Consider the following 57,671-nt stretch of genomic DNA (forward strand, 5'->3'; position numbering starts at 1 on the left):
GCTCAGTAAAACTTATATGTTCTTATATATCTTATATGGTTCTCTTTTTTTTAACGATATAAGGGATATAAGGCCATTGAAGGGGGTAGGAAAATCTTATATCCTCTTAAATGCCTGATATGGTTCCTTATTTATTTCGGAAAAAATCGGGCGCCACAGATAACACAGATCCACATAGATAATTTAAGGATCAAAAAAAACTTATATGTTCTTATATAGCTTATATGGTTCTCTTTTTTTTAACCATATAAGGGCATTGAAGGGGGGCAGTAAAAGCTTATATGCTCTTAAATGGCTTATATGGTTCCTTATTTATTGCTGAAAAAAGTGTTCACCACAGATTACACCGAATTTTAAGGCTCAAAAAAACTTATATGTTCTTATATATCTTATATGGTTCTCTTTTTTTAACCACAGAAGTAGAAGGATCCGGTAATATTCCTAATGCATTTTTCGGGTTGAATAAGGTAGTTATTAACAAATCCCGTGATCACATAAAAAAAGCCCCCAATTTGGGAGCTTTTCTAATGGTTTTCAAAATTTGGATTAGCCAACCGTAATCTGCTTAACCTCTTTTTTGATCTCTTTTTTTGGGATGGTTACCAACAGAATACCATCCTTGTACTGGGCATTGATGTTGTCAATGTCCGCTTTCTCTTCGGGTAGGAAAAAGGACCTTTGGAAAGATTCGTAGTGAAATTCCCTCCGGGTTACCTGATCCTTTTCTTCCTGCTCTTCGGATTTCCTTTCGGAGGCAATTACCAGGTGCTCATTTTCATAAGAGATGTTGAAATCATCTTTCTTCAATCCGGGTACGGCCAGTTCAAGCAGGTAATTCTTTTCATTTTCTTTGATATTTACCGCTGGTACGCTGGCCTTGAAACGGCTCATTGGGGCACCCAGATCAAAAGCCGAGGGCATGTCAAATAACCTGTCAAACAAATTGTCAAAGGCAGGTACTTGAGATTTTTTTCCGTTGTTTGCTACTTTCATCAGTGTCATGGCTATAATAGTTTTGGTTTTACAATGCTTTTTTTCTTCTAAAAAACAAACCAAATGCCATTTTTAAAATGGCCGTAAACCATTGAAAAATAAGACAATAAGACATATTTATTCGCATAAGGCAGTCAAAATGTCTAATTATATTTTGAAATAATGCCAAAATGTCTTTCGGAGAATCAATCGTAAAACAGGCCGGGAAGCCAAAGGCTCACAGCCGGAACATAGGTCACCAGTACCAGCACCAGCAAACTCACTAAGAGGAAAGGCAATCCGGCACGAGCAATTTTCTCCAAAGACACTCCCCCGATACTTGAGGCGACAAATAAACATACGCCTACAGGAGGCGTGGTAAGGCCGATGACCAAATTCACAACCATGATAATGGCAAATTGAACGGGATCTACCCCAACCTGAACCGCCACGCCTAACAAGACCGGAAACAATATCAGCAGCGCAGCGATGGTTTCCATAAAAGCCCCAACGAAAAGTAACAACAAATTAATCAGTAATAGCAATACCCACTTGTTTTCCGTCAGTTGCAGCAGCGTGGTGGCGATCTGTTGGGGTAACTCTTCCACCGTCATGATCCAGGCAAAAAGGTTGGCAAAGCCCACCAGCACCATTAAGGAAGCGGTTGTTTTGGCCGATTGTAATAAAATTTTCGGTATGCGTCTAAAGGTCAAGTCTTTGTACACCCAAAGGCCTATACCCATCGCATAAATTACCGCCACGATGGATGCCTCGGTGGGCGTAAATACACCGCCAATGATACCAAATAGGATCAGCAAGGTCATCATTATCGCCCAAAAGGCCTGCATGAAACTTTTGAAAATGAACATCGGCGATTTCCGATCGCTTTTGGGATAGTTTTTCTTGACAGCTATAAAATAGGCGGTAAGTAAAAATCCCAACCCCAATAATAAGCCTGGGACGATGCCGGCAACAAAGAGCTTTCCGACAGACAGCCCGGTTAAGGTGGCCGCTATGATCATGGGAAGGCTGGGGGGGATGATGGGACCAATGGTGGAAGACGAAGCGGTAATGGCGCAGGAAAAGGGTGCATCGTAGCCTTCCTTTTTCATCGCAGGAATCATAACCGATCCGATGCTGGCCGTATCTGCTATGGCCGTTCCCGATATCCCCCCAAAAAGCATGGATGCCCCCACGTTGGCTAAGCCTAAGCCGCCCCGAATATGACCCAACAGGGCATTGCAAAAATGAATGATCCGCTGGGTAATACCACCTGCATTCATCAGGTTGCCCGCCAGAATAAAACCCGGAATGGACAAAAGGACAAACACATCAATACCGGCATACATTTTTTGCGGGATGACCATCAGTGGGATATCGCTAAAAATAAGATAGGAGAAGGCAGAAATGCCCAGAGCAAAGGCAATCGGGAACCCCAAAATTAATAGCAAAAGGAATACAATGAAAAGAAGGGCGGTCATTTCAGCTTTTTTAGTAGTTCCAACAAAGCGTACAGGCTGGTAAATAGCCCCATTATCGCCATGGCCGCATACATAAAAGCCATGTTGAGGTTCAGGGCAGGGGATTTCTGCAGGCTGACAATATCCATTAATGGCAGGCTAAAGATAAATTGGGTGCCCATTATGATCAGGATGAACAGTAATATTACGGCTTGCATGCGGGCTTTTGCCTTAGGGGAAAGCCTGTCCAGAAAGGTATTGACACTGACGTATCCCTGGTCCTTTATGGACAGGGCAGCACCTACGCTGACCAAGTAAATAAAGCTAAAACGTGCCAACTCCTCCGTCCAGTTGGGTGCCCAGGGTAAGGCATACCTGGCCACGACCTGAAGTAGTACCACGGCTATCATCACCATAAAACTCAGACTTACAAAGTGGCCGAGTATTTTGTCCAGCAAAGGGAAATTGGTTTTCATCATGGTACTTCCTGAATTCTTCTTAGCAAATCAATTTGTTCTTCGTTAAAGGCCTGCATGACTGCCTTTGTAGCGGCTTCTCTAAAGGCATTTTTATCCACCTCGATAAATTCCATCCCCTGATCCAGCAGAAATTGGTAGTCTTTTTTTTCCTGAACCAGAAACAATTCGTGTTCGTATTCCTGCATGATCCCCGCAGATACATCAATAACCTCCTGTAAATCCGGAGGCAACATTTCGTATTTTTTATTGCTCATGACCACGTAGGCCCAGCTCTTGACATGCTCGGTCAGCATGCAATACTTTTGCACCTCGTACAAGCCCGCGTCTTTGATCAGCGCAAAGGGGTTTTCCTGTCCGTGAATGGTGGATTGTTGCAGGGCGGTGAATACCTCCGAAAACGCCATCGGGGTCGGTTTGGCACCCAGAGCACTCCAGGTGTCCACGAACAAGGATACCGCAGGTACCCGGAGTATCATTCCCTGCAAGTCATCCGGATGGCGGATCGGCCGGTTGGCGGTAAGGTTTCTGGCTCCTCTTTCAAACCAGGCGATGGGACGAAATCCCGCTACGTCCAGAATGTGTTGCTCGATTTCTTCTCCCAGGGGTCCCCCGGCTACTTTCTTGAGATGATCAGAATCACGGATGGCAAAGGGCGTGGCGCACAAGATGGATTTGGGAAGGCTCCAGCTTTGTAAGGATTCTCCTGTAATCATGATATCGGCACTGCCTACCAGGAGACCTGTGAGTACGTCCATCTCTTTTCCCAACTGCTCGTTTGGGTAAACAATGACTTCTATCCGGCCCTCAGATCGTTTTTTTACCTCTTCGGCGAATTTTAAGCTGGCTTTATGCCAGCCATGTTCCCGGTTGGCCAGATGACCAAAGCGCAGGGTATATTCAGGTTTTTTATTCCGGTCAGCTTGGCATCCTAGCAGGTGTAATAGAAAAACGAGTAGAAATACCTGAAAACAGCCTTTTGGGTTCATAGATACAGCCTTCAAACAAGTTAGTATGGGTTCATTCAATGGAAATTGACTCCAAAGTACAAAAATTATTTTCCCAGGACATTTTATTTTCAAAATTTCGCCCCCACGACCACTGTTTTTTTGACGTGCTGAACTTGTCCGTTGGGGTGGATCAATTCCGCCGACAGAATGTAGTATCCTGCCGTCACTTTTTCGCCGCTTTCATTGCTGCCATCCCAGGTGTAAAAGCCCTCTGCACCCCAGATTTCATTCTGGCATAACACCTTTACCGGAATTCCCGTAGGAGAGAAAATGCGTAGCGTTGCCTGAAATCCAGGTGCGGGCATTTTATACGAGATGGTGGTGAACGGCTTTTCACCAGCAGCCATGGGAATAAACACCTCGGGCGACAACTGAATGCCAAATCCAGCATTATTCTGCTCGTACACCTGGGAGTTTTTAGCCCCAGGGCTGGCATGGCCCACATGGGCTCCGGCAGAATGCCAATTCTCCGGGTCGTTGGTAGGAGCTGTGACGGAATACCTTTCGAGCGAAATTCCCTTGACATCCCGAAGGAATGCATGGTGAAAGTCCTCATCGTAATCCATTCGTTCCACCCAGTTTTCTTCCGGATCCCATAGAATGACTGTTCCAGAACGAATCGGATAGCTGGGCAAACTCATTTCCACAAATTTTTCCCGATTGCTGAGGGGATACTGTTCGGCCAGTTTTTGGGAGTCTGTGGTCAGCACCAGGTAATCAAATGGATCCAAAATCAAATCCTGGCCGGAAATTACCCGTCGGTTGCTGATTTCTCCATCCCTTGCATTGGCCAGCTTCCAGTTTTTAAGGTTGAGGTACTTCTCGGAATGATTGTAGATCTCCACAAATTTCGGAACCCCTGTAGCCGGGTTAAACAGAATTTCATTTAGCAGTAAGTCCCCTTCTGCTGCCTTGCCCGGGACCCTAACCAACAAGCTATTGGCATCTGGCGGCAGGGAATTTCCTGCACAATCCTGCCAGTTTCCCACCTTTACTTCGTAGACCTGATTTGCTTGCAGGGGTTCCTGAAGGAGTAGCACCCACTGAAACTGGTCCAGTGAATCTTTATACGAGGCTTTTATGATCCTTTCGGGGGACAAAGTAAATTCGCTGTTTTGGTTATGAATGGCTACCGGTTTTGAAAATCGTAGAATAATTCGGGATTCGTCTTCCAGCACCGCGGCAAGCAGACGAGGTGCCGTGCGGTCGGGAAGATCGTCGAATACCGAGTTTTGTCCTCCGGGAGTCCCCCTATTTTCGCTGCTTGAAGGAGCATAGTTGGTTATGGATACGCAGGGGTAATAGGGGTTGATTACTTCCAGGCTGTACCCATTGCTGCCTATTTCGCTTCCGAGGGGCATGGAAGGATCGAATTTAATCCGGTCTATCAAGGCTCCACGGGAATTTGTCAGGGTCACCACGTCCCCGCCATTCAGTAGCGTGGGCCAGGCCTTAAGCCCCAGTACGTTCCCAAAGCGGGCAAAGGACTCCGCATAAGATGCCGGGCAAAGAATAAGGTATTCACCCGGACCCAGGCTGGCACGCGGGAGCGTGATTTCACTTCGGCTGTTAGAGAGCTTCATACCGCCTAATTGGAAGGTTTTATCGTTGGGGTTAAACAGTTCCAGGTATTCCACCTCCGGAAGCCCGCTTCCCGGCCGGGGTGCAGGCATCATTTCGTTAAGGATCAACTCCCTGAATGCAGGGATTTCGGGTGGCTGATAGCTCAGGCTCATCGCGACAGGATGGATGGTGTTGCCATCCAAATCTTCCAGGCCTTCTATGAGCAAGCTAATTTCCTCTCCCAGCTCCCAGCCATTTTCGAAGGCAAGCAGGACCTCTTTCCCACTGTTTTCTAAGGTAATCCAGCCAGGCGAATCCCCATTCACGGAATAGAATCCCGGCACCACCGCCAGAACCGGGTTTAGTTTCTTGTCAAAATGTAGCAGTAGATTATGTTCCGGCAATAGTTCCACTTCGAGTAGTTCCGGAGCCAGCGGACTCCAGGAAACAGGCCGTAAACTTCCGGGAAGCCTGCGACCATTCGCTCCCATTCGGGCCGGGATCCGTAGCGTCCAAAGAGAACCCACTGGAAGCGGTTCATCGATAATTACCTGAATTTGCTCGGGCTTACTTTGGTTGAGCAGGGTCTCCAAACCCCGATCATCCTCCAAAAAATGAAAATCTCCGTCCCAGGGGGTATTTTTATCCAGCGGGATTTGCTGCCTGAGGTGAAGCAATTGGGCATTTTCCATCCAAAGGTCTAAAATGCCATCGTCGAATAACATCGAAGCCTCCCTGGGAAGGCTGGCCTTTCCGTTTTCGCCCTTAACCGAAGTAATGGAAGCCTGTAGGGTATCTCCAACCATCAGGTTCTCCTGCAGAGAAAGGCTGACTTGATAGCCGTTTTCCATCAGCCGAACCTCCAGCGGTGGCCGCGTGCCGATCCGGTAATGTTCGGGAAACAGCACCGATCCCGGATCCGGGAAATCAGTAAAGGTGAGCTCTATGGTTTGATAATCCAGAATGTCCAGCCTACTGACAGCAAACTGAGAATGATCCAGTTTGTATGCCTCATTCAGGCTTATTTCTCCCGTTCTGGCTTGCACCATGGGAAGTCGTATGTCCAGGATATCGGAAGTCAGTGGCACCTGGGCATAAAGCGTTAAATTTAGCCCATTAGATGAAAGGGAAAAGGTTTTCTCAAGCTTACCGTCAATCAGTACTGAATCGGGCGAATGGATGGCCTTGCTCCAAACCAATTGCAGCTCATACGGAGAAAGCAAGTAGGCAGAGTCAATTTTTGGAGGAAGGGTATCCCAGCTAAAGGATCTGCTAATGGTTTGCGTCATTTCTTCACCGTATAGATCTTTTAGGTTTTTTATTTGAAGCCGGTAGGATTTTCCGGGAGTAAATTCGCTGGAAAACTCCAGCAGCACCCGTGATGGTCCGGGTAAGCTTACCGATTCCGGAGAACCGACACCTTCGTTTACTTCATACGATTGATGAATTGCTGCCCACTTGGGGTCCAGCGCTTTATTGAACTCCAGCATCAAGCTTTGTGAGGAAGGGATGCGTAGCTCGCTTAGTTCTATTTTCCGGGTATCCCAGCGGAAAGGCTGGCTAAAGGTGATCCGCCCCTTCCCGTCCTGATCTTCGATACCGGTAATTTCCAAAATCAATTCCTGGTTTTGTGAAAATTCCCGGTCAAATACCAATAGAAAAGCATCTTGTTCTTCTGCCACCGCCAACACCCGGGCAGGCTGCAAGAAGTCCGGTTGTAATTGATAGTTTTCCGGATTCAGGACCGATTCGGGATTTACCGAACCGGCGAATTGAACTTTCAGAATGGTGGGGGCGTAAAAGGCCAGGCTGTCCAGGTAATTTTCCCAGGAAAAGGTAATTTGTTCGGCAGAAAGAAAATTGCCATACCGGTCCGAAATGCTGTCAACCCGAACAGTATAATCGGCACCTATTTGTAAGGAGGTATTGAGTTGTAAGCGAACTTCATTGGTTTCCCGCCTTTGAGCAGCCAGTACTTCTACCGGTCGATCTACTATTCGATAATTTTCAAACCGGGAAGCAGCGAGGCTATCCAGCTCCTCATCAAATACCAGCAAGAGCGCTTTATCTGATACTCCCCACACGGATGCCAAGCGGGGAGGATCTTCATCAAATAAAAAGGAAACGGTTTCAAAGGACAGAGGCACCCCAAAGCAATCGAGCAGGTCCCCGGGTTCCAATGGGTACCGATTCCCTGAAACCATGGGTTCCGGTAGCTGCAGCAATAGCACATTTCCTGAGTGTTCGATTACCGGCAAGGGCTCCCCGGCAAGCGTAAACGGCGGCGTTTGCCCAAGCTCCTCGGGTAATGCCTTGGAAAATGTAAGCTGAATCCGGTCGGCCGAAAGCGGGAATACTTCCAGCAATTCGAACGGTCGGCTATCCGGCTCCTCGCTGAAAACCGCATTTTCGTTTCCCGGTGTGCCGCCTTTCGCTGCGGTGGAAGCCCTCCAATTGAAGTGATCACTGCAAGCCTGAAAGGGATTGATGCGTTCGATTGACCAGCCTCCCGCTGACTTCTCAGGATCCCGGTAAAAGGATTCGGAATATTCCAGGCTATCTACCAAATTGCCGAATCCGTCTCTTATCTCGATCTTGCCGGAATTATTGGGAAGGGTGCGGAAGGGATTGACGGTGGCCACCTGTCCATAGGCTTCAAGAGCTGGCTTTGTGGCAGGAGAGCAAAGGATCAGGTAAGAGAGTGGTTCGATTACCTGCGTTTCAATCAGCACCTCATTATAGGTAAAACCCCTAAGCCGTAGGGGTTTGTCCAGCCGGTTAAATAGCTCAATGTACTCGGCGCTACTACTTGTCGGCAAAACGGGAGCTGCAGGGACCTTACCTTTTGGATTGGGATCGGCCATCAATTCATTGATGATCAGCGCACCGGCTGGTGTGGGTGTTTCAATGGAAAAGGCGTATTCCCAATTTTCCAAAACCTGCCCCGCGGCTACCGCTTCAATCTGTTCGAATGCCAGCAGATAGTCATTGGTATACAACTGATCAGCGAATTCGAGTAGCATAACCGACGGCTCGGGAAAGGTTACGTTTTCAGGTCTCCCATACCCGTTATTAAGGATAATGGCCTCATTATCCAAGTTCACCGGCTGGTTGAATTGGAGGGAAAGGGTGTTTTCTCCCATGACTTCCAGGCCGTTGACGGCGAGTTCTTCCGTTTGTTCGTTGCCGTTTTGTACGGAAAACCCATCCAAATACACCCGGGCAGCCGTGCCGGAACCCGGTCCGTATACTACCTCCATTAACACGGTTAGGGTTTCCAGGTTCCTGAATTTTTCCGGGATGGGGAGGGAATAGGCCGTATAGGATCCGTCTTCGTTGGGAAAAGTCCCGGCATCTCCCAGCGGAATGCGTTCGCCGAATCCGTCTTCCGGATTTTCTGAAAAGGAGAAGTAGAGTAAGGCCGGCCGGTTTCCGTTCCCATTTTTGCTAGTTCTGGCCTGAAAGGAAATTGTAGGGTTGGATACCCCAACAGTCGCTATTTTTATGTAAATTTGCGCACTGAAACTTGCTATAGGTTGAATGCCCAGGGCATGGGACTGGTTCAGTCCTTCACCTGTCGCCTGAAATACCCGGGAAGATCCGTCACTGATTTCGTTGGCAGACCATCCAGGCAAAAATTCATCCGGGTGGTTCACAATGGCGAATCTTTCTTCAAAATCCTGTGTTTCCATAGGCTTTGAAGAGGGGATAAAGGCAAGGCCTGGGAGTAAAAAAGTAATGAAGTGTCCGATCAAAATGATGGCTTTCATAGATTGAATATAATAAACAGAATATACAACACGCGTAATTCAATGAAAAAAAGTTTTCCTGTGGATTCTTCAGGAAAGTAGAACCGGTCAAAATAATAGTCAACATGAAGTTAGCCGTAGTGGGAGCCACCGGACTGGTAGGCTCGGAAATCTTGGAAGTGCTGGATGAGCACAATTTTGCTTTCGACGAACTCTTGCTGGTCGCCTCAGAGCGATCTGCGGGGAAAAAGATTGCGTTTAAGGGAACGGATTACACGGTAATAGGCCTGAAACAGGCCGTGGCTGAAAAACCGGATATCGCCATTTTTTCCGCCGGAGGGGCTACTTCTTCGGAATGGGCACCTCGGTTTGCCGAGGCTGGCGCCATCGTGATCGATAATTCCTCTGCCTGGCGAATGGACCCTACCAAAAAACTGGTTGTTCCTGAAATCAATGGCAAGGTGTTGCGCATTGATGATCGCATCATTGCCAACCCCAACTGTTCCACCATTCAGATGGTGCTTGCCCTGGCTCCCTTGCGGGAGAAATACGGCATCAAGCGCATCGTGGTTTCTACCTATCAGTCGGTCACTGGAACAGGGAAAGATGCGGTAGATCAAATGATGGCCGAGCGAAAAGGAGAAGAGGCCACCATGGTGTATCCGTATAAAATCGATCTGAACGTATTGCCTCATATCGATGTGTTTCAGGAAAATGGCTACACCAAGGAAGAAATGAAGATGATCAACGAAACCAAGAAAATCTTTGGTGACGATAGCATTCAGGTGACCGCAACGGCGGTAAGGATACCTGTAATGGGGGGACATTCCGAGTCGGTGAACGTAGAATTTCATAAAGACTTTGACCTGGATGAGGTAAAACAACTGCTGTCCAACACCCCAGGTGTTGTGGTAGAAGATGATCCGGCCAATAACATTTACCCCATGCCTTTGAATGCACATAAGAAAGACGAGGTCTTTGTAGGAAGGTTGCGCCGGGATGAGACCCAGCCGAACACGCTGAACATGTGGATTGTGGCTGATAATTTACGAAAAGGAGCCGCTACGAATGCGGTTCAGATCGCCGAATACCTGGTGGACCACAGCATGGTATAAGTGGAGCTGGAAGCCCTATATCATCCCAAATTAATGCAGTTTGTGCAGGATCATCTTGAGGAAGATCCTGCACAATTGCTTTTACAGCATAAGGAAATTCCCGGCCTGGACATCAAGGCTGCCGCCCGACAGATTGCCATGCGGCAAAAAGCGCGGCACAAGCTGCCAGCCTGGGCGGCTCACCCTTCTATTATTTTTCCGCCTGCCCTTTCCATGGAACAATGTTCCTCCGAGGCCACGGGCAGGTATAAATGCAGCCTGGTTCAGGGAAAAACCATGGTAGATCTGACCGGTGGCTTTGGGGTGGACACCTTTTACCTGGGTGAAAAAATGGAGCAGGTAACCTATGTGGAGCAGCAGGAGGAACTGGTTGCATTGGCCCGGCATAACCTTCCCCTGCTTTTTAGCAACCAACAAATTTCATTTGTCCACCAGGATGCCCTGGCATTCCTGCTTCAAACGAAGGATATATTTGACTGGCTCTATGTGGACCCTGCCAGAAGGGGAAAAAGCAATCAGAAATTGTATCAACTGAAAGACCTGGAACCCGATGTGGTGAGTAATTGGGGCTTATTTCAACAAAAAGCCAGCTCCATTATGGTAAAGGCCTCTCCCATGCTGGATATCAGGGAGGCTTGCCGGGAACTGCCCGGAATCACCCAGGTCCATGTGCTGAGTGTCAAAAACGAGGTGAAGGAGTTGTTGCTTATTAACGATGGTTCGGGCCAGCCACTAAGGATTGTCGCCGTGGAAATAAGGGAGCAGGGCCCCAGTACCTTTACTTTTTCACCTCAAGAAGAAGCTTCGGCGGTACCTGTATTTTCCTTTCCCCAAAAATACCTGCTCATCCCCTATGCGAGCATTCTGAAAGCGGGGGCATTTAAAAGTTTTGCTGTAAAGCAAGGCTTGGCCAAACTGCATGCCCACACGCATATCTACACCAGCGGTCATTTTCCAGAGGGCCTGCCCGGGCGTGTTTTTGAGGTCTTGGAGGAAATCCGGCTGGACAAGAAGGTATTGAAAAAGCTGTATCCGGAAGGCAAGGTCCACGTGATTTCCCGTAACCACCCCATGAAAGCGGAGGCGATTAAAAAGAAATTCCGGCTAAAGGATGGAGGGGAGGAGTTTTTGATTGCGGTTACAGCAGTAGATGGGAAGCCAGGGGTTTGGCGGTGTAGGATGATATGATGTGATGATGTGATGATGTGGTGATGTGATGATGTGATGATGTGGTGATGTGATGATGTGTAAACCTATTTCAGGACAAGACAGCTTACCGAATCCGGTTCGAAAACACCTGCCCTGGTATTTCTTCCATTTTGGCTAAAGCCGGGGTTTTTGGAATGCTATTTTTTGGAATGGGCTAAAGCCGCATTCCTATGGAAGGGATTTTTCTAGAATTAATTACATTTTAATGACTATTGAGGTATCCGCAAGCAGCCTAATTCGATAGTAGTATTAAGGTTCCTACAATCCACTATAGCGTCCAATCAGTAGAAAAACCCATATTTTCTCCAATTTGATAAAGGGGGTTAATGTTTTCTTTCAAGACATTTCCAAATTCATCTGGCTTTAATCTTGCAATGCCATTTAAATCATCTTTAAAGATGGTGGTGTAATCGTAAAGTAGGTTTTTATGCTTTTGGTTATTTTCTAGGAAGATTTTAAAAGCCTTATGCTGAATTTCTACAAAGGGATCCAAATATTCACTTAGGGAAGGAAAATTGTTGCCTTTTGAAGAGTTTACGGATTTTGAAGTCGGGATTAAATTCCAAAGCTGGTCATGGGTTACAAAACTCCAGGGAATGAAATGGTCGATGGAAAAGTTTTCCATCGACATTTCTTCATTGGAGTAAATACAAAAAAGATCACCATCTTTTTTAGCCACTTCCTTCCAAAAGAAAATGGCATTTGTTAGCTTTCTTAACGATGGTGGAAATATTTTTTCCGTTAACCCGGGGACATTTGGGTTGTTCTTTTGTAAATATCTTATTGGAATTGGTGGTATTATTAAATACGCCCGAAAGTTTTTGGATTGGAAGCGTTAGATCGGCTGGAATAGTCATAAGGGAATAAATAGTTGATTTTAAAAATTACTAAAAGTCCATTCAATTTCCAACGTTTGCCATTAAGGCGCATTTACTTTCAGTACCACGGGTATAAAGCTATTCCATTTTTTCTTTATCTTCCCTTTCCAAACTAAATAACCCAAATATGAACCGAAGAGCCTTTTCAAAAAAGAGCCTGTCTGCACTGGGACTGACGATGCTGGGAACGGAAGCTTTTTCTTTGGCCGCTCCAAAAGCTGCTGTACGCCTTGGCGGACCGCTGTTTTCCAAACCGCAGGACCCGGAGGAATGGCTTGCCGCTTTAGCCGCTAAGGGATTCCGGGCCGCCTATTGCCCCCTTCCCCTAACGGCAAGCGCAGAAGAGATCCGGGCCTATGAATCCGCAGCCAAAAAAGCCGACATCGTCATTGCGGAAGTAGGCGCCTGGAGCAATCCCATCAGCCCGGACAAGGAGATGGCGCGGGAGGCATTTGAAAAATGTACCCAATCCCTGCAACTGGCGGAAAGCATTGGTGCCAACTGCTGTGTAAATATCAGCGGGTCGAAAAACTCGGTGCACTGGGCAGGTCCCCACCAGGATAACCTGACACGGGATACCTTTGATGAGATCGTGGAGGTGACCCGGAAAATCATCGATGAAGTGCAGCCTGAAAGGACCTATTTTGCGCTGGAACCCATGCCCTGGGCGTATCCCGACTCGGCGGACAGCTACCTGGACCTGGTACGGGCGGTAGACCGAAAGGCGTTTGGCGTGCATATGGATCCCATGAACCTGATCATCACCCCCAACTTGTACTATGGCAATGCAGCCCTGATCCGGGAATGTTTCCGGAAACTGGGACCCCATATTCGGAGTTGTCATGCCAAGGACATTCAGCTACGGGAAGATTATTACATGCCCCAATTTTCGGAGGTACGGCCGGGCCTGGGTGTGTTGGATTATCAGGTATTCCTGCAGGAAGTTAGCCGGCTTACGGATATTCCGTTGATGATGGAACACCTGAGCTCCGAGGAGGAATACGATCTGGCTGCGGACCACATCCGTTCGGAAGGGAAAAAAGCTGGGGTATCTGTTTAGGGCATTCCCTTTTCCAGAAAAATCCAGGCGAGCAGAAAGATCAGTGCCGGTATTCCGTAATATTGTAATACCAGCAAGCGGTTGTTGCGGTGCAAAAACCACAGCACATATACTGGCCGTATAAAGCCAAGCATCAACGCAATAGCCGCCAATAGCGTCAAAATTTTAAGGCTGGCTAACAGGGTTTCCATGGCGTGTGTGCAAAAATCAATCTTTATTGAAAATAAAAAAAGGCTGTCATTTTTAGGGGACAGCCTTTATTTGTTGGAATCAATTTAAGCGGATTATTTTTTCCGTTTGATCTCTTCCATTTTATATCCTTCAAAGGTATCTCCTACCTCGATATCATTGAATCCTTTGATGGAAACACCACATTCGTACCCGTTTTTCACTTCGTTTACATCGTCCTTGAAGCGTTTCAAGGCACTGATTTCTCCTTCGTGAATCACGATACCGTCGCGGATAATCCGGATTTTATTTTTCCGGTGAATGTAGCCATCCGTCACGTAACTACCTGCCACGGTACCTACTTTGGAAATCTTAAACACCTCGCGGACTTCAATATTTCCGGTAATAACTTCTTCGAACTCAGGCTCCAGCATTCCTTCAATGGCATCTTTGATCTGGTTGATGGCATCGTAGATGATGGAATAGTGTCTGATTTCGATTTCTTCCTGTTCTGCCAGGCGTTTGGCATTGGCTGATGGCCTTACCTGGAATCCCAGGATAATGGCATCCGAAGCGGAAGCCAGCAAGACATCGGACTCGGAAATCTGTCCCACACCCTGGTGGATGATGTTTACTTTTACTTCTTCCTTGGACAATTTGAGTAAGGAATCGGACAGGGCTTCTACCGAACCATCCACATCACCTTTGATAATGATGTTGAGTTCTTTAAAGCTACCAATGGCGAGTCTCCTGCCAATTTCATCCAGGGTGATGTGCTTCTTGGTTCGAAGGCTTTGTTCCCGCTGAATTTGCTCTCTTGAGTTGGCAATTTCCCGGGCTTCTCTTTCCGAATCGTAGACTTTGAATACATCTCCTGCTTGTGGGGCTCCACCAAGTCCGAGCACCTGAACCGGAGTAGAAGGACCTGCCTCCTCTTTTTTCTGTCCCAGATGATCAAACATGGCCTTTACGCGGCCATAGTGTTGACCTGCAAGGATGGTATCTCCAATGCGAAGGGTTCCTGCCTGGACCATTACGGTGGAGACGTAACCCCTTCCTTTGTCCAGGGAAGCTTCCACAACCGTTCCCACGGCGTTTTTCTTTGGATTGGCCTTGAGTTCCAGTATTTCGGATTCCAGCAGTACCTTTTCCAGCAAGTCATCTATTCCGGCACCTGTCTTGGCAGATATTTCCTGGGATTGGTATTTTCCACCCCAGTCTTCTACCAACAGGTTCATATTAGCCAATTCCTCCCTGATCTTATCCGGGTTGGAATTAGGTTTGTCCACCTTGTTAATGGCAAAGATCATCGGTACGCCAGCCACTTGTGCGTGGTTAATGGCTTCTTTGGTCTGTGGCATGACATTGTCATCCGCAGCGATAACGATGATGGCCACATCCGTGATTTTAGCTCCCCTGGCTCGCATGGCGGTAAAGGCTTCGTGGCCGGGAGTATCCAAAAAGGCGATTTTGTGTCCGTCGGTGGTTTCCACATCATAAGCCCCGATATGCTGGGTGATTCCTCCGGCTTCGCCGTGCGTTACCTTGGATCTTCTGATATAATCCAGCAAAGAGGTTTTACCATGATCTACGTGACCCATGATGGTCACAATGGGGGCCCTTTCGATCATCTCTTCCGGATCCTCTTCCACCTTAATTTCGGCTTCTTCTTCGTCGGATTTGGTGAATTCTACATCGTAGTTGAATTCATCGGCAATAATCGTGATGGCTTCTGCATCCAGTCGCTGGTTTATGGATACGAACATCCCCAGTCCCATGCAGACGGATATTACCTCATTGACGGAGACATCCATCAGGGATGCCAGGTCATTGGCAGAAATAAATTCGGTTACTTTTAATACTTTGCTTTCCTCAGGAGCATCGCTAACCTCTTTGGATCGATCCGAACGTTTATCCCTACGGTTTTTTCCTTTTCCTCCGGATCTACCGCCGCCTTGTAGCCTGGCGAGGGTTTGTTTGATCTGATCCTGAATTTCTTTTTGTGTCGGTTCCTCTTTTTGGAAACGAGCGTTTCCGGCACCTCTTGCGCCAGGTCTTCCCGCAGGACCCCTGTTATTGCCTTTTCGGGCACCTTGTCCAGGCCCCTTTCCTGCGCCACCAGCTGCAGGCCGGGCACCTGCGGCACCGGCTGCAGGGCGGTTGTCAATACGTTTTCTAGGTCGCTTCTTCTTCTCTTTATTGCGCTCATCAGAAGAGGCTACCGGCTTGGTTTTCTTCTTCGACTTGTCTTTGGGAAGTTCTATTTTTCCCAGTACGGTCAAGCCTTTCAGGGAATCTGCTTTAGCAGAAATGACCCTGTTTTCAGAGGTTTCGGCTGGTTTTTCTTCTTCTTTGGCAGGCTTTTCGGGCTCTGCTGATTTTTTTTCTTCTGGAGCTTTCTCAGGAATAGGTTTTTGCTCCGCTGCTTCAGGTGTTGGTGCTACCGGTTTATCTTCGGTGGGTTTCGCCTCAGGGACTTCCGGTTTTTCTTTCTCAGGAGGTGTTGCTTCTGGTTTTTCTTCTTTCGGCTTCTCTTCCTTTTTCTCCTCTTTTTTGCTTTCCTTAGGTTCTGGAGCGGGAGCAGCTGCTTTAGGTTCCGGCGTTTTAGGTTCCGGTCCTTTCGGCTCCGGTGCTTTTGGCTCCGCCGCTTTTGGTTTTTCCTCCTTTTTGGGTTCTTCCGGTTTGGAAGGCTTCCCTTCCAAATCGATCTTCCCCACCACTTTTATGCCCTGAAGCTTGGGCGCTTCAGTGGAAATTTTGTCAGTATCTTTTTCGGAAGCTGGTTTTTCTTCCTTTGGACTGGGAGCGGGCTTTTCAGGTTCAGGTTTTTTTATCTCCTTCTCCGGTTCGGACTCAGATTCCGCCTTGATCGTAAAATTTTCATTGTGTCTTTTGCCAATGGAAAGATGGGAGGCCTCTTCCTTCTCCTGGGCAGAAGACCTAAACTCCTTGGCAAGCATATTGAAATGCTCCATGCTGATCTTAGAGTTCGGGTTTCCTTCTACCTCAAAGCCCTTCTTCGCCATGGACTCAACGATGGTCGCTACACCGACGTTGAGCTTTCTGGCTACCTGGCCTAATCGCATCATTTTTTCTTCTGACATACTAATACCTATTCCTGTATTTTATTCTAATGCAAATATAAAGGGGATAACGAATAATCTATCGTTATTTGCTATTCAAATTCTTGTTTTAATATTTTAAATACATCATCAATCGTTTCTTCTTCCAGTTCGGTTCTCCTCAAAAGGTCTTCTTTGGTCAGCGCTAATACGCTTTTTGCGGTATCCAAACCTGTTTTTTTCAGTTCCGCTATGACCCAACTTTCAATTTCGTCAGAAAATTCGGACAAATCCACATCTTCCTCCTCTTCGTAACCAGATAATTCCCTGAATACATCGATCTCATAGCCGACCAGACGGCTGGCCAGGCGGATATTAAAGCCTCCTTTACCGATCGCAAGGGATACCTGATCCGGTTTAAGGTAAACGGATATCCTTTTATCCTCTTCACTGACCTGAAGGGAAGATACTTTTGCCGGACTCAAGGCCCTGGATACGTACAGGTCCAGGTTTTCCGTATAATTGATAACGTCAATATTTTCATTTTGCAATTCGCGGACCACAGCGTGAATCCTGCTTCCTTTCATGCCCACACAGGCACCTACCGGGTCGATGCGGTCATCATACGACTCTACCGCAACTTTTGCTCTTTCACCAGGCTCCCGAACGATCTTTTTGATAGTGATCAGGCCATCGTATACTTCTGGCACCTCGTTTTCAAAAAGACGCTCCAGAAAGATCGGAGAGGTTCTGGACAAAATGATTCGTGGATTCCCATTGATCATTTCTACCTTATGCACAATCGCCCTTACCGTATCCCCCTTTCGGAAACGGTCTTTGGGGATTTGTTCGCTCTTAGGCATGATCAGTTCGTTTCCTTCTCCATCCATCAGCAGGATCTCTCTTCCGAGAATCTGGTAGACCTCTGCATTGATGATTTCGCCTACCAACTCTTCGTACTGATTGAAAAGCAAATCCTTTTCCAAATCCTTGATGCGCTGGATCAATGTCTGTCGCGCCATCATCACGGCTCTTCTGCCAAAATCTTCCAATTCGATTTTTTCGTAGGCTTCTTCTCCCAATTCAAAATCGGGCTCAATTTTCTTTGCCTCTGACAAGCTTATCTTATCGTAATCCCAGATATCCTCCGAGTTATCGTCTACAATCTCCCTGATTCGGACGATCTCCAAATCCCCTTTATCAGCATTGATGATCACGTCAAAATTTTCATCTGTTTCGTACTTTTTGCGAATCATTGCTCGAAATACATCTTCAAGAATGCGGATCATTGTTGGTCGGTCCACATTTTTCGATCTTGCAAACTCTGCAAATGATTCAATCAGAACTTTAGCATCCATTGTTTTTATTTGAAAGAGACTACTACTATTGATTTCCTAATTTGTTCAAAGGGCAGGTCGAGACTTTCTTCAACCGCCTTCTTTCCTTTTGCTTTTTTCTTTACCAAGATGCGGATACCCCGCTGGTCCACTGCTGCCAACTTTCCTTCAATGGTGTCGTTATTTTCCAAAGTAACTTTCAGGCTGCGACCCACATTTTTTTGATATTGCCTTCTGGAACTCAATGGAAAATCCACGCCGGGAGATGATACCTCCATAACATAGGCGGTGTCCATTAGCTCTTTGGCCTCAATCTCTTCCCCTACTGCCCGACTGACAGCGGCACAGGTATCAATGATGACCCCTTGATCCGAATCAATCAATATGTGAAGGGATTTTTTTGGGCCTTTTTCGACGATTTGAATGTCGACCACAAAATGGCTGGCATCCGGAAGGTGTTTTTCCACTATTTCCTCTATCGTTTGCCTCAAATTCATATCTTTTTGCTTACTTGCCCCAAGGATTTCCCTCCAAATTGATTCATAATGAAAGAGGGGACTGCTTGTCCCCTCTAAGATCACTAATGAATTCTAGCACAAATGTAATAAAATTATTTTCCTAAAAAAAGTATTGAAAGTTTGATAAATTTGCCCCATGCATTCAAAAAAGTTAAAAATATACAATACCCTGTCCAGAAACAAAGAGCTTTTCGAGCCCCTTCGCCCTCCCCATGTGGGGATGTATGTATGCGGTCCGACCGTATACGGTGATGCCCATCTGGGACACGCCCGGGCAGCGGTGACCTTTGATGCGGTGTATCGTTACCTTTCTTTTTTGGGGTATAAAGTCAGGTACGTAAGAAATATTACGGATGTGGGGCATCTGGAGGCCGACGCCGACGAAGGGGAGGATAAAATCGCTAAAAAGGCCAAACTGGAACAACTGGAGCCTATGGAAGTAGCCCAGCAATACGCCACATCCTATCATCGGGACATGGAGTTGCTAAACACCCTCCGGCCCAGTATCGAACCGCGCGCCACGGGACACATCCCGGAACAAATCCAGCTGGTGGCGCAAATTCTTAAGGAAGGATTGGCTTACGAAGTGAACGGCAGTGTTTATTTCGACGTGCTCAAATACAATGAAACCACCAAATACGGGCGACTGTCTGGAAGGGTGGTAGAAGAGCTGATGAGTGGTAGCAGGGAATTAGATGGCCAATCGGAAAAAAGAAACCCCCTGGATTTTGCCCTTTGGAAGAAAGCCTCGCCCGAACACCTGATGAAATGGGAAGCTCCCTGGAGCCTGGGATTTCCGGGCTGGCACCTGGAATGTACCGCCATGAGCTCCAAATACCTGGGCAATCAATTTGATATTCATGGTGGCGGAATGGACTTGATGTTTCCCCATCACGAGTGTGAAATAGCCCAGGGAAACGCCTGCCACCACACCGATCCCGCCAAGTATTGGCTGCACAACAATATGATCACCATCAATGGGCAAAAAATGGGTAAGTCCCTGGGGAATTTCATTACCCTGCAGCAATTGTTCCATGGCGATCATGACCGGCTGGAGCAGGCTTACAGCCCCATGACCGTTCGGTATTTTATTCTCACCGCCCATTACCGCTCCACCCTGGATTTTTCCAATCAGGCCTTGCAATCAGCCCAAAAGGGCTACAAAAAGCTTATTAATGGGTTCCGAGTCGCAAATGGTCTGGTGTATAGAGAAGATGGCGATGTTTTCATAGATGAAAAACAGGTCGGCCAGGTTCGGCAAAACATTGATGCTGCCTTTGCCGCTATGGATGATGATTTCAATACCGCACAGGCAATCGGACACCTGTTCAACCTCTTGAAAAAAATCAATAGTTTGTACACCGGACAACTGCATCCCGCTCAGTTGGGTGAAGAAGCGTTTAATGAATTGATTCAGACCTATGGCACCTTTATTTCCGAAATTTTGGGCCTTAAGGAAGAAAAGGGGGACCATCAGGAGCAACTGTTACAGGTCATACTGGACTTGTACAGCCGCGCCAAAACCGCCAGAGATTACCAAAAAGTAGATCGGATCCGGGCGGGATTAAAAGATGCCGGTCTGATCATTAAGGATATGAAAGATAAAATAGATTGGGGATATGAAGAATAGTACCTGGATATTGCTTTTGGGATGGGTCCTCTGGTCCTGTGGCGAACAGCGAATATCGGAAGAAAAAGCCGAGGAAGAATTTACCGCCAAGCCGTATCCTTCCTTCAACGCGGACTCGGCATATGCCTTTATTCAAAAGCAGGTGGACTTTGGTCCCCGGGTGCCCAATACTCCGGCCCACCGGGAAACGGGAGATTGGTTGGTGCAAACGTTGGAAGGATACGGTTTTTCGGTTACCGAACAGGAATTCACGGCCACGGCCTATGACGGCAAAGAGTTGGAGCTGACCAATATTATTGGAAGTTTTCGTCCGGAGGCGAGCAAACGGATTTTGTTGGCAGCCCACTGGGATACCCGCAGAATTGCCGATAAGGATACCGAGCGTATCGATCAACCCATAGACGGAGCCAACGACGGGGGCAGCGGCGTAGGGGTCCTGCTGGAAATAGCCCGTGTGTTACATACCGACAGCCTGAAACCAGATGTAGGGATAGATGTGGTGTTTTTTGACGGGGAAGACGATGGCGAACCGGAACACCAAAACTTCAGGGATGGCAGCCAGGTCTGGTGGTGTTTGGGGTCGCAGCACTGGTCCAAAAACCCCCATTCACGGGGGTATACTGCCTACTACGGGATTTTGCTGGATATGGTGGGCGGCAAGAACGCCCGGTTCCACAAGGAAGGGTACTCCATGCAGTATGCTAAAAATCTGGTGGATAAGGTTTGGGATTACGCGCACCGGCTGGGACATGGTAATTTCTTTCTTATGAGGCGGACGGAAGCCATCACAGACGACCACCTATTCGTCAATAAGGATGCCAATATCCCCATGATTAATATCATCGAATACAGTCCGGATTATGGTTTTGGCCATTACCATCATACCCACGAGGACAACATGGACCTGATCGATAGAAAGACCCTATCGGTCGTCGGGGAAACGGTTTTATTTACCCTATACCAAGAAGATTAATTTTTAGCCCAAAACATCCATTTTATGTCCCAGCTCAAACAGATTCGCAGCACTTTTCTGGAAAAGTATCAATCAGAGCCCCTGCTGGTTCGCTCTCCCGGAAGGATCAATCTGATCGGCGAACACACCGATTATAATGAAGGCTACGTGTTACCGGCAGCCATCGACAAATACATCTACCTGGGTTTCGCCAAAAATGCTACCGGGACTTGCCGGGTGTATTCCCTGGATTTCGAAGAGGCGGAAACCTTCTCCCTGAATGAATTAAAACCCCGTAAGGGCTGGATCAACTTTGTCATGGGAGTGGCAGCGCAACTGCTACAGGCAGGACATAAACTGGAAGGCTTTGATTGTGTTTTTGGAGGTGATATTCCCATTGGTGCGGGCTTGTCTTCCTCTGCCGCCCTGGAAAATGGCGTGGGCATGGGCTTGTCGGAGTTATTTGAGTTGCGCATCGAGAAGCTGGATCTGGTCCGGTATTCGCAACAGGCGGAGCATGCCTTTGCAGGTCTCCATTGTGGCATCATGGATATGTTTGCGTCTATGATGGGTAGAAAGGATCAAGTGATTAGACTTGATTGTCGTTCGCTGGAGCATTCCTACTTCCCGCTGGAACTCGGAGATTTTCAATTGCTCCTTTGTAACACCAAAGTAGCCCATACCTTGGCGGAATCAGCCTATAATAAAAGAAGGGAAGAATGTCAGGAGGGTGTCAACCAGGTAAAGCAGCAGTTTCCTGAAGTGAAAAGCCTCCGGGATGTGACTCCTCAAATGCTGGAAAAGGCAAAAGGGGAAATGGCTCCCCTGGTTTACCAGCGGTGCGCTTATGTGATCCGGGAGAACGAACGCGTGATAACTACCTGCGATGCCCTTGCTGAGGATGACCTGGAAGCGGTTGGCCACCTGCTTTACGGCTCTCATAAGGGACTCTCTGAAGCGTATGAAGTCAGTTGTCCGGAACTTGACTTTTTAGTTGACTTTACCCGAGACTTGCCCTATGTGCTAGGTGCCAGGATGATGGGGGGCGGATTCGGAGGGTGTACCTTAAATCTCCTAAAGAAATCTGCTACAAAGGAATTTATCGCCTCCATTACAAGGGCTTACCAGGAGCAATTCGGCCTGCAAATGGAAACCTATGAGGTCAATGTTGCGGATGGGACGGGAATAGTTGAGCTTTAAGGCCTAGGCTTATATTCGGTTTTTTGACCATCCCTTGGTAATGGAAGCCCACTAAGGAGCATTTATTGAATGAAAAACTAACATTTACCTGCCAGGGAGGGGCCATTATCACGATCGATGCTCACCTTTTCTGCTCTGCGCGGAATGAGCTCAGTGGTGTAAAAGGCGAACAAAGAGTATTGGCAGACTGGCCTGGGAAGCATTTATACCCTGGGTGACGGCGTTTTTAGTCGTTTATAAGCGGTTAAGTAAGTCAGATCTTGTTCGTAAAATACTACCCGACACCTGGTGTTTTTTGCCGGTACGGCCCTATTTGTTTTTACATTAAAGAATAATAGTTAGTTTTCGTGACCGATGGAAGGTAAATAGCGTGCACTTCGGCTGATCGTTGTGGGCCAGCCAGAAAACCGAAACAGTGTATGGAAGGAACGAGCAGGCCTAGTAGCATGTTAACCAAAAAATCAATAAATTGAGAAGAAATAACAAGGCTATGACCCGTTTTCAGACCATCATTAATGAAATCAGCCACCTAAACCAGGAAGAACTGGAGCTTTTGCTAAGGGAAGTGATTCAGCGCATCGATCAACAGAAAAAAGTGGAAGCCATTCTCGATGAGTACATGGGAATAGGCCAGGGTGTCTGGCAGGCAGATGCCCAGGGTTACGTAAATGAACTAAGAAAAGAGGAGGAAAAGGACTAATTTAAAAGAGGGAAACTGCCAGGTTTCTCAGCTTATCCCGATTATAAAAAAACCTAATGAAGATCTTTGTTGATACAGCACCCTTCATCTATCTGATGGAAAACAATCCCGGGTTTGCCGAAAAGATCAAAAAAGCGATAACGGAAGCGATCGTTAAAGGACATACCCTTGTTACAAGTGTGGTGACCTATATGGAGTTCGGAGTCAAGCCAGAGCGGGAAAATCGCCAAGAAGTGATCCAAAAGTTTGATGAATTACTCTCCAGATTGAACATTAGAATGCTTGAGGTAGATAAAGAAGCTGGTCAAATGGCCTTCCAGATGCGGGCGAAATACCAGTTTTTGAAAGGAATGGATGCGCTGCAGATAGGACTATCGATAAAGGAGAACTGCTCTGTATTCCTGACGAATGATAAGAATCTAAAAAAAATAGCGGAAATCAACGTAAAGACGATGGACGATCTTTGATCGTGAAATTCTAACCACAAGATGTATATGCGGCTATGTGTATGCCGTATGCGCAATATAGGCACACAGTGCATAAACCAACCGAAGCCATTAATTTAAAATGAACAAAATCAAGTTTGATACGAAAAAAGATTGGTTGGGGAAGACTCTTCTCCTCGGACCACCATTGTTAATCTCTACCCTGACAATTTTGAATTTAATTGGTGTCAGTTTTAATCCAGTAATTTCAAATGCGACACCATTAATAATAGGATCCGTTGGATTTTGGATATTTTTTCTTCTTGCCTGGAATTTTACTTGGTACACGATTAATAACAGAACATTGACTGCTCGCATTGCTCTTTTACGCTGGAGGACAATTAAAATTGACGATATACAAGAAATTAAATCACAGGAATTCGGACATTTTATATTTGGACTTTCAAAAGACGTACTGTCGATAAAACTTAAAAATGGAGCAGAGTTGAATATCTCACCTAACAGACCTGATGATTTTATTAAGGAGGTTGAAAAAAGAAAAGATACTACCATCAATTAGACCACTACAATGATGTTAAGGCTTCGGCTCCGCTCAGCGTACGTCGAACTTAGCCTCCGGTACCGCTTTTAAGTCCTTGATTCAATATTTTATTCGATGCTTTCTGTTGCATCAGAAAATTAAAAACAGAGCTTTATAAGGGTGTATGTTCGTAAATATGACCTGACCTGGGTTTGGGTTTCGTTAAACAATTAAAAATATCGGGTTCGACTAGCAACACTCTACCCGAAACACGGTATTTCAGTCCATTTTTGAAAAACCCAAAAAGTTAAAAACAGGGGCATTTCTGGATTTTGGGTCAAAAATCGTATATTATCAAATCTTTTTTCAATTAAACTAAACTCAGATAACAATGAAAAAAATTGGGATGCTTATCGCCCTATGCCTGTGGATGTTTCAGGTACAGGCGGAGCTGAAATTACCGCGGGTTTTTGCGGATCACATGGTGTTGCAAAGAGGCCAGGAAATCCCCGTATGGGGAATGGCAGATCCGCGACAGCGTGTGATTGTCACCTTTCAGGACAAGGAATATCGGGTCAGAGCCGATCGGGAAGGTAACTGGGAACTTAAGCTGGATGCTTTTCCAAAAGGGGGGCCCTATACCTTAACGGTTAACACCTCGAAAGAAACCCTTGTCTATGAAAACGTCATGATGGGGGATGTGTGGGTGCTGGGAGGGCAATCCAATATGGAATGGGCCTTGAAAAACACCAACAACGGGGAAGACAGTATCAAAGTGGCCGATTATCCCAATATCCGCTTGTTTGAGGTAGGAAGGGACCTGAGCCTGCAGCCTCTGGAAGATGTAGCCGAAGCCAAGTGGTCGGTTTGTACACCGGCTTCCGTTGAAAATTTCTCCGCCATCGGTTACTATTTTGCCCGAAGAATTCAGGCGGACCTGGATGTGCCGATAGGACTGTTGGACATCAATTGGGGTGGTACGGTTTCCGAGGCATGGACCAGTGCAGAGGCACTGGCTACGCACGCAGATTTCAGCCAACGGATCGCCACCAATCAGGTAGAGGGGCCTACCGATTTTTCCGATCCGGAGGTCCGGAGGCCGAACAACTGGCCGACCAGCCTTTACTATGGCATGCTGGAGCCGGTGATACCGTTTGCCATCAAAGGAGCCCTTTGGTACCAGGGGGAATCCAATGCCGGAAGGGCCTATCAATACCGGGAGATCTTTCCCCTGATGATCCAGGATTGGAGAAAGCAGTGGGGACAGGGTGATTTTCCCTTTATCTGGGTACAATTGGCCAATTTCAGGCAGCCAAAAGAAGAACCGGGTGATAGCGACTGGGCCGAATTACGGGAAGCCCAAAGCATGACCCTCTCCCTTCCCAATACCGCCCAGGCGGTGATCATTGATAAAGGGGAAGCCGATGACATCCACCCCAGGGATAAATGGACAGTAGGCGAACGACTGGCCCGTGCCGCAAAAAAAGTAGCCTACGGAATGGATGTGGTCTACAGCGGCCCCACCTTTAAATCGATGGAAGTTCAGGAAAATCAGATCCGGATCAGTTTTGATCAGGTGGGTTCCGGACTGATGGTAAAGGATAAATACGGCTATGTAAAGGGCTTTGCAGTAGCAGGAGCTAATAAAGAATTTCATTGGGTAAAAGGATATCAGGACGGAAACCAGATCGTTTTGGAAACCGGAGATATAGCGCAGCCGGTTGCGGTGAGATACGGCTGGGCAGACAATCCCGATGATCTCAACCTGTATAATAAGGAAGGACTTCCTGCTGATCCGTTCCGAACGGACGACTGGCAGGGGATTACTTACGGCAAAAAATAAAGTCGAAAGATCTTAGTCCAAATAGTGTCCGGGGAGTTCCAAAAGCAAAGCATTTGATCCCCGGACACAACTTTTTCACCAAAATTTTATTTTTTCCACGGCAGCTACCAGGCGGTGGGAATAATTGCTCAAGTTGCGCTCGCCTGTTCCTGCCACAGTGTTTTATTGGCAAAACTTCTCGTAAAATCACCTGAATCCTACTACATTAGTAAAGGCTGTTTCGATCAGCTTTGCTTTCCCGCCTGCCGGAAGAGCAGGTTTTTCATGATTAAATAATGAGGAACTCAACCCTTGCTTAAAAGAGTTATATTAGATAAAAACTAGCTGATGACACTACAAACTATTAATATCGACCTGCCCTCAGACATTCTATTGACGCTCAACGAGTCAGAAGTAGAACTTAAGAAACGAATAAAAATTTCGTTAGCTGTCCAGCTCTACATCCAGAAAAAGGTGACGATTGGCAAGGCTGCCCAAATAGCAGGATTGTCCCGGTTTCAGTTTGAAACGCTCCTGTCTGAGAATGAAATTTCCATTTCTTCCCTGGAGATTGACGATGTATTTGGAGATATTGAAAAACTGAAATAACAATGAAGAGCGGATTGGTTATTTCAGATTCAGGGCCAATATTCTCTCTTTCTATTATTGATAAGCTTGAAATTTTAGACGAAATGTTTGAGGAAGTATATATACCCCCGGCTGTATGGGAAGAAATCACGCGAGATAAAACAAAAAATTATTTTAGGAAGATGAATGATTTTTTCAAACACAGGGTCAAAAAATATCAGGGTTCAATGAGCTAACATTTGTAATGGACTATGGTGAATCCGAATCCGTAATTTTGTATAAAGAACTCAATGCCGATTTTCTTCTGATAGATGATAAAAAAGCGCGAAGTATCGCTGAGATGTTTGGGATAAATTGTGTTGGTACAATTGGTGTCCTTTCGACTGCTAAAGAAAAAGGGATCGTAAGCGAATTAAGGCCAATTTTCGAGCTGTTTTTAAAAAATGGTCGGTATTACTCGGTTAATTTATTGAATACTATTTTGAAAAAAATATAATGAAAAAGAAATAGAACACGGGGCATAACAATTGGCAATAAGCCCATTCGGTCGCTACAGGTGAATAGCCAGACCGTTAGCTGTGAAGACGAGTCTAGTAAAACACTCCGACCTAAAAACTCTAAAAATAATTTGCTCTTTAGGACACCTTATTTTCTATTTCACCAAAATTTTATTTTTTCCACGGCAGCTACCAGGCGTCGAATGTCCTCCGGAAACACATGTCCGACATGGCCGATTCTGAAAGTAGGCGCTTGCGAAACCTTTCCCGGATAAATAACAAAGCCCTCGGATTTCAATAATTGGTACAGTTTTTCAAAGGAAAAACCGGAATTTTCAGGCTCATGGAAAGCCGTTATGATAGGAGATTGGTCTTCCGGAGAAAGGAAAGCCCGAATACCCGCATTTTCCATTCCCCGAATCAGGATTTCGTGATTCGTAGTATAGCGTTGATACCTCGCTTCCACACCACCCTCTTCTTCCAGTTCCTGCAAGGCTTGTAAAAAGGCCCGAACGGTATGGGTTGGGGAAGTAAACCGCCATTTGCCCTGGTTTTTCTCCATGGTTTGCCATTGATCAAACAGGTCCAGGGAGTGACTTTTTGAATTTCCCTCACACTCCTGCAGCAGGCTTTTATCGGCCAGTACGAAACCAAATCCCGGCACCCCCTGAATACACTTATTGGCACTGCTGATCAGGAAGTCGATTTTTGGTGCACGGATATCCAGGGGAATACCTCCAAAGCTACTCATGGCGTCAAGAATGAAAACTTTCCTCCATTTCCCGGCCAATTCGGCAATGGGCGCATACCGATTGCGCATGCCGGTAGTCGTTTCGCAGTGTACCATGCCTATATGGGTGATTTCCGGATGGGCTCGCAGCGTTTTTTCCACGATTTCCGGGTCCGGCTGTTTGCCTTCTGAGAACGTCAGTACTTCCAGCCCGGCTCCCATCATGGAGGCAATTTTTGCCATTCGTTTTCCATAAGCCCCATTTGAAATTACCAGAAGGGTGCTATCGGGCTTTAGGCAGGTCCACAGAACGGCTTCTACGGAAAAGGTTCCGCTTCCCTGCATCAATACCGATGTATAACCAGAACCACCTTGACTCAGTTCTACCAAGGAAGAACGTATCTTTTGGACCAGCTCGTTGTAATCCGAATCCCAGGTGCACCAGTCCCGGTTCATGGCGGCACGTACGGTTTTACTGGTACTCAAAGGTCCGGGAGTAAGCAATAAATAAGGATTTTCGGGTATGATCATGATGGTAAGAGGCAAAAATTCGAATGCTAAATATAAGGTTTCCGCCCTACTATTTCAGGAATCTGCCTGAAATTAGTATCTTCATTAGTGAACCGATTACAACATCATGGATAATTTTATTTCAGGCATCCACAATTATTGCGACCGTTGGTGTGAACGATGTGTTTATACCGACAGGTGCAGGGTTTTTGCCATGGAAAAAGAGGATCGGCAGGTAGCTGCAAATGATCCGAAATGGGAAACATCCCTGGAACCCATTGCCAAGACCCTGCAAGAAGCCATAAAACTGCTTGATAAAATGGCCAGGGAAAAGGGAATTGACCTGACAAAAACGGATCCGGAGTTTGAGAAAGAAAGGGCTGAACAAAAAACAGCGGTAGAAAAGCACCCCTTGACACAAAAATCCATGGCTTATTTGGATCTCTCCCGGCAATGGCTGGAACAAGGACTGGTAAAGATCTGCATGGATAAAATTTTTGAGGAGGTGGAGCTGGGGATAAGAACGATGCAGGAAGGAGAAAGGGAAATTTTGCTGCTGAGGGAAAGTCTGGAAGTAATTCGTTGGTACCATCACTTCATTGTTGTGAAAAGCCATCGGGCATTGATGGGAAAAGAGGGGGGCTATGATAAGCAGCTCCCCGAGAAGGAACGGGGTTACAATGGCACCGCCAAAATAACCCGGATTGCTATTGAACGCTCCCTGCGGGCATGGGCAACGCTCCTGGGATTCTTTGAAGAAGAGGAAAGTGCCCTATTCAGAATAATGGCGGCTCTTCAGCAAGTCCAGGCGCAATTGGAACAGACATTTCCCGATATGGATCTTTTTGCCAGGCCCGGATTTGATCAATAAACTTATACTTCAAATAAGCTGATGCTGAAATAGGATTTGCTATCGGTAAAATGATGGTCCGTACTGAAACCTGCTTGAAATCTGATCTGGTCCAGGTCTTCCAGACTGTATTTTTGTGATACCTCCATGTGAATGGGTTCAAATGCGTGAAAGCCAACGGTATGACTAGCCACCTGTACTTTTTGCGCCACTTTACTAATCAGGTAACTTTTCGTAGCTCCGCTGATGGGATCATAACTCGCATAATGATCAAAATCAGCGGTATTGAAATTTCCATTTAATTCCCTATTGATCCTGTCCAGAAGGTTGATATTAAACTTTTTGGTGATGCCGGCGGGATCGTCATACGCTGCCAGGATGGTTCTGGGGTGTTTTTTCAAGTCAACTCCCAGCATAAAGTAATCCCCCTTTCCCATAAAACGTTTCACAAAGCGGATAAAGCCAAGGGCTTTTTCTCCTTCAAAATTTCCAATATTGCTGCCAAGAAAAAGAATAATTTTTGGGACTTCTCTAGATGAAATTTCTTTCAGGGTTTCAAAGTAATCACCGGCAATGGGTTTGACACACAGACCGGGAAGTCTCTGCCGCATGATTTCTTCATTTACCGAAAGAATTTCGGGGGAAATATCCAGGGGAATATAGGTGACTTTCTTCTTTTCCCGGATCATGGCATCCAGAAAATATGCGGTTTTACTGCCATCTCCGGCACCAAGTTCTACTACGTCGTAGCTGGCCTGCGGGAGTTTGTTGATGATGTCTTTTGCCCGCTGTTGTAAGATTTCTGTTTCACAACCAGGGAGGTAGTATTCCGGCAGGTGCATGATTTGCTGGAATAGGGCAGAGCCTTTATCATCATAAAAGTATTTGGAAAAAAGTCTCTTGGGCTTTGATTGCAATCCCTTCAAGATATCCTTTTCAAATGTGTCTGTTGTCATAGGGATTGGGCAAGTCTGATTCCAGAAAAAATCCATCGAGAGGCAGGAGCAAAGAAATTACGATAGCTTTTTCGGCTGTGTTTCGGTGCCGTGGCCACGGAGGCACCTCTCAAAACGTGTTGGTTGATCATAAATTTTCCATTGTATTCTCCCAGTGCTCCCGGGGCTTTTTGAAAACCGGGGTAGGGAAGGTAGGCACTTCCCGTCCATTCCCAGAGTTGTCCCCATGGGAATCGGTCCGCGGCCGCCTCCCACTCGAATTCCGTAGGGAGCCGCAATCCTTTCCATTCGGCAAAAGCATAGGCTTCGTACATGCTCACATGCTGTACGGGGAGAGCGGGGTCCACGGGTATCAGTCCATTTAGCGTGTAATGGTGCCATTCTCCTTTGGTGTGGTGCCAATATAAGGGAGCTTCCAGGGTGTTTTTTTGCAGGTAATCCCATCCGTCGGCATGCCAAAGATTAAAATCCGAATAGGCACCGTCGGCGATGAATTCCATAAATTCCCCATTGGTGACCAGTTTGCTGGCAATTTGATAAGGCTCCAGAAAAACCCGGTGCCTTCCCAATTCATTATCATAACAAAAGCCATCCCCGGAGAAGCCGATTTCATAAATCCCCTCCTCCATGGGGATCCAGGATAATTCCTGGTTTTCCGCCTGCACAGCAAACGACGCTCCGTATACCGGAAAAGTGGGCTGATGGCCTAAAATGTATTTGATATCATACACCAGCAATTCCTGGTGTTGTTGCTCGTGATGAATGCCTAACTCCAGAATTTCCAGGACTTCGGTACCAGCCTCGCCAGAAGAAAGCAGCTCCAACACTTCCCGGGTGACATGCGATCGGAAAGCCATTATTTCCTTTACGGGAGGCCGGCTCATCAGGCCCCTGTTGGGTCGCAAAACCCGTTCGCCCGCATTATTGTAATAGCTATTAAATAAATACGCAAAATCCCTGTCGTAAACCTTATAACCTGACTTGTACGGGCCAAGCAGAAACTGCTCAAAAAACCAGGTGGAATGCGCCAAATGCCATTTGGGCGGGGAGACATCAACGATGGGCTGAGGCACATGGTCTTCTGCGGTCAGTGGCGCACAAATTTCCTCTGTTTTCAGTCGGCAATCCTTGAATTGTTGAAGCAGGCTTTGAAAAGTAGTTTCGGGTTGGCTTACTTTCATTGACATACAATGATATGGTTTTTGGTTTTTCAGCGTAAAAAACAAGAATAATGAAGGGAAGCGATCAAACTTCCCTTATTATTTTGCTTTAGGGACGGATAAAAATAGTATCCTTCACCGGATAATAAAATCAATTACTCATAAAGTTCGACAATCATGTCGATTTCCACGGCGATGTTGTTGGGCAGGGAACTCATGCCGATGGCGGCACGGGCATGCTTACCCTTTTCCCCAAAAACTTCTACCATCAGGTCTGAGAAGCCGTTGATTACCTGAGAATGTTGCTTAAAGGAAGGGGCTGCATTGACCATGCCCTGGGCACGAACGATGTTTTTTACCCGATTGAGATCACCTATTTCGGCCTTAAGCGAAGAAAGCAGGGAAATTCCCGTAAAGCGAGCCGCTTCGATACCCTGCTCCAATTCCAGATCTGCGCCTAATTTCCCGATTACCTGAGTGCCATCGGGTCTATCCGGCCCGTGACCTGCCAGGTAAACCACATTTCCTACGGTTTTGGCTTTGAGGTAATTGGCGGTGGGTGGGTTTGGCATGATCAATTCTATGTCCAGGTCCAGGAGTCGTTGTTCCGCATCGATACCGTCTCCTGTTTGTTCCTGTACGGGGGATTCCTCCGAAACTTCCGCAACCTTTTCCTCACAGGAAAGGAGTAGCAGAAAGGCAAATGAGAGGAGTAATGCATGATTTTTCATAAGTCTGTTTGTGTTAAAAGGTGGTGAATGCAGGTTATTTTGGGCAAATGGTCAATAGAAAAACCTTAGGTCGCCAAGGGAGGCCCTGAGGGTACCATTATTTTCTCTTTTCGGGGGCTGTCCCCTGATTTTTTGGCTGTAAATTTTGCCGTCAGGTATTCTCCCATAAACACTTCGCCTGAGAGGGTATCTCCGCTTAGGTTACCCGTAAACATAAAGGTTACCGAATCGCCCGGTTTTCGGAAATTACTACGAAGGACCACTTTGTTTCCTTCCATGCTTCCGTAAATATCCTGGTGGGCAAAATCACTCATATGGGTGCCGTTGAGCCAGTTTCCGTCCTGCGTCAAAACCCATGTATGGGTGCTTTGGCTACTGAAAAAGGCCATTTCAACATCCCATTTTCCACTGAGGTTTGCGGTGGCCGGAGTCATGGAGTTGTCTATCGCTTTTCTTTTTTCCGACAGCGTCTGATGAATTCGGTCAGCAATCACCTTGGCTTCTCCCTCCTGCATTTGGTTAGGGCTGATGGTGATTGCCGTAAGCCCGTCCTGGTTTCGGCTGCCTACGGCGATCCGGGGAGCCGTGCGGCCAAAGCGTTCGGCTACCTCAGCACCCGTGATATGCAGAAGGTTTGGATCCCATTGAATCAGTAGCATGGGAGCCCGGTTATTCAGGCCATCAGGGAGGTTGATGGAATGCGTCACCCCTTTGATTTTGGTAGCCCGGTCGGCAATTTGGTTGAGCCATTGCATCCAGGTTTCCCATTCTTTTTCGTGGTCGCGGGTGGTCCAGGCTTCCACTGCTGCCAGCATGCCCAGCATTTCCTCCTTACCTACTTTATTGTCCCTTCCAGGGCCATGATGGGGAGAGCTCGCCTGCCAGGCAGACAGCATCAGGTCTTTTCTTCCGAGTAATAGGCCTGCGCATTGGGGGCCGCAGATGGCTTTACCCCCACTGTAGGCCACCATGGTAGCACCCCGCTCAAAATGGACACAGGGGATGGTCAGGTTTTCTGCAGCAGCGTCCATTAAGATAGGGACCTCGTGACTTTTAGCGATTTTAGCGATGTTTTCCAGGGATAAAGGTTGGCCAGTAGCGGCTCCTCTCCCGGAAATCAAGTAGATCATGGCCGTTTTGGGACTTAGCGCCCGCTCTAATTCCTCGGGACTGTCCACCTCTACGATGGTCACGCCGATGTTTCTTACCGCATGGTCATAGACGTTTCTGGAATGGCGGGGGATGATGACCTCTGTTTTGTCCATTCCCGATAAGTCAGGTATTCGGAGGAGTTTTTCCGGATTGCCACCGGTGACACAGGCGGCCGTGGCGTGTTTCATGGCCGCTGCACAACCTGCCGTAATGATTCCGAAATCTGCTTTGGTAATTTCTGCCAGCCGCTCGCCGATGGCAAAGGCCAGCTCATCGTATTGTACAAAATTTTTAGCGGCTGCCGCCATGGCCTGATGCACTTCCGGTCGCTCAATGGAGCCGCCGATAATGGTAAAGGTGCCGCGGCAATTGATGATGGGCTCCACGCCCAGGGAACGGTAAATGTTTTCGTCCAGGGCAAGAGGGCCGGTTGCCTTTTTTCGGTTGTCGATGAGTGGCGACATGCTCATCAGGCTTCCCCCCATGGGGAGGATTGCCAGATTTTTGATCATTTCTCTTCTATCCATATCACTGATAATTATAATTTTTAGCCGCCAGACCGTTCAGATCATAGACGACCTTACCGCCTTTTATGGTCAGCTCTGTTTCCAATTTGTGTTTTCCGTTAATTCGATTCCCGCCAGCATCTACAAAGCCAAAATCGCCTTCCAGTAATTTTAACAGCGTCAAGTCCGCGACGGCTCCTTCCGTCAAATGACCCAAATCCGGCCGTTGGATGACCTGGGCCGCTTGCCAGGAGGCCCGCTGAATGACTGCTTCCAGCTCCATGCCCATGGCCAAGAATTTAGACATGACGTTCAGCATGTTTTTCATACCGGAATTCATGCTGAACCGGTGGAGGTCTGTTCCAAATGTGTGCGGTTTCAAGCCCTGCCGCAACGCCGGAATGGCCTGACTGAACCAAAACCCCGCACCGCCATGACCCACATCGAAATGGACTCCCCGTTCGTAAGCCTCCATTACGAAAGGACGCAGTTGCCCTTGTTCATCCACAATGGGCATGCGTTCGTCAATTTCCTCAAAACTGTGGGTCAAAATATCTCCTGGCCTCATTTTTTCCAATTGCTCGGCCAGGGTATACCGGGGCAGATGGCACTCCACCAGCAAGGGTTTTTGGGCATTTCCCGAAGCTACTAATGCGTTTTCAAAGGGCAACCACTCCGGGCCGGTGTAATGCCCTATCTTGATACCAACCAAAATATCCGGATACCGCTGAAGCATTTCCAGGGCTTTTTCCGGATCCATGTCTTGTAGGTTTTCCTGTGTTGGATGGCCGCTCATTCCGGTACCGGCAATATTTAAAAAAGCCAATACCCGGGTTTGGGAGGCATCGATCACGTTTTTTTTAAACGTTTCAAAATTCCGCCATCCGGAAGTACCGGCATCCACCACCGTGGTGACACCCGAGCGAAAGGTGAAATCATCCGGGGAAACACTGGAAAAACCATCCGCAAACGTGCGGGCTTTGCTCCCTACAAAAACATGAGTGTGAATATCTATCAATCCGGGGCTCAAAATTAATCCGGAGGCATTGATTACTTTTTTGGCCTTTTCGGCGGGAATAAAGCGAGCTACCAGGGCTATTTTCCCATCCGCTATTCCCAGGTCCATGGTGTCCTGGATCTTGTTTTTGGCATCCACCAGGTAGGTCCTTCGAATGAGTATGTCAAAATCCTGGGCAGAAAGTGGCAACCAACATCCAATCCCCAGTATAAGTAAACACAGGTGTTTCATTTTTAGTAAACCATTATCGGTTGCTAATCTCAGTTTCCCAGTGAGGAGCGTTGATTCCGTTCAGATCCCAGACGATTCTGCCAGCCCGTAGGGTCATTTCGGTTTCCAATCGTTGAGTTCCGTCAATTCGCATTCTACGAATATCCTGAAAGCCAAAATCTCCTTCGACCAACCGAAAAACAGCGATGTCTGCTTCCGATCCGGGGTCCAGATTTCCTAAATCCTCCCTATTGATCACCTGGGCGGGATTCCAGGTGGCCCGGAGAATGACTTCTTCCAGACTCAGTCCCATGTTCATAAATTTGGATAGTAAATTGGCCATGTCCTTAAATCCCCCATTCATACTGTCTTTATGCAGATCAGAGCTGATCACATCCGGCAAAAACCCTTGTTCTATTGCCGGTATAGCTTGTCTAAAGGAAAAAGCTCCCCCGCCATGTCCGACATCAAAACGGATCCCTCTTTCCTGTGCTTCAAAAACAAAGGGTTTCACGTTCAGATTTTCATCCACAATGGTTTCCCGGTTATTGGGGCCGTAGGAAAAGGTATGGGTGAAAATATCGCCGGGTCGCAGGTGCTGCATAAAAAGTGCTTCGATGGAATTGGGTGGCTGGTGCTCACCGAAATCAACCATGACGGGTACATTGGCCAGCTTTCCGGCTTCAACGGCTATGTCTACCTGGGTAAAATCTCCCCAATAATGCGCCGATTTAATACCTACCAGGATCTCCGGAAATAAGCGGTTGATCATGTGAGCCGTCATGGTAGGATTCATATCCATCACGTTCTGCTCCTCGAATCGGCCATACATGCCGGTGCCTACGATATTCAGCAGTGCTAATACCCGGGTTTGCGAGCGGTCAATGGTTTGTTCTTTGAATTGACGGAAATTTCGCCATCCCGAAGAACCGGCATCTACGACGGTGGTAACTCCAGAACGAAAGGTAAACCCATCGGGAGGAAGGCTGGTCAACGCGTCGGCGATGTAGGAATCCGTATTGGTGCCATGAAAAACATGCACATGCATGTCTACCAGTCCCGGGGTAATGTACAGCCCGCTGACATCAAGCGTTTTCTTTGCAGTATTGGCAGGAATGTCCTTTTCAACCTTTAGTATGGTTTTGCCTGAGATGGCCAGGTCCATGGGTTCGTTGATCCCATTTTTCGGATCCAGCAGGTGGCCGCCTTTTAATAAAAGATCAATTTCCTGGGCCGCAACTGGAACCGTGCCAAGCAGCAGGGTACAAGCAATGGCAAGCAGTCGATGCAGCACCAAACCAGAGAAGGATTCATAGCTAGTCAATGGGCGTTGGGTTTAGATGAACGAAGCGATAAACGTAGGTTTTTCTTTTGGGAAGTACGGAAATATTGCAAAAAAAAATGTTTTTACAAAGCCCTATTTTATTAAATGCCTGCTTACCGACCGTTTCGCTTTTTATTAATGATAAAATTTTTCAAATTAACAGCTTGCTAACCCAAATTTACCTTGTCACTTTATGAACGAATCCAAAAATGCCCCGAAAACCAATTTTTTGCAAAAGATATGGATCTGGATGCTGGGTATCGGCCCCGGTATTTTCTGCATTGGTTATACCATCGGGACGGGAAGTGTCACGTCCATGGCCAAAGCCGGTAGCCAATTCGGCATGCAATTGCTGTGGGTTTTGGTGCTGAGTTGTTTGTTTTCCTGGGTGTTGATGGAAGCTTATGGAAGGTACGCCGTGATTACCGGGCAAACGTCTATTTATAGTTTCAAAACCAAATTAAAGGCTGGGAAACTTATTTCCTATCTGGTAGTGGGGGGAATCGTTTTGGCACAATGGAATTCCCTTTCTGGTATATTGGGGCTGAGTGCCAATGCGATTTATGAAATGGTTATCTTGTTTTTTCCTGGCATTTCCGGAGCTTCCTACTGGCCGGTGTTGGGAATTGCGATCGTGTTGATTGTACTGATGTATTCCTTGCTATGGGTGGGGCAGTATTCCTTTTTCGAAAAGGTACTGATCGTTTTTGTGACCATCATGGGGATTTCCTTTATTATTTCCATGTTTGTGGTGCTACCGGATCCGGCCCAGATGGTCAGAGGGCTTGTTCCGTCCGTACCGGATGTGGCAGGAGGGAAATTATTGGTCGCTGCTTTTGTGGGCACCACGATGGCCGCACCCACTTTTGTCGTGAGGCCCCTACTGATGAAAGGTAAGGGCTGGGGACCTGCGCACACGCGGGAGCAATCCAAGGACGCATTGACCAGCGCCATTTTGATGCTGGTAATAAATCTTTCCATCATGGCTGCTGCGACCGGAGCCCTTTATGCCGAAGGCAAGACCATAGAAAAGGTAATGGATATGGTATACACCCTTGAGCCGGTAGCCGGTAAATTTGCCGTTGCCGTTTTTATGACGGGCGCATTAAGTGCCGGGTTATCCTCTGTTTTTCCAATTTTGATGGTTGCTCCCTTGTTGGTTGCCGACTACAAGGAAGGGGAACTGGATACCGGGTCCAGCAGGTTCAGGATATTAACAGGAATTGCCTGCCTGGTGGGGTTAACCGTTCCCATCCTGGGAGCCAACCCCATTTTTGCTCAGATCTTAACCCAGGTGGCCGCCGTATTCGTTTTGCCCCTCGTCATTGCCTGCATGCTGTATCTCATCAATCAAAAACAACTTATGGGCATTCATAAGGCGGGCGTTTGGCTCAATATCGGCTTGGTGGCTGCCCTGGTGTTTGCCTGCGTGATTTCCTATACAGGTTACCTGGCATTGATGGAATTGGTGTAACGCTGCTACCGCTATTATTCTTGAGAATCGGTGCGTAAGGAGGCTACTTCTTCCGGCAGAATAGGGCTGGCCTGGTTTTCAAAATGCTGCCGTAGATAGGTTAGCACACTTGCAATTTGCTGGTCATCAAGAAACCCATGGGCTGGCATCACATTATCGTAGCGTTCTCCGTTCACTTCTATTTCCCCGTCCAGTCCTTCAAGTACAATCCGAATAAGGCGTTCTTTATCCCCGGACACCCAATCGGTTTGGTGTAATCCAGGAATTCGTCCCGCCGCACCTTTTCCATCTCGTTGATGGCAGGGAGCGCAATAGGTACTGTATACCTGGTTCCCCTGAGGCTGTTTCCCTCGGTCCATGTTGTCCTCTTCCGGGTGGGGGGTTCGAATGTTTGCAAGCTGTTTTTGGACTTCCATGGCTGCAAGTGATTCTTCGCCGAAAGAATGTTTATCACCTGTAAACAGGATGCGCCAAATCTTTCCCTTATTTGAATCGGAAATATACAGGGAGCCATCCGGCCCCTCGGCCAAGCCCATGGGTCTGAATTCCGCATCGCTGACATTCACTATCGGATTGGTTCCGGCAAAGCCATTGGCAAAAACCTCCCAATCACCGGTAGGTTGTCCGTTTTCAAAGGGTACGAATGCGACAAAGTAGCCGGACTGTGGATAGGGACCCCGGTTGGTAGAACCATGAAAGGCCACGAAAGCACCTCCTTTATACCTCTCCGGAAACTGTTCGCCTTTATAAAAGAGCAAATCGTTGGGTGCCCAATGACCCGGGAATCCCATCACCGGATCATCCATATCCCCACACCTACCGATGATTTTTCCATCGCCTCCGTATTCGGGTGCCAGCACCTTTTTCCCCTGAATCTGATCGTAATAGCAATACGGCCAGCCGTAATCGGCCCCTTGGGTCACTTTGATAAACTCCTCCGATGGCAAAACGGCACTCTCCCATGGAGTAAAGGTTTCCGGATAGAGCAGGTGGAGGTTATCTCTTCCGTGCATGACCAGATACAGGTGATTGTCCTGCTGGTTAAAAGCCATCGCGACCACGCTTCGTATGCCCGTGGCATACAATTCCCCGTCTTTCTGGGTCATTCCCAATTTGTCCTTTGGGAACTTCCAGACTCCCCCGTGTTCGATTAGTTCAGGACAGGGATCAAGGCCTTCGGATCCGGGAATGCCGCCCGGCTTATTTACCAAATCCTGGCAGGCATTGGAAGGGCTGCCAAAGGGGACGTATAGATTTCCTTCCCGGTCGAAGGAAACCGGTTTGGTGATATGCCAGTGGATGCCGTGTTCGTGGTCATCAGTAAGTACAATTTCCATCGGGCTGTCGGGGATTAGTTTTCCAGGTACCAGGCGATTGCGGTACACTACCCTGGCGGCACTATAATATAGGTATCCGTCGTGAATTCGCATCCCGTTTGCCAGACTGCCTTCGTCTTCATATTCCCCGAAATAGGAGATGATGTCTGCCTTGCCGTCTCCGGTGGTATCCCTTAAGGCCACGTTGCTTCCCACTTCTCTTGCATACCTTAATTTAACATAGATATCCCCATTCTCCCGGATTGCCAAATGCCTTCCTTTGCCAATACTATCCACGACTACCAAAGCCCCAAATCCCCCTGGTAGTGAAAGCCCGCCGTTATCCTGGTCCGGTTGAGGTGGACCGACTGGACTTTTACAAGAATAGACTACAAACATCATCCATGTTGAAAGGAAAATAAAATAGATAGACGGCAAAAGAATACGATTCATTGGTGTGTTGCGAATTTTCTGTGTTAATTTGTAAAATTACTTTTATATTTCAATATAAGATTGTGTTATTGGTAGTGAAATAAAATAATTAGAGCGAGTTTTGTCTATTTAACAAGCGAAAAAAATGGCAGTAAACCGAAATAAAAATATTGTTTTTTTAGAAAAAATTCGAAAACACTCGAAATTTCCAAAAAAAACAATAAAACATTTTTTTTAATTATTGTTGGCAGGATTTGCTATTTTTTGATTTTTAGTTTGTTATTAATCCAAAAATTATTTCAACGGTATTTCGGTTGTTTGTGAATTAAATTATTCCTAATATTAAGCCTACATTAATTAAAAATTACCCAATCTAGCCAACCTGACCGAACGTATTTATTTGAGAATTGCCAAAATGAATTCTGAAAAATATTGTCGATGCACTGAAATAGTTTGCTTCGGATGGTTTCCGAAAGGTATTGTTGATCTCCAACAGTGATGGTTAAAATTAAACATTGGAAAAAATTCCAAAATCCAGTTCATTCAATTGTTCATTTACTTATGAAAAAAAGTTTACTAGTTTTATTTCTGGCCCTCTTTGCGATAAAAGGCATGGCTCAGGAACGAACGGTCACGGGAACCGTGACAGATGCAGAAGCGGATGCCCCCTTACCGGGTGTCAGTATATTGATTAAAGGAACCAATACAGGCACCATTACGGATATCGATGGTCAGTACAGTATTAATGTACCGGATGCGCAATCCGTGCTGGTGTTTTCTTACCTGGGATACGAGTCTCAGGAAAGCGTGGTTGGTAACAACTCAGAGATTAATGTAACCTTGTCTTCCGAGCTGGAAGCATTATCGGAAGTGGTGGTAACTGCTTTCGGTCTGGAAAGGGAAAAGAAAGCACTTACGTACACCGTACAGGATGTAAGTACGCAGGAACTCTCAGAAGCAAGGGAGTTAAACGTGATGAACTCCCTTTCCGGTAAGGTAGCCGGGTTGTCCATCAACCGCTCCGGTAGTGGTGTGGGTGGAGGCACCCGGGTAGTATTGAGAGGAAACCGATCCATTAGTGGAGACAGCCAGCCCCTGTATATTGTGGATGGCGTGCCTGCCAATGGGATTGAGAACCTCAACCCGGATGATATTGAGAGCATAAACGTTTTGAAAGGACCTAACGCTGCCGCTCTTTATGGTAGCCGGGCAAACAACGGTGCGATCGTGGTCAATACCAAGAGGGGTCGCGAAGGCGGTTTCCAGGTAAGTTTAAACACCTCGTACATGTTTGACCAACCGCTGATTTTGGCCAATTTTCAAAACGTATACGGACAGGGAAGTAATGGCAATTATGCTCCCGGATCGGAGTTTTCCTGGGGACCCAGAATGGATGGATCCTCTGTAGCCCACTGGTCTCCGGATCCCAACAGGCCTCAGGACACCTATTCATTCTCTCCACAGCCGGATAATATCAATGATTTTTATCAGACAGGCCATAATTTAGCTACGACGCTTGCCATCACCGGCGGAAATGAGCGAAATCAAACCTATTTTTCCTACACCTACACCGACGCTGCAGGCGTGGTTCCTGGGAACGAGTTGGGCAGACACAGTATCAACTTGCGTTTGACCAATAAATTATCGGAGAAATTAACGCTGGACTCAAAAGTCAACTACATTCGTCAAGACATAAACAACCAATTGTCTCAGGGAGAAAGTTTCTCTAACCCCAACCGCCATATTATGCGTATGCCTCGAAACATCACAACGGAGGATTTCGCCAGGTATGAATATGTGAATCAGGCCGGTTTGTTACGGCAGAATTACTTTAATCCGGGCTCCAACGGTGGTGCCAACCCTTATTGGACCATTAATCGGAACCTGAGAAAGAATACTTCAGACAGGTTGGTGGCCTTTTCTTCATTGAGTTATGAAATTGCCGAAGGGCTGACCGTTTTGGGTCGAGCAGCCCTGGACCGATCGTTTGGTACCAGTGAGGAGAAACTATACAATGACAGTTACATCATCGCTCAAAACGGAAGGTTTTCGGTAGGCCAGTCTGAGAATATGGAAATAAACACCGATTTCCTGATCAGCTATGAGAAATCCTTAAGCGATGATTGGTATTTCAATATCAATGCCGGAGGTAATAGCCGTATCAACCGAAATTCGGCGTTGAATTCCAATACCGGTCAGAACATGGTCGTTCCGAACTTTTTTGCCTTGACCAATACTCAGCAGGTGGTTTCAACCCACGGGGTAGGTGCTCCGAAAGATGTGAATTCACTTTACTCTTTTGCACAGATTGCCTGGAAAAATGCTGTTTTCCTGGATATTACGGCCCGAAATGACTGGTCTTCTACCTTGCCAAAGGATAATTGGTCTTTCTTTTATCCTTCCGTAGGCTTAAATGCGGTCGTATCTGATTTGGTAGAGTTTCCGGAGTGGTTCACTTTTGCGAAAGTAAGAGGTTCCTTCGCTGAAGTTGGTAACGACACCAGCCCCTACCAGCTACAACGTACTGCTGCTTTTGCAGCAGGTGGATTGGGAGGATACCTATCGTTGAGTACGACGCTTCCTAACGAAAATTTACTCCCCGAAACCACGCAGTCCATAGAATTGGGTGGTGACTTCCGATTCCTGGACAATCGTCTCGGTGTTGACTTCACCTATTACAAAACCAATTCATTCAATCAGCTCTTTACGGTGGCCTTGCCGGTAGGTTCAGGCGCCTCCAGCTTCTTTACCAATGGTGGGGATGTACAGAACGAAGGAATTGAGGTAGTATTAAACCTTACTCCGATTCGAAGAGCCGATTTTAACTGGAACATCACGGCAAACTTCGCCCGTAACATTTCCATGGTCAATGAGATAAATGACCAGCGGCCCAGCATTGTAGTAGGAGGAGACTTCTTGAGACAATTCAGGGTGGAAGAAGGTAAAATGTTTGGAGAGGTTTATTCCAGAGGATACCTTAGAGACGATCAGGGAAGAGTAATTGTGGGTGATAATGGTGTTCCGAGAACGACTCCTGGATTTACTGTCCGCGTAGCTAATTACAATCCAATTTGGTTGGGAGGTATACAGAACTCATTCACCTATAAGAATTTCCGTGCTAATTTTACGATTGATTTCCGTCAGGGAGGTAGCATAGCTTCGCTTACCAACGCTATTATCTATGCCGATGGTATGACTGAGGAGACCCTGCAAGGAAGAGAAGGTGGATTGGTATTCGGTGAAAACTTCATGGAACACGAAACTGCCGTTAAAGAAACAGAAGACGGTACCTTCGTTCCTAATGACATAGAAACAACTGCCGAGTTGTTTTGGGTAAATATGGGAGGTAGAAATGCGCCGATAGGTGAAGTATTCTCCTATTCAGCTACTAACGTTCGATTGCGAGAAGCAGTGATTGGGTATACCATCCCTGCAGCCAAATTGGAAAGCTTGCCTTTGAACAGTGTTAGTATCAACTTCGTGGCCAGGAACCTGTTTTTCTTCCTGAATGAAGCGAAGAACATTGACCCTGATGTGACAGTTGGAACCTCAGCGGCTGCACAAGGATTTGACTCCTTTGGCCCTCCGACGGCAAGATCCTTTGGTTTTAATGTTAATTTAGGATTTTAAAAATAGTAACGATGATAAAAATATCTAATATAGCGATGGGTTTATCCCTTACGGCGTTGACATTCGGCGCTTGTACGGAAAACTTTGAAGAGTTAAATACCCAACCCAATGCGATTGTAGCGTCCAACCTGGACATTGGTCTGTTGGGACAGGCTTTTGCCAATGCACAAGGTCGGGCGATGTATCTTGCCCCTGGAGGTAGTACGGCTGGCTTTCAGACTGCTCAAAGCTTGTTTGCAGATTTATACGCGCAGTATTTTGCCACCACGCAGGTGAACTTTGATTCTGACCGTCACATACAGGTGGGCGGCTGGTCAAACGGTGCCTGGAATTATTTCTACGGTCAGGCAGCTCCCGTTATTCAGTTTGTGGAGGAATTTACAGAGGAAAACGAACTTCCCCTGGAAAATGCCTTTATCAAAGTATGGAAAGTACAGGCTTACCACCGTATTTCCGATTATTGGGGACCGATTATTTATTCCTCTTACGGAAACGGTGAGACAGTGGTGCCTTACGATTCTCAGGAAGAGGTATACCGGGATTTATTCACGGTACTCGATGAAGCCGTAGCGGTGTTAAAGCAAAATACCGGTGGAAGTGCCTTTGTTGGGCATGACCAGATATTTGGGGGATCTGCCGATAAGTGGTTGACCTATGCCAATTCCCTGAGGCTTAGATTGGCCATGCGGGTGAAGTACGCTGATCCTGCACTAGCCAAGACTGAGGCAGAAAAAGCCGTGGCCGATGGTGTCATGGAATCGAATGATGACAGTGCCTTTATCAATACCACGGTACAGTCTAGAAACCCCTATTGGATTATTACCAACTGGGGTGAATTCCGAATGAGTGCCTTGATGGAAAGTGTAATGGTGGGTTATGATGATCCGCGTACCGGAGTTTATTTCAGTGAAACGGTTGATTATCAGGAAAGCGGAGAAGGCCAACCTTACAAGGGTTTGAGAAACGGACTTTCCCGTGAAGATTTGGGAGAAACCGGTTGGAACGACGCACACTCAGATATGGGTGTTATCTTCTTGAATGAAGGTAGGGGTGGAAGTGCTTCCGGTGAGCCCTGGAGAGTCATTAGTGCTGCTGAGGTTCAGTTTTTGCTTGCCGAAGGGGCACTGGAAGGCTGGGCCATGGGTGGCTCTGCACAGGAATACTATGAGAAAGGTATCGAATTGTCCATGTCTGAGCCTAGAATTGGAGCAGAACCTGCTGCTATTCAAGACTATATCAATAGCGACAACACACCAAAGCCGGTAATGTTTCCCAATAATCCGGAATGGAACCTGGGACCCAATTCCAATGTGCCAGTAGCTTTCTTAACCGGAGGCACCAAAGAAGAACAACTGGAGCAGATTTGTACCCAGAAGTGGGTTGCTATTTATCCGGATGGATGGGAAGCCTGGGCGGAATTGAGAAGGACCAATTATCCTACTCCATACCCAAGACTTAATTCTGATAATGAAGACGTTCCCAGGGACATGGTGATGCCAAGGTTGATCTTTGTTCAAGGAGAATACGATAATAACAACGAAGCGGTTACTGCTGCAGAGGAGTTGCCGGAGTTGACAAGCAGGGGAGGTAACACCAACGGAACCAAACTGTGGTGGGATGCCAAACCCGAGTAAGCTTAGTAAAACTTATTAATTAATTAAATAGAAAAGTGCCGTTCTTAACGGCACTTTTTTAATTTGCATTCAAATCAGCAGGTATGATACGTCAATTCAGCCTTTCCTATTGGCTATTCGTTTTTCTTGTGGCAATTTCCTGTACGCAAGAAAACCCCAATGCCGTTTTTACTGAGTTACCATCCCGAAAAACGGGCATCGATTTCAAAAACCTCGTGCGCGAATCGGATGACTTTAACGTATTGACTTACGGTTACTTTTATCAGGGCGGTGGTGTAGCCGTTGGAGATATCAATCAGGATGGATTGCCGGACATTTATTTTACCGGCAATATGATGGCTAGTAAACTGTACCTGAACAAAGGAAATTTTGAGTTTGAAGACATTACAGCGTCTGCAGGTGTGGCTGCAGCCGGTCTTTGGAATACGGGCACTACCATGGCTGATGTGAATGGGGACGGCCTGTTGGATATTTATGTATGCCGGTCGGCCGCCAACGATCCCAATAATCGGAAAAACCTGCTTTTTATTAACCAGGGAGACCTGAGTTTCCGTGAAGCTTCGGCAGAATACGGGTTAGATGATCCCGGTTATTCAACGCAGGCTTCCTTTTTTGATTACGATAATGATGGTGACCTGGATGTTTTTCTTCTGAACCACTCCACGCAGGAGTACGCTGGATTCAGTAGAATTGACGGGTCGTTTAAGCAGAAGACGGGAGAATATCTTGGTGATAAATTGTACCGGAATGATCAGGGTAAATTTGTGGATGTAACCCGGGAAAGCGGTATAATTGACAATGTTTTGGGATTTGGACTCGCAGTAACTGTGAGCGATTTAAATGATGACGGCTGGCTGGATATCTATGTGAGCAACGATTACAACGAAGAAGACTACCTGTATTACAACCAGCAGGATGGTACGTTTAAGGAAAGTATTAAGGAGCATATGGGGCACGTGTCCCTTTTTTCCATGGGAGCCGACGCAGCCGACCTAAATAATGACCTGCTTCCGGATTTGCTTACCATGGATATGATGCCGGAGTTCAATTTTAACCAGAAATCCATCCTGGGGCCTGAAAATTACGATAAGTACCGGGAACTTTTAAATAAAGGCTTTCATGCGCAATCCATGCGAAACATGTTGCAGCTCAATCAGGGGGATGGAAATTTCATTGAGCTGGGACACTATGCGGGGGTGGCGCATACGGACTGGAGCTGGGCGGTACTGGCGGCAGATTTTGATAACGATGGTTGGAAAGACATTTTCATCAGTAACGGTTATGCCCGAAATTACCTGGACATGGATTTTTTGAATTACATGGTGAGCGAACGGATTAAAACGAATCAAACCGGGAAAGAAGAAGCATTGATTGAGTTGATAGAAAAAATGCCTCCCATCTATGTTCAAAATTATTTGTACCAGAATCAGGGAGATTTGACCTTTGAAAACAAGGCTTCTGAATGGGGGCTTCATCAGGAAACCGTATCCAATGCCGCTGCTTATGCCGATCTGGATGGTGACGGAGACCTGGACCTGATAGTTTGCCACACCAATGATCCGGTGAGTATTTATCGAAATAACAGCGAAAGGCTGTATGAAAGGGCTTTTCTAAAAGTCAAATTGGAAGGGAATACAAAAAACACCAGTGGAATTGGTGCCAAAGTCAGGGTTTATGCAGGAGGGAAGCATTGGCAGCAGGAAATGATACCTACCCGAGGTTACCAGTCTTCTGTGGACCATGAACTCGTTTTTGGGCTAGGTGACACGGAGCAGATTGACAGTCTGGAAGTATGGTGGCCGGGAAACGATTATCAGGTGCTCCATGATTTAGCAGTGAACCAGACCATTCGCCTGGACCAGGAAGCATCGCAGGAAGCCCCATATAATGTTGATCACACGGAGCGCGTCTTGTTTGAGGAAGTAGATGGTGCCCTTGGGCTGGATTTTGTTCACCGAGAAAGTTCTTTCCTGGATTTTAGTCAAGATCGGTTAATGCCAAACACGATGGGGTCCATTGGCCCGAAAATGGCCACAGCAGATGTGAATGGTGATGGGCTTCAGGATCTATTTATCGGAGGAGGGAAGGATCAGGCGGGCAAACTTTTTATTCAGAATCAAAAGGGAGGTTTTTACGAATCGGCACAGCCAGGGCTGCAGGCGGATAGTTTGGCTATTGATACGGATGCCGTTTGGCTGGATGCAAACGGGGATGGATTTCCTGATTTATATGTGGTCAGTGGCGGAACGGATTTTCCGGAGTCGAACCCGGCCTACCAGGATCGCTTATATTTGAACGACGGAAAAGGTCGGTTGGTACGGGATATGGCTGCCCTTCCGGAGATGCGGGTAAGTGGCAGCTCAGTGGCCATTGCCGATATCAATGGAGATGGATGGGAGGACTTGTTTGTTGGAGGCAGGTATTGGCCTGGAAAATACCCGGAGCCACCCCGTAGTTATTTGTTACTCAATGACGGAAAGGGGCAATTCAGAGACGCAACGATGGATTACAATCAGGATTTGCTTGCTCCCGGACTGGTGAGTGACGTTCAATTTGCAGACACCGATGGAGATGGTAATGCGGAGTTGATTTTGACAGGCGAGTGGATGGGAATTCATATCTACAAAAATCAAAATGGACGTTTGGAGCTGATTAATGAGGAAATGGTCGAACAAACCAAAGGCTGGTGGTTGCGCCTGGCGGTGTTGGACGTAGATGAAGACGGAGACCTGGATATTGTGGCAGGAAATTACGGAGAGAACACCGTTTACCAGGCGGACCGGGAGCAGCCGTTGCGCGTGGTGTTTAAGGATTTCGATAATAATGGCCGGGTGGATCCATTGTTGACCTATTATAAAGCCGATACTAATTCCTTTGCGTTCAGCAGGGATGAACTTATCGGACAGTTACCCATGATGAAAGGCGAATTTGCCGATTACCGGTCTTTTGCCGAAGCAAGCGTGGAGGATATTTTTGGAAAGCTGGAAATGACGGGAGCCGATACCCTCTCGGCACATCAATTACAATCAGTACTTTTGGAAAATGACGGAAAGGGTCAATTCACGATTCGACCACTTCCGGCAGCGGCTCAATTTTCCCCGCTGTACGCGGTTGAAATGGGCCGATTACCGGTAATGGAAAAGCCTCTATTGCTGACGGGCGGCAATCTGAGTAAAACCCGGGTAAGTACGGGAAGGCTGGATGCCAATCCGGGATTTGTCTTTTCGAGGAACGCTTCCGGATCCTGGCAGGTAGTGCCTCCAGCAAAGGTAGGACTTCCTATTCCAGGAGAGGTCAGGGATATAAAAGTAATGGAAGTGCAGGGGGTAACGCATATCATCTACGCGCAAAATGACGGTAAATTGCGGTTATATAAACTTTCCCAAAGTTCTAAACTTTGGGAAAGTTTATTTTAACGGGAAGGAAAGTTAATTTTAATGGAAATGGTTGGTTTATTCTTTTGGTGGCTTCCGGTGCCAATAGGAAGCCAGTACGGATCCAGTGATGTTCATCAATGGTCCAAAGACTGCCGGCGCTAGACCCACGGTCGCAATTTTGCCCATTTCCTTTGCCAGTCCGGAAGCCAGGCCGCCATTTTGCATCCCCACTTCCAGGGCTACTGTCCGCGCATCCCTTTCAGATAAGCCAAGCCATGTGCTGAACCAAAAACCCAGGTTATAGCCCATAATGTTATGAATAAAGACCAAAAGGATCAAAAGCCCGCCGATATCCAGTAAGCTGTCCCGGCCTGCGGCTGTGATGATCACGATGATGACGCCTATACCGATCATGGATACCAATGGCATGGCATCGTCCAGCCATTTGGCCTTGCCGCTGAGAAAGCGGTTAAACAGCAGGCCGGCACCAATTGGGATGATGACCATTTTTATGATGCTCCACATCATGTCCAGCACATCAATGGCTACAAATTCTCCAGCCAGAAATTTCATTAATAGGGGGGTCATTAACGGTGCAAGCAAGGTAGAAATAGCTGTAATGGTAATAGACAGGGCCAGATTGGCTTTAGCCAGGTAACTCATGACGTTGGAAGCCAGACCACTGGGTGAGCTTCCGATCAGGATGAGACCGGCCGCTATTTCGGGTGGGAAATTACTCAGGCTGGCCAGAATAAAACCCAGCACCGGCATGATGGTAAATTGGCATAGCAATCCGACAAACACCCCCTTGGGCATTTTAACCACCCCTGCAAAATCCTTAATGGACATGGAAGTTCCCATTCCAAACATGATGATCTGAATCAAGGGAGTGATCAGATTGCTGTAGGCATAGCCATTGTATTCTACGAAGTAATTCGGGTAATACATGGCTGCGGTGACCCCGGCAAATATCATGGTGGTATAGGTATAGCCTTTCAGCTGATTGAATCCACGAAATCCAATGCCCAGGAGTGCGAAAAAAAGAATCAGCAAGGGACCTGCCGAGTCGATTTTGCCTGATAAAATAAAGATGAAAACCAGGAGCAGGCAGATAAGGCCTGCTCCAATCAGGTACTTAAAAATCCGGTCTTTTTTCAAGGGGAAACGATTTTGGGTTATTTTGGGATAATTTTTTCAGTTAGATGTAGGCAATACAGTCCATTTCAACCAGGGAATCCCCGGGAACACCTCCGTAGGTAGCCACCGTCGTTCTTACAGGAGGTTTGCTTCCAAATCTTCCTCTGAATACTTCATTCATTCCCTTGTAATCGCTCAGGTCATGCAAGTATACATTTACTTTCAATACTTTTTCCATCGAACTTCCCGCTTTTACCAATTCCTTTTCAAGTTCTTTCAGCACATGATCGGTATGCGCCTTGATGTCGCCTTCAAAATGAGCCCCTTTTCCTGCGATATACACGGTATTGCCCATTTTGGTAGCTCCAGAAAACAGAGGCACGTCCTGTTCTTCCTGTATGCTAAACGCCTCTTTCTCCGGGGCACTTTCAACCTTGGCTTGTGCGACTGTTCCGATGCCGGCGATTCCCGCCAGAGATGCAAATAACTTTTTTAACGTTGATCTTCTTTTTAGTTTTTCCATAAGTTGAATTTGGGAATTGATTTTTGTGTAAACAATAAAACCACGGAATATATGGCAATAAATTTTTTTCTCCAAATGCACAATAGCCTATATTCTGGCGGAGGGTATCCCGGCAGGTTAGGTGATTGCCAGTTATTTGGTGACCATACGTTCTGTGGATAGCACCGGAATAGTTCTGATTTAATAAAATTATTCCTTATATTTTGTGTGATTAATGTAATGGAAAATCGGGTCCATCTTATTTTCTTTAAAGTAGATCAATAGAAACGATTAATTTTGTCTAATTAATGATGTTATTCATGTCCTTTTTGAAAAGTAGCCATTTGTGTGTTGTTTTGATTCTAGTAACGGTATTGGCCTGTAGTCCCGGGAAAAACGAAAAAGAAACCGAAAATATGAAAGAAGAGGAATCATTGTACCTCAGTCAATCGCTTACCAATGGAGGCGAATTTACCACGGGTATTGAGGGCCCGGCGGTAGATACAGATGGAAACCTGTACGTAGTGAATTTTGAAAAAGCCGGCACCATTGGAAAGGTGTCTCCCGAGGGGGAGACCAGCTTGTTTGTAACCCTTCCAGAGGGAAGTACCGGCAACGGCATCCGTTTCAGTTCAAAGGGCAACATGTTGATTGCAGATTATACGGGTCATAATGTGTTGGAAGTGGATATGGATACCCGGGAGATTTCGGTGTATGCCCACCATGACGATTTAAATCAGCCCAACGATCTGGCGATAATGGACAACGACATCCTGTTTGCCAGTGATCCAAACTGGCAGGAAAGTACCGGGCAGCTCTGGCGGGTAGGGCTGGATGGCCAATTTGTATTACTTGAATCTGATATGGGGACGACTAATGGCATTGAAGTCAGCCCGGATAACCGAACGCTTTATGTAAATGAATCCGTACAGCGTACCGTTTGGGCGTATGACCTCGGGGAGTCGGGAGAGATTTCCAATAAAAGGCTTATTCATACGTTCGATGATTTCGGAATGGACGGGATGCGGGTGGATACCGAAGGGAACCTGTATGTAACCCGACATGGAAAAGGTACGATAGCCAAGCTGTCTCCGGAGGGGGAATTATTGCAGGAAATCAACGTATCAGGAAAAAAGCCTTCTAATATCGCCTTTGGGGGGAAAGATGGGAGAACAGCCTATATTACTTTACAAGACGATGGAAATATCGATTGGTTCAGAGTAGAAAAACCTGGTAGGTCCTTTAAGAAGTAATAACAGCTTCAAACTATTTTTAAGACAAATTCTAAAGTCATGGGTGTTAGTGAGCAGGAATACCGCCAGTGGTCACGTATTCTGGATGCCTGTGGCATTGGGGCCTGGGAAATTGATTCAGACCATCAAGTTGTCCGTTTAAGTCCCGATGGGGCAGCAATTCTAGGGGTTACCGATAGGCAGACTTTGTCGATCGAATCTTTCTCAAATTTATTTCAACCTCCTTTTGACAGGACGATTGCATTCAGCCTGGAAAGACTTTTGCAATCAAATCAGGAATTTGAAGAAACACTAGCACTCCATTCAGGATGCTGGATTAGGATCAGGGGACGGGTGATCCCAGACGGAGATTCACCTCAGCCTGGTGGAATGGTGCAATCGCTGTTGGAAAAGGCATCGTCCCCTGCTATTAACCTTTCCCCCGGTTCGGATCACCTGTACCGGTATATGTTTGTGGAAAATCCCATGCCCATGTTTATATGGGAGTTTGATACCCTTCATATTATCGATTGCAACCGGCAAGCACTGCTGAAATACGGGTATACCCGGGAAGAGTTTTTGCGATTAAATATTCGGGACATCAGGCCTCCCGAAGATATTCCCCTTATAGAGAAGCATACCCGTAAGGCGGATGTTTATGGAGACATACACGATAAAGTATGGAGACATCGCAATAAAGCGGGCGAGGTTATGCTTGTAAATATTACCGGTCACCTGGTAGAAATAGAAGGAAGAAGGTGCTCGATGGTTTTGATCAATGACATTACCGAAAGGCTGGAAGCGGAAGATCAGCTAATGGAGAGCCTGAAGGAATTGTCTGATTACCGGTTTGCCTTGGACGAATCCTGTCTGGTGATGATTTTGGATAAACGGAAAGAGGTGGTATATCTCAACCAGAAATTTCAGGATATTTCAGGTTATGATAAGGATTGTATCGACAAAGCTTCTCTTGGCACCCTTTATGATGAGCGGGACCGGGGGTTGATCACCAACTGTTGGAACACACTGCTGTCCGGGAATATATGGCGGGGAGAACTTCGGGGTCAAAAAAGAAAAGGGGGGATATTCTGGGTGGATACGGTGGTCATTCCTTTTCGTGATAATCAGGGGAAGATATACCAGTACATATGGGTTGGATATGATATTACAGAAAAAAAACGGTCAGACGAGTCCTTAATTAAAGAGCGGTCCCTTTTGCGTGCGATCATTGATAACCTGCCGATTCAGATCTATGTCAAAGATACTGCTGGAAAACACATCATCAATAACCGATACCAATATGAGCATTCGCTAGGAGCTAAAACGGAAGGAGAAACTTTGGGAAAAACGGTCTATGACTATTTTCCGAAAGAAATAGCTGATGGAATGGCCGCTTATGACCGGAAAATTATTCAGGATGGCAAGCCGGAAATGAACGTCGAGGAATATTACTTTGACAGTAAAGGTAACCGGGTCTGGTTACTGACCAATAAGGTTCCTCTGAAGGATGCAAAAGGAGAGGTAGTAGGCTTAGTTGGCATGTCGAGGGATGTAACCGATCGGAAAAACGAGGAAGAAAAACTAAAAAACCTTAATGATGAGCTTCAAAAAAAGGCGCTGGAGTTAGAAAAGTCCAACGAAGAACTGGAACAGTTTGCTTATATCGCCTCTCATGACTTGCAGGAGCCCCTGCGAATGATTACCGGATTTTTGGGGCTTTTGGAAAAGAAATACAATCCATTATTGGATACAAAGGGGAAGGAATTTATACATTATGCGGTGGATGGTGCCAGCCGCATGAAAAATATCATCATGGATCTCTTGGCTTATTCCAGGGTAGGTAGAATGGAAGAGAAGGTAAAAGAGGTGGCCATTGAGGAGATCGTAAACAATATATTAGGGTTACAAAAAGAATTGATACATCAAAAAGGGGCAGCGATTATTCTTGGTAAGCTTCCGAAATTAAAGATTCCAATCGCTCCCATACATCAGGTATTCCAAAATCTGATTAACAATGCACTTAAATACCAGCATCCCGAGCAACAACCTAAAATAAAGATTCAGGCAGCAGAAAAGGCAGATTTTTGGGAATTTCAGGTAATTGACAATGGCATTGGCATTCCAGAGTCGTTTCAATCCCGGGTTTTTATTTTGTTTTCCAGATTACATGCCAATAAATCTTATTCCGGATCTGGGATAGGTCTGGCCATGAGTAAGAAAATCATTGAGAACCTTGGTGGCACCATTGGCTTTCATTCGCAAGAGGGAAAAGGAAGCACTTTCTACTTTACGGTGCCTAAATCCCTCCAATGAGTCAAAAAATGCAATGATTTGGTTATTCTACTGATTATGCGGTAGAAAATTTATGGATTGATTGGATTTAGATTTATTATTGAGTTAATTAAATTGTTTTATAAAAGATTAAATAAAACAGCATAATTGGAAAACAGCAATCATAGTAACAGGCAGCGGACACAAAGAGCAGGAAACTGCCTTGTTTGTTTTTTTTAATGGAATGGTAAAAGATCACGAGGGATATCATTTATTATTGGTTGAGGATAACATGGGTGATGTTCTTTTAATTGAAGAATATCTTCATGAGAAGATTTTGAACCTGGAATTGACCTTTGCCCATACTTTTCAGGAAGCCAAGGAAAAACTACAGGACCCGGAAATTCGTCTGGATGCCGTTATCCTGGATTTAACCTTGCCTGATTTACAGGGGGAGGAGTTGATAGTAAAGGTAAAAGAGTTGGCCGGAGATGTGAGTATTGTGGTGCTTACGGGGTATTCCAATATAGAATTTGGCATGAAGTCTCTGGCTCTTGGCGTTTCTGACTACCTGCTGAAAGATGAATTGTCGCCTACATCGCTCTTCAAAAGCATTATTTATAGTATTGGGAGGTACCAGATATCCAGTCAGTTAAAAGATTCCGAAAAACGTTATAAAGAGCTTTTTCATTTAAGTCCTCAACCCATGTACCTGTATAGTTTGGAGACCTTGAATTTTTTGGATGTCAATAAGGCGGCTATCGATCACTATGGCTATTCAAAAGAGGAATTTTTGAGCATGAGTCTGCGGGATATCCGTCCAAAAGAAGAAGTGTCCCGGCTTGAAAAAGTCATTTCTGGGATTAGAGAAGGAAAACCTGACCCTGGCCCCAAGATCTTCAAGCACCGAAAAAAGAATGGGGAGATAATCACGGTGGAAATTAAAGGTAACGTAATCGATTATCAGGGAATAAAAGCTGAAGTGGTATTGGCAAACGATATTACCGATCGGATGCGGTATATTCATGCGATAGAGGACCAGAACAAACGTTTGCAAGAAATCGCCTGGCTACAGTCTCACGTGGTAAGAGCCCCTTTGGCTCGATTGATGAGTCTGGTGATGGGAATGGATAGCCTGGAAAGGGATTTTGGAAAAGATAATTTCCGAAAAATGATACTGGATTCGGCGGAAGAACTGGACGATATTATTCGGGATATCGTAAATAAGACAGACAAAGTAAGTTTAAAGGAAAAAAAGGAGGGCTAATACCACTCCTACTCCCCCGGGTGTTTTTTTTCTGTATTCTGATCAGGTACCAGTTTCGATCCGATCTCTCCCTCATTACCCGATTTCAGCGCACCATCGAGCAAGTCGGTAAATCCGGTCTTGGTCAGGGGTTTTAGTTGGAAAGAAAAAACATTGTGATAGAGGGTGGCTTTTTCCCGGTCCTGCTGGCTATTGGATGATGTCAGGATGATGACGGGGATTTCGATATGGTGGTTTCGCATAAAGCTCAAGATATCCCAGCCACTTACGATTGGCATATTCAAGTCCAGGAAGATCAATGCGGGCTTTTCTTTTTCCAGTGCTTCCAGTGCCAATTCCGGATCATCAAAATCGTAGATCACCAAATCCTCCCGAATCATATTCAGGTATTTTTTATTAAGCACGTTGGTGATTTTCTGATCATCAATTAAAAAAACTTTCATATCCTTCTTTTCTAAGTAGTTTCGATTTCTTCTTTTAGCAATTCGGACCTCTCTATTACCTCCCTTACGGCAAGGTCCAGATCCAAGACGGATTCCTGCATCAGTGGAAGGATATCCGAAATAAATTCACCCTGAGGTATGTCATCTTTAATAGCGATCATTCCCAGGACCCGGGTTAGGGGCTCGCGAAGTTGATGGGAGTTAAATTGTATCAATGCCTTGAGTTTGCTGTTGGAGCTTTTCAGGCGGGCTGTTTTTACCTCAATAGTGGCTTCCTGCAGGCGGTTAAGTTCCCTAATCTCTTCATTTTTTGATTGCAAGGCCACCGTTAACGTTTCCAATTTCTGGTTTTGCCGGTGGATCAGATCGATCATTTTGAGGTTTTCCACTCTCGCGGCGACCATTTTATTTATTACTTTGATTATTGGAATGCTATTTTCCGCTAGTGATACCGTATCCTGAGACCGAATTCGAATGAGGCTGTCCTGGTCCTTGCCACTAGTAAATTTCCAGCAATGAATTTGATGTCCGGTTTCGGAGCAGGTAACCTGTGTGGGTATAGCGGTCTCCATTACTTCGGCCTCCAGGGAGTTAGGGTCTAAATGGCAGCCAAAATCATAGCTGGTGTAACCACCTTTGTCTACCACGATGCCATCCATTCCCTCCGGAACGACATAGTAAAAGCGGAAGTCTTGAAAGTTGATCAGGTATTTTAGATGACGGCTGATTTCACCAGGGAGATTTTCAAGGCTTTTCACTTTTGAAATTCCCGCTGAAAACCGCACCATTGCTTCAAACAAGATTTTATAGGCCAGATAGGATTGTGTACCTTCCATCTACAAGGAGTAGCTCAGTTCTACGATTTCGTTGTCGATCTTAATTCCTGAAATATTGGCGATGGTATTTAGCATATTGACCAAATCCGCCTGGGCAAAAAGTTCCTGAATTTCTGATTCCGAAAACCCAACGTCCTTGAGGGCATTGAAATCGGAGTGGTCTACATGTCCATCCGATAGAGCAGCATTGGCCACCGTCCTGACAGCTACTTTATAGCTCTCAGGAACCCATTCGCTGTCCATATTTTCGGATATTAAAAAATCCGGATCCGAACTCAATGATTTTCCCAGCATATCCGCAAATAGTTTGTGCGCCTCTGCACAATAATTGCATTTCCTTTCCGATGATACCGTGTAGATGATCAATTGTTTGATGATATTGGGTACCTCTCCTTCACAAAGTGTCGCTTTTAATTTCATCCAGTTTCCTCTCAATAAGGCTGGGTTTCCTGCCTGACATTTAAACCAGTTTAGCACAAAGGGTATTCCCAGGGTTTTTTTGGTATCATCGTAGATGACCTTTACCTCTTGGCTGGCATCCGGGTACTCAACGATTGTAAAACTCTTATTCATAATGGTATAAAAATTAGTAGCGCAATCCGGTTCATTTGTAAACCGCCTATAAATGCAAAATTAAATTAAAAAATTATTCAAATACAAAAAATAAAATTACTTTTTTTGATATAAAAATAAAATTACATTTTTTTAGTTCAAAGTAGTTTATCTTGTATTCAAGTGCTACCTGGGGCACAAAAAAAGTTTTCCCAATTTTGGGAAAACTTTTTATCATTTTAGAATGGATATATACCTTATTGGATCAGGTCCTGTGCGGCAAGGCCGTTGAAATCATACATAACCTGTCCGTCTTTTATCGTCATTTCACATTCCAGCCGCTGCTTAGTGGCTATTTTCTGACCGGAGCGGTCCCAAACACCGAAGTCTCCCTCTCGGATATTTAGAATCGCCAGGTCGGCAATAGCTCCTTCCGAGAGGTGTCCCAACTCGGTACGTTGTATTACCTGTGCGGGTTCCCAGGTGCTTGCTGAAATTACATGGGGAAGTTCCATGCCCATGGCCATAAAGGTGGTCATGACGTTTAGCATGTTTTTCATGGCAGCATTCATGCTTCCCGTGTGAAGGTCCGTGCTGATGGTATTTGGATAAAGACCGGCGGCAAGCGCCGGGATAGCTTGTTTGAACTCGAAACTGGCACCTCCATACCCCACATCAAAAATAATCCCCCGCTTTTGAGCGTCCAAAACAAAGGGCTCAAATTCCCGGGTTTCCCGGTTAACCACTGTTTCCCGGGCTCCGTTTAATTCTGCGTAGGCATGGGTGTAGATATCTCCCGGTCGCAATCGTTCGAAGAAAAGTTCCCGGATCGACAGGGGCTCAAATTGGGTAGAACCACCGAAGTCTACGATCACAGGTATATCGGCCAGGTTTCCGGCTTCGACGGCCCGGTCTATGGGTATCCAGTCCCTACTGCTGTAGTGAGCCACTTTAAAACCGACGACATACTGTCGGTTTTGCCGGGCCACCATGGCGCTTAGCTTGGCATCCATATCGCCTGTATTTTGTTCCCAGGCACCCCCACGCATGCCTTCTCCAACGATATTCATGAAAGCGAGTACACGTGTTTTGCTAGGCTCTATTATATTTTTCTTAAAGGTGTCAAAATTTTTCCACCCAGGCCCTCCGCAATCCACAATGGTAGTAACCCCGGATCGGAAGGTAAATCCATCCGGCGGCACTGCAATCAATCCATCACTTAGGTAGTGATTGGGTTGTGTACCGTGAAAAACATGGCCATGAATGTCGATCAGGCCGGGAGTGACCAGCAGTCCATCGGCAGGGATGACTTTTTTGGCCTCTCCGGAAGGTATGGATGCGGCTACTTTGGCTATTTTCCCCTCCGTGATGGCAATATCCATGACACCGTCCAGGTTGTTTTTAGGGTCGATCAATCTGCCTCCCTTGATTAATAAATCATAGGTTTGGGCTGATAAAAGGCTGCTGGATAGCATCAGCAGCAATAACA

General features: G+C 46.4%; 45 protein-coding genes (1 of these 45 running past the window's edge). 21 read left to right on the forward strand and 24 right to left on the reverse strand.

Annotated features, from left to right (window positions below; genetic code table 11):
- Nucleotides 1–546: 546 nt before the first annotated feature.
- The 5 genes from GJQ68_RS05015 to GJQ68_RS05035 all read right to left on the reverse strand — a co-directional run bounded on the left by GJQ68_RS05015 (nt 547) and on the right by GJQ68_RS05035 (nt 9,251).
- On the reverse strand, nt 547–1,002 hold the full coding sequence (locus GJQ68_RS05015; protein WP_162416224.1) for an Hsp20/alpha crystallin family protein: 456 nt from the start codon (nt 1,000–1,002) through the stop codon (nt 547–549).
- A 176-nt stretch (nt 1,003–1,178) separates the two neighbouring features.
- Complete coding sequence (locus GJQ68_RS05020) at nt 1,179–2,453, reverse strand: TRAP transporter large permease (RefSeq protein WP_162416225.1); 1,275 nt, start codon at nt 2,451–2,453, stop codon at nt 1,179–1,181.
- Nucleotides 2,450–2,911: a TRAP transporter small permease gene (locus GJQ68_RS05025; RefSeq protein ID WP_162341183.1), complete on the reverse strand. Its 462-nt coding sequence runs from the start codon at nt 2,909–2,911 to the stop codon at nt 2,450–2,452. The genes GJQ68_RS05020 and GJQ68_RS05025 overlap by 4 nt, the downstream gene beginning before the upstream one ends.
- Nucleotides 2,908–3,897, reverse strand: coding sequence for a TRAP transporter substrate-binding protein (locus tag GJQ68_RS05030; protein ID WP_162416226.1), 990 nt, complete (start codon nt 3,895–3,897; stop codon nt 2,908–2,910). The genes GJQ68_RS05025 and GJQ68_RS05030 overlap by 4 nt, the downstream gene beginning before the upstream one ends.
- Before the next feature lie 89 nt (nt 3,898–3,986).
- Nucleotides 3,987–9,251, reverse strand: a complete 5,265-nt coding sequence (locus GJQ68_RS05035) for a lamin tail domain-containing protein (protein ID WP_162416227.1) — start codon at nt 9,249–9,251, stop codon at nt 3,987–3,989.
- Nucleotides 9,252–9,355: 104 nt separating this feature from the next.
- Here GJQ68_RS05035 and GJQ68_RS05040 point away from each other — a divergent pair, with 104 nt between their 5' ends.
- Nucleotides 9,356–10,345, forward strand: coding sequence for an aspartate-semialdehyde dehydrogenase (locus GJQ68_RS05040; RefSeq protein WP_162416228.1), 990 nt, complete (start codon nt 9,356–9,358; stop codon nt 10,343–10,345).
- A gap of 33 nt (nt 10,346–10,378) precedes the next feature.
- Nucleotides 10,379–11,533 (forward strand): THUMP-like domain-containing protein, encoded by a 1,155-nt coding sequence (locus GJQ68_RS05045; protein WP_162416229.1) that lies wholly within the window; start codon nt 10,379–10,381, stop codon nt 11,531–11,533.
- A gap of 289 nt (nt 11,534–11,822) precedes the next feature.
- Here the strand turns inward: GJQ68_RS05045 and GJQ68_RS05050 are convergent, their stop codons facing one another.
- On the reverse strand, nt 11,823–12,233 hold the full coding sequence (locus tag GJQ68_RS05050) for an HNH endonuclease domain-containing protein (protein WP_162416230.1): 411 nt from the start codon (nt 12,231–12,233) through the stop codon (nt 11,823–11,825).
- A gap of 326 nt (nt 12,234–12,559) precedes the next feature.
- Here GJQ68_RS05050 and GJQ68_RS05055 point away from each other — a divergent pair, with 326 nt between their 5' ends.
- Nucleotides 12,560–13,492, forward strand: a complete 933-nt coding sequence (locus GJQ68_RS05055; RefSeq protein ID WP_162416231.1) for a sugar phosphate isomerase/epimerase family protein — start codon at nt 12,560–12,562, stop codon at nt 13,490–13,492.
- On the opposite strand, the gene GJQ68_RS05060 is transcribed toward GJQ68_RS05055, so the two are convergent.
- From GJQ68_RS05060 to GJQ68_RS05075, 4 genes are all read right to left on the reverse strand, one after another.
- Entirely contained in the window at nt 13,489–13,683 is a 195-nt protein-coding gene (locus GJQ68_RS05060) for a hypothetical protein (RefSeq protein ID WP_162416232.1), read from the reverse strand. The genes GJQ68_RS05055 and GJQ68_RS05060 overlap by 4 nt on opposite strands.
- A 93-nt stretch (nt 13,684–13,776) precedes the next feature.
- Nucleotides 13,777–16,764: a translation initiation factor IF-2 gene (gene infB, locus GJQ68_RS05065; RefSeq protein WP_162416233.1), complete on the reverse strand. Its 2,988-nt coding sequence runs from the start codon at nt 16,762–16,764 to the stop codon at nt 13,777–13,779.
- A 71-nt stretch (nt 16,765–16,835) separates the two neighbouring features.
- The gene (gene nusA, locus GJQ68_RS05070; protein ID WP_162416234.1) at nt 16,836–18,080 is read right to left on the reverse strand and encodes a transcription termination factor NusA; all 1,245 of its coding nucleotides are present in this window, start codon (nt 18,078–18,080) and stop codon (nt 16,836–16,838) included.
- Between the two features lie 5 nt (nt 18,081–18,085).
- Nucleotides 18,086–18,556 (reverse strand): ribosome maturation factor RimP, encoded by a 471-nt coding sequence (locus GJQ68_RS05075; RefSeq protein WP_162416235.1) that lies wholly within the window; start codon nt 18,554–18,556, stop codon nt 18,086–18,088.
- Between the two features lie 157 nt (nt 18,557–18,713).
- On the opposite strand from GJQ68_RS05075, the gene cysS reads away from it, so the two are divergent.
- The 10 genes from cysS (at nt 18,714) to GJQ68_RS23645 (ending at nt 26,931) form a co-directional block, all read left to right on the forward strand.
- Nucleotides 18,714–20,207, forward strand: coding sequence for a cysteine--tRNA ligase (cysS, locus tag GJQ68_RS05080; protein WP_162416236.1), 1,494 nt, complete (start codon nt 18,714–18,716; stop codon nt 20,205–20,207).
- Nucleotides 20,197–21,180 (forward strand): M28 family peptidase, encoded by a 984-nt coding sequence (locus GJQ68_RS05085; protein ID WP_162416237.1) that lies wholly within the window; start codon nt 20,197–20,199, stop codon nt 21,178–21,180. Before cysS ends, GJQ68_RS05085 begins: the two co-directional genes overlap by 11 nt.
- A gap of 24 nt (nt 21,181–21,204) precedes the next feature.
- Nucleotides 21,205–22,359 (forward strand): galactokinase, encoded by a 1,155-nt coding sequence (galK, locus tag GJQ68_RS05090; RefSeq protein ID WP_162416238.1) that lies wholly within the window; start codon nt 21,205–21,207, stop codon nt 22,357–22,359.
- A gap of 469 nt (nt 22,360–22,828) precedes the next feature.
- Entirely contained in the window at nt 22,829–23,059 is a 231-nt protein-coding gene (locus tag GJQ68_RS05095; protein WP_162416239.1) for a hypothetical protein, read from the forward strand.
- A gap of 56 nt (nt 23,060–23,115) precedes the next feature.
- Entirely contained in the window at nt 23,116–23,526 is a 411-nt protein-coding gene (locus tag GJQ68_RS05100; RefSeq protein WP_162416240.1) for a type II toxin-antitoxin system VapC family toxin, read from the forward strand.
- 100 nt (nt 23,527–23,626) lie between these two features.
- Nucleotides 23,627–24,064, forward strand: coding sequence for a PH domain-containing protein (locus GJQ68_RS05105; protein ID WP_162416241.1), 438 nt, complete (start codon nt 23,627–23,629; stop codon nt 24,062–24,064).
- A 352-nt stretch (nt 24,065–24,416) separates the two neighbouring features.
- Nucleotides 24,417–25,868 carry a sialate O-acetylesterase gene (locus GJQ68_RS05110; protein ID WP_162416242.1) on the forward strand — a complete coding sequence of 484 codons (1,452 nt, stop codon included), beginning with the start codon at nt 24,417–24,419 and terminating at the stop codon, nt 25,866–25,868.
- 327 nt (nt 25,869–26,195) lie between these two features.
- Nucleotides 26,196–26,456, forward strand: a complete 261-nt coding sequence (locus GJQ68_RS05115; RefSeq protein ID WP_162416243.1) for a UPF0175 family protein — start codon at nt 26,196–26,198, stop codon at nt 26,454–26,456.
- A 2-nt stretch (nt 26,457–26,458) separates the two neighbouring features.
- Nucleotides 26,459–26,671, forward strand: coding sequence for a hypothetical protein (locus GJQ68_RS23170; protein WP_202927878.1), 213 nt, complete (start codon nt 26,459–26,461; stop codon nt 26,669–26,671).
- Nucleotides 26,672–26,775: 104 nt separating this feature from the next.
- Nucleotides 26,776–26,931 carry a DUF3368 domain-containing protein gene (locus GJQ68_RS23645; protein WP_394351277.1) on the forward strand — a complete coding sequence of 52 codons (156 nt, stop codon included), beginning with the start codon at nt 26,776–26,778 and terminating at the stop codon, nt 26,929–26,931.
- A 161-nt stretch (nt 26,932–27,092) separates the two neighbouring features.
- On the opposite strand, the gene phnW is transcribed toward GJQ68_RS23645, so the two are convergent.
- On the reverse strand, nt 27,093–28,193 hold the full coding sequence (gene phnW, locus GJQ68_RS05125) for a 2-aminoethylphosphonate--pyruvate transaminase (RefSeq protein WP_162416244.1): 1,101 nt from the start codon (nt 28,191–28,193) through the stop codon (nt 27,093–27,095).
- A gap of 106 nt (nt 28,194–28,299) precedes the next feature.
- Here phnW and GJQ68_RS05130 point away from each other — a divergent pair, with 106 nt between their 5' ends.
- The gene (locus tag GJQ68_RS05130; RefSeq protein ID WP_162416245.1) at nt 28,300–29,043 is read left to right on the forward strand and encodes a hypothetical protein; all 744 of its coding nucleotides are present in this window, start codon (nt 28,300–28,302) and stop codon (nt 29,041–29,043) included.
- Nucleotides 29,044–29,045: 2 nt separating this feature from the next.
- Here GJQ68_RS05130 and egtD read toward each other — a convergent pair whose 3' ends face one another.
- The 6 genes from egtD to GJQ68_RS05160 all read right to left on the reverse strand — a co-directional run bounded on the left by egtD (nt 29,046) and on the right by GJQ68_RS05160 (nt 36,049).
- Complete coding sequence (gene egtD / locus GJQ68_RS05135; protein ID WP_162416246.1) at nt 29,046–29,978, reverse strand: L-histidine N(alpha)-methyltransferase; 933 nt, start codon at nt 29,976–29,978, stop codon at nt 29,046–29,048.
- The gene (egtB, locus tag GJQ68_RS05140) at nt 29,975–31,159 is read right to left on the reverse strand and encodes an ergothioneine biosynthesis protein EgtB (RefSeq protein ID WP_162416552.1); all 1,185 of its coding nucleotides are present in this window, start codon (nt 31,157–31,159) and stop codon (nt 29,975–29,977) included. Before egtB ends, egtD begins: the two co-directional genes overlap by 4 nt.
- Before the next feature lie 134 nt (nt 31,160–31,293).
- Nucleotides 31,294–31,869: a RidA family protein gene (locus GJQ68_RS05145; RefSeq protein ID WP_162416247.1), complete on the reverse strand. Its 576-nt coding sequence runs from the start codon at nt 31,867–31,869 to the stop codon at nt 31,294–31,296.
- Nucleotides 31,870–31,934: 65 nt separating this feature from the next.
- Nucleotides 31,935–33,548, reverse strand: coding sequence for an aminotransferase class V-fold PLP-dependent enzyme (locus tag GJQ68_RS05150; protein ID WP_162416248.1), 1,614 nt, complete (start codon nt 33,546–33,548; stop codon nt 31,935–31,937).
- A gap of 1 nt (nt 33,549) precedes the next feature.
- Nucleotides 33,550–34,776 carry an amidohydrolase/deacetylase family metallohydrolase gene (locus GJQ68_RS05155; protein WP_162416249.1) on the reverse strand — a complete coding sequence of 409 codons (1,227 nt, stop codon included), beginning with the start codon at nt 34,774–34,776 and terminating at the stop codon, nt 33,550–33,552.
- A 13-nt stretch (nt 34,777–34,789) separates the two neighbouring features.
- Nucleotides 34,790–36,049 carry an amidohydrolase/deacetylase family metallohydrolase gene (locus GJQ68_RS05160; protein ID WP_394351278.1) on the reverse strand — a complete coding sequence of 420 codons (1,260 nt, stop codon included), beginning with the start codon at nt 36,047–36,049 and terminating at the stop codon, nt 34,790–34,792.
- A 223-nt stretch (nt 36,050–36,272) separates the two neighbouring features.
- Here GJQ68_RS05160 and GJQ68_RS05165 point away from each other — a divergent pair, with 223 nt between their 5' ends.
- On the forward strand, nt 36,273–37,553 hold the full coding sequence (locus GJQ68_RS05165) for an Nramp family divalent metal transporter (RefSeq protein WP_162416251.1): 1,281 nt from the start codon (nt 36,273–36,275) through the stop codon (nt 37,551–37,553).
- A gap of 14 nt (nt 37,554–37,567) precedes the next feature.
- Here GJQ68_RS05165 and GJQ68_RS05170 read toward each other — a convergent pair whose 3' ends face one another.
- Complete coding sequence (locus GJQ68_RS05170; RefSeq protein ID WP_162416252.1) at nt 37,568–39,322, reverse strand: c-type cytochrome; 1,755 nt, start codon at nt 39,320–39,322, stop codon at nt 37,568–37,570.
- 540 nt (nt 39,323–39,862) lie between these two features.
- Here GJQ68_RS05170 and GJQ68_RS05175 point away from each other — a divergent pair.
- The 3 genes from GJQ68_RS05175 to GJQ68_RS05185 all read left to right on the forward strand — a co-directional run bounded on the left by GJQ68_RS05175 (nt 39,863) and on the right by GJQ68_RS05185 (nt 47,981).
- Nucleotides 39,863–42,931: a SusC/RagA family TonB-linked outer membrane protein gene (locus tag GJQ68_RS05175; RefSeq protein WP_162416253.1), complete on the forward strand. Its 3,069-nt coding sequence runs from the start codon at nt 39,863–39,865 to the stop codon at nt 42,929–42,931.
- Between the two features lie 11 nt (nt 42,932–42,942).
- On the forward strand, nt 42,943–44,565 hold the full coding sequence (locus GJQ68_RS05180; protein WP_162416254.1) for a SusD/RagB family nutrient-binding outer membrane lipoprotein: 1,623 nt from the start codon (nt 42,943–42,945) through the stop codon (nt 44,563–44,565).
- A gap of 83 nt (nt 44,566–44,648) precedes the next feature.
- Nucleotides 44,649–47,981 (forward strand): VCBS repeat-containing protein, encoded by a 3,333-nt coding sequence (locus GJQ68_RS05185; protein WP_162416255.1) that lies wholly within the window; start codon nt 44,649–44,651, stop codon nt 47,979–47,981.
- Between the two features lie 36 nt (nt 47,982–48,017).
- Here the strand turns inward: GJQ68_RS05185 and GJQ68_RS05190 are convergent, their stop codons facing one another.
- Nucleotides 48,018–49,100: a bile acid:sodium symporter family protein gene (locus GJQ68_RS05190; protein ID WP_162416256.1), complete on the reverse strand. Its 1,083-nt coding sequence runs from the start codon at nt 49,098–49,100 to the stop codon at nt 48,018–48,020.
- Between the two features lie 40 nt (nt 49,101–49,140).
- Nucleotides 49,141–49,602, reverse strand: coding sequence for a RidA family protein (locus GJQ68_RS05195; protein ID WP_162416257.1), 462 nt, complete (start codon nt 49,600–49,602; stop codon nt 49,141–49,143).
- Nucleotides 49,603–49,901: 299 nt separating this feature from the next.
- On the opposite strand from GJQ68_RS05195, the gene GJQ68_RS05200 reads away from it, so the two are divergent.
- The 3 genes from GJQ68_RS05200 (at nt 49,902) to GJQ68_RS05210 (ending at nt 54,351) form a co-directional block, all read left to right on the forward strand.
- Nucleotides 49,902–50,834 (forward strand): SMP-30/gluconolactonase/LRE family protein, encoded by a 933-nt coding sequence (locus GJQ68_RS05200; RefSeq protein WP_202927880.1) that lies wholly within the window; start codon nt 49,902–49,904, stop codon nt 50,832–50,834.
- A 39-nt stretch (nt 50,835–50,873) separates the two neighbouring features.
- Nucleotides 50,874–53,126 carry a PAS domain-containing sensor histidine kinase gene (locus GJQ68_RS05205; RefSeq protein ID WP_162416258.1) on the forward strand — a complete coding sequence of 751 codons (2,253 nt, stop codon included), beginning with the start codon at nt 50,874–50,876 and terminating at the stop codon, nt 53,124–53,126.
- Nucleotides 53,127–53,328: 202 nt separating this feature from the next.
- The gene (locus GJQ68_RS05210; RefSeq protein ID WP_162416259.1) at nt 53,329–54,351 is read left to right on the forward strand and encodes a PAS domain S-box protein; all 1,023 of its coding nucleotides are present in this window, start codon (nt 53,329–53,331) and stop codon (nt 54,349–54,351) included.
- A gap of 8 nt (nt 54,352–54,359) precedes the next feature.
- On the opposite strand, the gene GJQ68_RS05215 is transcribed toward GJQ68_RS05210, so the two are convergent.
- The 4 genes from GJQ68_RS05215 to GJQ68_RS05230 form a co-directional block, all read right to left on the reverse strand.
- The gene (locus GJQ68_RS05215; RefSeq protein ID WP_162416260.1) at nt 54,360–54,794 is read right to left on the reverse strand and encodes a response regulator; all 435 of its coding nucleotides are present in this window, start codon (nt 54,792–54,794) and stop codon (nt 54,360–54,362) included.
- 11 nt (nt 54,795–54,805) lie between these two features.
- A complete protein-coding gene (locus GJQ68_RS05220; RefSeq protein WP_162416261.1) occupies nt 54,806–55,630 on the reverse strand; it encodes a hypothetical protein in 825 nt (274 codons plus the stop codon).
- A complete protein-coding gene (locus GJQ68_RS05225; protein ID WP_162416262.1) occupies nt 55,631–56,203 on the reverse strand; it encodes a carboxymuconolactone decarboxylase family protein in 573 nt (190 codons plus the stop codon).
- Nucleotides 56,204–56,439: 236 nt separating this feature from the next.
- A protein-coding gene (locus GJQ68_RS05230; RefSeq protein ID WP_162416263.1) for an amidohydrolase/deacetylase family metallohydrolase crosses the window boundary here: on the reverse strand, nt 56,440–57,671 show its 3' portion. Its footprint extends 22 nt past the window's final position; 1,232 of the gene's 1,254 nt are visible here — the last part of the coding sequence; the start codon falls outside the window, past its right edge; its stop codon occupies nt 56,440–56,442.

It is taken from the genome of Cyclobacterium roseum, assembly GCF_010119225.1.
In the GTDB taxonomy this organism is placed as follows: domain Bacteria; phylum Bacteroidota; class Bacteroidia; order Cytophagales; family Cyclobacteriaceae; genus Cyclobacterium; species Cyclobacterium roseum.

Coding starts and splice junctions, on each gene's coding strand:
- egtB (WP_162416552.1), bottom strand. CDS start 31,159: ATGAAAGTAAGCCAACCCGAAACTACTTTTCAAAGCCTGCTTCAACAA.
- galK (WP_162416238.1), top strand. CDS start 21,205: ATGTCCCAGCTCAAACAGATTCGCAGCACTTTTCTGGAAAAGTATCAA.
- GJQ68_RS05075 (WP_162416235.1), bottom strand. CDS start 18,556: ATGAATTTGAGGCAAACGATAGAGGAAATAGTGGAAAAACACCTTCCG.
- GJQ68_RS05085 (WP_162416237.1), top strand. CDS start 20,197: ATGAAGAATAGTACCTGGATATTGCTTTTGGGATGGGTCCTCTGGTCC.
- infB (WP_162416233.1), bottom strand. CDS start 16,764: ATGTCAGAAGAAAAAATGATGCGATTAGGCCAGGTAGCCAGAAAGCTC.
- GJQ68_RS05165 (WP_162416251.1), top strand. CDS start 36,273: ATGAACGAATCCAAAAATGCCCCGAAAACCAATTTTTTGCAAAAGATA.
- GJQ68_RS05130 (WP_162416245.1), top strand. CDS start 28,300: ATGGATAATTTTATTTCAGGCATCCACAATTATTGCGACCGTTGGTGT.
- GJQ68_RS05180 (WP_162416254.1), top strand. CDS start 42,943: ATGATAAAAATATCTAATATAGCGATGGGTTTATCCCTTACGGCGTTG.
- GJQ68_RS05045 (WP_162416229.1), top strand. CDS start 10,379: ATGCAGTTTGTGCAGGATCATCTTGAGGAAGATCCTGCACAATTGCTT.
- GJQ68_RS05015 (WP_162416224.1), bottom strand. CDS start 1,002: ATGACACTGATGAAAGTAGCAAACAACGGAAAAAAATCTCAAGTACCT.
- GJQ68_RS05155 (WP_162416249.1), bottom strand. CDS start 34,776: ATGAAACACCTGTGTTTACTTATACTGGGGATTGGATGTTGGTTGCCA.
- GJQ68_RS05110 (WP_162416242.1), top strand. CDS start 24,417: ATGAAAAAAATTGGGATGCTTATCGCCCTATGCCTGTGGATGTTTCAG.
- GJQ68_RS05175 (WP_162416253.1), top strand. CDS start 39,863: ATGAAAAAAAGTTTACTAGTTTTATTTCTGGCCCTCTTTGCGATAAAA.
- GJQ68_RS23170 (WP_202927878.1), top strand. CDS start 26,459: ATGAAGAGCGGATTGGTTATTTCAGATTCAGGGCCAATATTCTCTCTT.
- GJQ68_RS05105 (WP_162416241.1), top strand. CDS start 23,627: ATGAACAAAATCAAGTTTGATACGAAAAAAGATTGGTTGGGGAAGACT.
- GJQ68_RS05055 (WP_162416231.1), top strand. CDS start 12,560: ATGAACCGAAGAGCCTTTTCAAAAAAGAGCCTGTCTGCACTGGGACTG.
- GJQ68_RS05225 (WP_162416262.1), bottom strand. CDS start 56,203: ATGAATAAGAGTTTTACAATCGTTGAGTACCCGGATGCCAGCCAAGAG.
- cysS (WP_162416236.1), top strand. CDS start 18,714: ATGCATTCAAAAAAGTTAAAAATATACAATACCCTGTCCAGAAACAAA.
- GJQ68_RS05220 (WP_162416261.1), bottom strand. CDS start 55,630: ATGGAAGGTACACAATCCTATCTGGCCTATAAAATCTTGTTTGAAGCA.
- GJQ68_RS05215 (WP_162416260.1), bottom strand. CDS start 54,794: ATGAAAGTTTTTTTAATTGATGATCAGAAAATCACCAACGTGCTTAAT.
- GJQ68_RS05060 (WP_162416232.1), bottom strand. CDS start 13,683: ATGGAAACCCTGTTAGCCAGCCTTAAAATTTTGACGCTATTGGCGGCT.
- GJQ68_RS05025 (WP_162341183.1), bottom strand. CDS start 2,911: ATGATGAAAACCAATTTCCCTTTGCTGGACAAAATACTCGGCCACTTT.
- GJQ68_RS05150 (WP_162416248.1), bottom strand. CDS start 33,548: ATGGATAGAAGAGAAATGATCAAAAATCTGGCAATCCTCCCCATGGGG.
- GJQ68_RS05030 (WP_162416226.1), bottom strand. CDS start 3,897: ATGAACCCAAAAGGCTGTTTTCAGGTATTTCTACTCGTTTTTCTATTA.
- GJQ68_RS05040 (WP_162416228.1), top strand. CDS start 9,356: ATGAAGTTAGCCGTAGTGGGAGCCACCGGACTGGTAGGCTCGGAAATC.
- GJQ68_RS05195 (WP_162416257.1), bottom strand. CDS start 49,602: ATGGAAAAACTAAAAAGAAGATCAACGTTAAAAAAGTTATTTGCATCT.
- GJQ68_RS05035 (WP_162416227.1), bottom strand. CDS start 9,251: ATGAAAGCCATCATTTTGATCGGACACTTCATTACTTTTTTACTCCCA.
- GJQ68_RS05020 (WP_162416225.1), bottom strand. CDS start 2,453: ATGACCGCCCTTCTTTTCATTGTATTCCTTTTGCTATTAATTTTGGGG.
- GJQ68_RS23645 (WP_394351277.1), top strand. CDS start 26,776: ATGTTTGGGATAAATTGTGTTGGTACAATTGGTGTCCTTTCGACTGCT.
- GJQ68_RS05210 (WP_162416259.1), top strand. CDS start 53,329: ATGGTAAAAGATCACGAGGGATATCATTTATTATTGGTTGAGGATAAC.
- GJQ68_RS05170 (WP_162416252.1), bottom strand. CDS start 39,322: ATGAATCGTATTCTTTTGCCGTCTATCTATTTTATTTTCCTTTCAACA.
- GJQ68_RS05115 (WP_162416243.1), top strand. CDS start 26,196: ATGACACTACAAACTATTAATATCGACCTGCCCTCAGACATTCTATTG.
- GJQ68_RS05100 (WP_162416240.1), top strand. CDS start 23,116: ATGAAGATCTTTGTTGATACAGCACCCTTCATCTATCTGATGGAAAAC.
- nusA (WP_162416234.1), bottom strand. CDS start 18,080: ATGGATGCTAAAGTTCTGATTGAATCATTTGCAGAGTTTGCAAGATCG.
- GJQ68_RS05200 (WP_202927880.1), top strand. CDS start 49,902: ATGTCCTTTTTGAAAAGTAGCCATTTGTGTGTTGTTTTGATTCTAGTA.
- egtD (WP_162416246.1), bottom strand. CDS start 29,978: ATGACAACAGACACATTTGAAAAGGATATCTTGAAGGGATTGCAATCA.
- GJQ68_RS05185 (WP_162416255.1), top strand. CDS start 44,649: ATGATACGTCAATTCAGCCTTTCCTATTGGCTATTCGTTTTTCTTGTG.
- phnW (WP_162416244.1), bottom strand. CDS start 28,193: ATGATCATACCCGAAAATCCTTATTTATTGCTTACTCCCGGACCTTTG.
- GJQ68_RS05145 (WP_162416247.1), bottom strand. CDS start 31,869: ATGAAAAATCATGCATTACTCCTCTCATTTGCCTTTCTGCTACTCCTT.
- GJQ68_RS05205 (WP_162416258.1), top strand. CDS start 50,874: ATGGGTGTTAGTGAGCAGGAATACCGCCAGTGGTCACGTATTCTGGAT.